The 57,671-nt window shown below is 52.6% G+C and carries 52 protein-coding genes, 1 tRNA gene and 1 pseudogene (2 of these 54 cut by a window edge); 25 read left to right on the top strand and 29 right to left on the bottom strand.

The features are described 5' to 3' along the window. Both mltD and gloB read right to left on the bottom strand, forming a co-directional pair. Nucleotides 1-729, bottom strand: the 5' portion of a protein-coding gene (gene mltD, locus AS136_RS21360; protein WP_008805252.1) for a murein transglycosylase D. It extends 639 nt beyond the left edge of the window; only the first 729 of its 1,368 coding nucleotides appear in the window; it begins with the start codon at nt 727-729; its stop codon lies beyond the left edge, outside the window. Between the two features lie 71 nt (nt 730-800). Further along, nucleotides 801-1,556, bottom strand: coding sequence for a hydroxyacylglutathione hydrolase (gene gloB, locus AS136_RS21355; protein ID WP_008805253.1), 756 nt, complete (start codon nt 1,554-1,556; stop codon nt 801-803). Nucleotides 1,557-1,588: 32 nt separating this feature from the next. Between gloB and AS136_RS21350 the strand changes: the two genes are divergently transcribed. Further along, nucleotides 1,589-2,311 carry a class I SAM-dependent methyltransferase gene (locus AS136_RS21350; RefSeq protein WP_023322094.1) on the top strand — a complete coding sequence of 241 codons (723 nt, stop codon included), beginning with the start codon at nt 1,589-1,591 and terminating at the stop codon, nt 2,309-2,311. On the opposite strand, the gene rnhA is transcribed toward AS136_RS21350, so the two are convergent. Further along, entirely contained in the window at nt 2,308-2,775 is a 468-nt protein-coding gene (gene rnhA / locus AS136_RS21345; protein ID WP_004204620.1) for a ribonuclease HI, read from the bottom strand. The genes AS136_RS21350 and rnhA overlap by 4 nt on opposite strands. A 64-nt stretch (nt 2,776-2,839) precedes the next feature. Between rnhA and dnaQ the strand changes: the two genes are divergently transcribed. Next, nucleotides 2,840-3,571 (top strand): DNA polymerase III subunit epsilon, encoded by a 732-nt coding sequence (gene dnaQ, locus AS136_RS21340; protein WP_004204621.1) that lies wholly within the window; start codon nt 2,840-2,842, stop codon nt 3,569-3,571. A 133-nt stretch (nt 3,572-3,704) separates the two neighbouring features. Further along, nucleotides 3,705-3,781, top strand: a tRNA-Asp gene (locus AS136_RS21335). Nucleotides 3,782-3,840: 59 nt separating this feature from the next. On the opposite strand, the gene AS136_RS21330 is transcribed toward AS136_RS21335, so the two are convergent. Then, the gene (locus AS136_RS21330; protein ID WP_023322095.1) at nt 3,841-4,722 is read right to left on the bottom strand and encodes a LysR family transcriptional regulator; all 882 of its coding nucleotides are present in this window, start codon (nt 4,720-4,722) and stop codon (nt 3,841-3,843) included. 103 nt (nt 4,723-4,825) lie between these two features. Between AS136_RS21330 and eamB the strand changes: the two genes are divergently transcribed. Further along, entirely contained in the window at nt 4,826-5,428 is a 603-nt protein-coding gene (gene eamB, locus AS136_RS21325; RefSeq protein WP_063266963.1) for a cysteine/O-acetylserine transporter, read from the top strand. A gap of 28 nt (nt 5,429-5,456) precedes the next feature. Here eamB and AS136_RS21320 read toward each other — a convergent pair whose 3' ends face one another. The 3 genes from AS136_RS21320 to fadE form a co-directional block, all read right to left on the bottom strand. After that, nucleotides 5,457-6,557, bottom strand: a complete 1,101-nt coding sequence (locus AS136_RS21320; protein WP_012542797.1) for an AI-2E family transporter — start codon at nt 6,555-6,557, stop codon at nt 5,457-5,459. Nucleotides 6,558-6,805: 248 nt separating this feature from the next. Continuing rightward, complete coding sequence (locus AS136_RS21315) at nt 6,806-7,576, bottom strand: amidohydrolase (RefSeq protein WP_012968888.1); 771 nt, start codon at nt 7,574-7,576, stop codon at nt 6,806-6,808. Nucleotides 7,577-7,753: 177 nt separating this feature from the next. Further along, nucleotides 7,754-10,198 carry an acyl-CoA dehydrogenase FadE gene (gene fadE / locus AS136_RS21310; RefSeq protein WP_023322096.1) on the bottom strand — a complete coding sequence of 815 codons (2,445 nt, stop codon included), beginning with the start codon at nt 10,196-10,198 and terminating at the stop codon, nt 7,754-7,756. Between the two features lie 239 nt (nt 10,199-10,437). Here fadE and lpcA point away from each other — a divergent pair, with 239 nt between their 5' ends. After that, nucleotides 10,438-11,019 carry a D-sedoheptulose 7-phosphate isomerase gene (lpcA, locus tag AS136_RS21305; RefSeq protein WP_008805261.1) on the top strand — a complete coding sequence of 194 codons (582 nt, stop codon included), beginning with the start codon at nt 10,438-10,440 and terminating at the stop codon, nt 11,017-11,019. A gap of 74 nt (nt 11,020-11,093) precedes the next feature. Further along, the gene (locus tag AS136_RS21300; protein WP_008805262.1) at nt 11,094-11,861 is read left to right on the top strand and encodes a class II glutamine amidotransferase; all 768 of its coding nucleotides are present in this window, start codon (nt 11,094-11,096) and stop codon (nt 11,859-11,861) included. On the opposite strand, the gene dpaA is transcribed toward AS136_RS21300, so the two are convergent. Continuing rightward, on the bottom strand, nt 11,832-12,572 hold the full coding sequence (gene dpaA, locus AS136_RS21295; protein WP_023322097.1) for a peptidoglycan meso-diaminopimelic acid protein amidase: 741 nt from the start codon (nt 12,570-12,572) through the stop codon (nt 11,832-11,834). The two genes, AS136_RS21300 and dpaA, sit on opposite strands and share 30 nt — an antisense overlap. A gap of 411 nt (nt 12,573-12,983) precedes the next feature. On the opposite strand from dpaA, the gene AS136_RS21285 reads away from it, so the two are divergent. Genes AS136_RS21285 through nqrM form a run of 7 tightly spaced genes read left to right on the top strand, consistent with a single transcriptional unit; the run spans nt 12,984 to nt 19,044 of the window. Beyond that, nucleotides 12,984-14,327, top strand: a complete 1,344-nt coding sequence (locus tag AS136_RS21285; protein WP_012968886.1) for a Na(+)-translocating NADH-quinone reductase subunit A — start codon at nt 12,984-12,986, stop codon at nt 14,325-14,327. A 3-nt stretch (nt 14,328-14,330) separates the two neighbouring features. Further along, the gene (locus tag AS136_RS21280) at nt 14,331-15,569 is read left to right on the top strand and encodes an NADH:ubiquinone reductase (Na(+)-transporting) subunit B (protein WP_023322099.1); all 1,239 of its coding nucleotides are present in this window, start codon (nt 14,331-14,333) and stop codon (nt 15,567-15,569) included. Further along, entirely contained in the window at nt 15,562-16,356 is a 795-nt protein-coding gene (locus AS136_RS21275) for a Na(+)-translocating NADH-quinone reductase subunit C (protein ID WP_023322100.1), read from the top strand. The genes AS136_RS21280 and AS136_RS21275 overlap by 8 nt, the downstream gene beginning before the upstream one ends. Beyond that, the gene (locus AS136_RS21270) at nt 16,349-16,987 is read left to right on the top strand and encodes an NADH:ubiquinone reductase (Na(+)-transporting) subunit D (protein ID WP_002889716.1); all 639 of its coding nucleotides are present in this window, start codon (nt 16,349-16,351) and stop codon (nt 16,985-16,987) included. The genes AS136_RS21275 and AS136_RS21270 overlap by 8 nt, the downstream gene beginning before the upstream one ends. 6 nt (nt 16,988-16,993) lie before the next feature. Then, a complete protein-coding gene (nqrE, locus tag AS136_RS21265; protein WP_004177335.1) occupies nt 16,994-17,590 on the top strand; it encodes an NADH:ubiquinone reductase (Na(+)-transporting) subunit E in 597 nt (198 codons plus the stop codon). 12 nt (nt 17,591-17,602) lie between these two features. Beyond that, entirely contained in the window at nt 17,603-18,826 is a 1,224-nt protein-coding gene (gene nqrF / locus AS136_RS21260) for an NADH:ubiquinone reductase (Na(+)-transporting) subunit F (protein WP_008805267.1), read from the top strand. 2 nt (nt 18,827-18,828) lie between these two features. Then, a complete protein-coding gene (gene nqrM, locus AS136_RS21255) occupies nt 18,829-19,044 on the top strand; it encodes a (Na+)-NQR maturation NqrM (RefSeq protein WP_004204638.1) in 216 nt (71 codons plus the stop codon). A 630-nt stretch (nt 19,045-19,674) separates the two neighbouring features. Here nqrM and AS136_RS21250 read toward each other — a convergent pair. After that, nucleotides 19,675-20,535: a glycerophosphodiester phosphodiesterase family protein gene (locus tag AS136_RS21250; protein ID WP_060876702.1), complete on the bottom strand. Its 861-nt coding sequence runs from the start codon at nt 20,533-20,535 to the stop codon at nt 19,675-19,677. Nucleotides 20,536-20,694: 159 nt separating this feature from the next. Between AS136_RS21250 and dinB the strand changes: the two genes are divergently transcribed. After that, on the top strand, nt 20,695-21,750 hold the full coding sequence (gene dinB, locus AS136_RS21245) for a DNA polymerase IV (RefSeq protein WP_008805269.1): 1,056 nt from the start codon (nt 20,695-20,697) through the stop codon (nt 21,748-21,750). 2 nt (nt 21,751-21,752) lie between these two features. Continuing rightward, nucleotides 21,753-22,205 carry a GNAT family N-acetyltransferase gene (locus tag AS136_RS21240; RefSeq protein WP_023322101.1) on the top strand — a complete coding sequence of 151 codons (453 nt, stop codon included), beginning with the start codon at nt 21,753-21,755 and terminating at the stop codon, nt 22,203-22,205. A gap of 42 nt (nt 22,206-22,247) precedes the next feature. Here the strand turns inward: AS136_RS21240 and pepD are convergent, their stop codons facing one another. Continuing rightward, on the bottom strand, nt 22,248-23,705 hold the full coding sequence (pepD, locus tag AS136_RS21235; RefSeq protein WP_063266962.1) for a cytosol nonspecific dipeptidase: 1,458 nt from the start codon (nt 23,703-23,705) through the stop codon (nt 22,248-22,250). 257 nt (nt 23,706-23,962) lie between these two features. Here pepD and gpt point away from each other — a divergent pair, with 257 nt between their 5' ends. The 3 genes from gpt (at nt 23,963) to crl (ending at nt 26,227) form a co-directional block, all read left to right on the top strand. Further along, nucleotides 23,963-24,421 (top strand): xanthine phosphoribosyltransferase, encoded by a 459-nt coding sequence (gpt, locus tag AS136_RS21230; protein ID WP_002889733.1) that lies wholly within the window; start codon nt 23,963-23,965, stop codon nt 24,419-24,421. Between the two features lie 105 nt (nt 24,422-24,526). Next, complete coding sequence (gene frsA, locus AS136_RS21225; RefSeq protein ID WP_040171811.1) at nt 24,527-25,771, top strand: esterase FrsA; 1,245 nt, start codon at nt 24,527-24,529, stop codon at nt 25,769-25,771. 57 nt (nt 25,772-25,828) lie between these two features. Then, nucleotides 25,829-26,227, top strand: coding sequence for a sigma factor-binding protein Crl (crl, locus tag AS136_RS21220; RefSeq protein ID WP_004178681.1), 399 nt, complete (start codon nt 25,829-25,831; stop codon nt 26,225-26,227). An 85-nt stretch (nt 26,228-26,312) separates the two neighbouring features. Here crl and csiR read toward each other — a convergent pair whose 3' ends face one another. The 6 genes from csiR to glaH all read right to left on the bottom strand — a co-directional run bounded on the left by csiR (nt 26,313) and on the right by glaH (nt 33,628). Further along, nucleotides 26,313-27,005 carry a DNA-binding transcriptional regulator CsiR gene (gene csiR / locus AS136_RS21215; RefSeq protein ID WP_008805273.1) on the bottom strand — a complete coding sequence of 231 codons (693 nt, stop codon included), beginning with the start codon at nt 27,003-27,005 and terminating at the stop codon, nt 26,313-26,315. Nucleotides 27,006-27,050: 45 nt separating this feature from the next. Next, nucleotides 27,051-28,451, bottom strand: coding sequence for a GABA permease (gabP, locus tag AS136_RS21210; protein ID WP_002889795.1), 1,401 nt, complete (start codon nt 28,449-28,451; stop codon nt 27,051-27,053). 135 nt (nt 28,452-28,586) lie between these two features. Further along, nucleotides 28,587-29,870, bottom strand: a complete 1,284-nt coding sequence (gene gabT, locus AS136_RS21205) for a 4-aminobutyrate--2-oxoglutarate transaminase (protein ID WP_016160342.1) — start codon at nt 29,868-29,870, stop codon at nt 28,587-28,589. A gap of 12 nt (nt 29,871-29,882) precedes the next feature. Beyond that, nucleotides 29,883-31,331, bottom strand: a complete 1,449-nt coding sequence (gabD, locus tag AS136_RS21200) for an NADP-dependent succinate-semialdehyde dehydrogenase (RefSeq protein ID WP_022065064.1) — start codon at nt 31,329-31,331, stop codon at nt 29,883-29,885. Nucleotides 31,332-31,354: 23 nt separating this feature from the next. Beyond that, on the bottom strand, nt 31,355-32,623 hold the full coding sequence (gene lhgO, locus AS136_RS21195; protein ID WP_023322102.1) for an L-2-hydroxyglutarate oxidase: 1,269 nt from the start codon (nt 32,621-32,623) through the stop codon (nt 31,355-31,357). Nucleotides 32,624-32,650: 27 nt separating this feature from the next. Then, nucleotides 32,651-33,628, bottom strand: coding sequence for a glutarate dioxygenase GlaH (glaH, locus tag AS136_RS21190; protein WP_012542782.1), 978 nt, complete (start codon nt 33,626-33,628; stop codon nt 32,651-32,653). Nucleotides 33,629-34,089: 461 nt separating this feature from the next. Here glaH and AS136_RS21185 point away from each other — a divergent pair, with 461 nt between their 5' ends. Next, entirely contained in the window at nt 34,090-34,347 is a 258-nt protein-coding gene (locus AS136_RS21185; protein WP_008805277.1) for a YjhX family toxin, read from the top strand. 57 nt (nt 34,348-34,404) lie between these two features. Then, on the top strand, nt 34,405-35,154 hold the full coding sequence (locus tag AS136_RS21180) for an SAM-dependent methyltransferase (RefSeq protein ID WP_023322103.1): 750 nt from the start codon (nt 34,405-34,407) through the stop codon (nt 35,152-35,154). Between the two features lie 40 nt (nt 35,155-35,194). On the opposite strand, the gene AS136_RS21175 is transcribed toward AS136_RS21180, so the two are convergent. Further along, nucleotides 35,195-35,833 (bottom strand): glutathione S-transferase family protein, encoded by a 639-nt coding sequence (locus AS136_RS21175; protein ID WP_023322104.1) that lies wholly within the window; start codon nt 35,831-35,833, stop codon nt 35,195-35,197. A gap of 218 nt (nt 35,834-36,051) precedes the next feature. Between AS136_RS21175 and AS136_RS21170 the strand changes: the two genes are divergently transcribed. Then, nucleotides 36,052-36,516, top strand: a complete 465-nt coding sequence (locus tag AS136_RS21170) for an HNH endonuclease (RefSeq protein ID WP_004191854.1) — start codon at nt 36,052-36,054, stop codon at nt 36,514-36,516. Between the two features lie 341 nt (nt 36,517-36,857). Here AS136_RS21170 and lpdA read toward each other — a convergent pair whose 3' ends face one another. From lpdA to AS136_RS21150, 4 genes are read right to left on the bottom strand one after another with little or no spacing between them, the layout of a single operon-like run. Next, a complete protein-coding gene (lpdA, locus tag AS136_RS21165; protein ID WP_039102881.1) occupies nt 36,858-38,255 on the bottom strand; it encodes a dihydrolipoyl dehydrogenase in 1,398 nt (465 codons plus the stop codon). Next, complete coding sequence (locus AS136_RS21160) at nt 38,245-39,780, bottom strand: 2-oxo acid dehydrogenase subunit E2 (RefSeq protein ID WP_063266961.1); 1,536 nt, start codon at nt 39,778-39,780, stop codon at nt 38,245-38,247. Before AS136_RS21160 ends, lpdA begins: the two co-directional genes overlap by 11 nt. A gap of 3 nt (nt 39,781-39,783) precedes the next feature. Next, nucleotides 39,784-40,803 carry an alpha-ketoacid dehydrogenase subunit beta gene (locus AS136_RS21155; protein WP_063266960.1) on the bottom strand — a complete coding sequence of 340 codons (1,020 nt, stop codon included), beginning with the start codon at nt 40,801-40,803 and terminating at the stop codon, nt 39,784-39,786. An 11-nt stretch (nt 40,804-40,814) separates the two neighbouring features. Then, nucleotides 40,815-41,774, bottom strand: a complete 960-nt coding sequence (locus AS136_RS21150) for a thiamine pyrophosphate-dependent dehydrogenase E1 component subunit alpha (protein ID WP_002889884.1) — start codon at nt 41,772-41,774, stop codon at nt 40,815-40,817. A gap of 253 nt (nt 41,775-42,027) precedes the next feature. Between AS136_RS21150 and AS136_RS21145 the strand changes: the two genes are divergently transcribed. Then, on the top strand, nt 42,028-44,793 hold the full coding sequence (locus tag AS136_RS21145) for a LuxR C-terminal-related transcriptional regulator (RefSeq protein WP_063266959.1): 2,766 nt from the start codon (nt 42,028-42,030) through the stop codon (nt 44,791-44,793). A gap of 501 nt (nt 44,794-45,294) precedes the next feature. Here the strand turns inward: AS136_RS21145 and AS136_RS21140 are convergent. The 5 genes from AS136_RS21140 to AS136_RS21120 all read right to left on the bottom strand — a co-directional run bounded on the left by AS136_RS21140 (nt 45,295) and on the right by AS136_RS21120 (nt 50,589). Beyond that, nucleotides 45,295-46,557, bottom strand: a complete 1,263-nt coding sequence (locus AS136_RS21140) for a hypothetical protein (RefSeq protein WP_063266958.1) — start codon at nt 46,555-46,557, stop codon at nt 45,295-45,297. A gap of 246 nt (nt 46,558-46,803) precedes the next feature. Next, a complete protein-coding gene (locus AS136_RS21135; protein ID WP_038422152.1) occupies nt 46,804-47,331 on the bottom strand; it encodes an MltR family transcriptional regulator in 528 nt (175 codons plus the stop codon). A gap of 513 nt (nt 47,332-47,844) precedes the next feature. Beyond that, a complete protein-coding gene (locus AS136_RS21130) occupies nt 47,845-48,522 on the bottom strand; it encodes a hypothetical protein (RefSeq protein WP_038422153.1) in 678 nt (225 codons plus the stop codon). Then, a complete protein-coding gene (locus AS136_RS21125) occupies nt 48,509-49,588 on the bottom strand; it encodes a hypothetical protein (protein ID WP_063266957.1) in 1,080 nt (359 codons plus the stop codon). Before AS136_RS21125 ends, AS136_RS21130 begins: the two co-directional genes overlap by 14 nt. After that, the gene (locus AS136_RS21120) at nt 49,588-50,589 is read right to left on the bottom strand and encodes a hypothetical protein (protein WP_038422154.1); all 1,002 of its coding nucleotides are present in this window, start codon (nt 50,587-50,589) and stop codon (nt 49,588-49,590) included. Before AS136_RS21120 ends, AS136_RS21125 begins: the two co-directional genes overlap by 1 nt. Before the next feature lie 1,261 nt (nt 50,590-51,850). On the opposite strand from AS136_RS21120, the gene AS136_RS21115 reads away from it, so the two are divergent. Genes AS136_RS21115 through AS136_RS21105 form a run of 3 tightly spaced genes read left to right on the top strand, consistent with a single transcriptional unit; the run spans nt 51,851 to nt 55,140 of the window. After that, a complete protein-coding gene (locus AS136_RS21115; protein WP_032739138.1) occupies nt 51,851-53,386 on the top strand; it encodes a recombinase family protein in 1,536 nt (511 codons plus the stop codon). Further along, entirely contained in the window at nt 53,387-54,259 is an 873-nt protein-coding gene (locus AS136_RS21110) for a ParB N-terminal domain-containing protein (RefSeq protein WP_032673146.1), read from the top strand. An 8-nt stretch (nt 54,260-54,267) separates the two neighbouring features. Further along, entirely contained in the window at nt 54,268-55,140 is an 873-nt protein-coding gene (locus AS136_RS21105) for a plasmid partitioning protein RepB C-terminal domain-containing protein (protein ID WP_063266956.1), read from the top strand. Nucleotides 55,141-55,143: 3 nt separating this feature from the next. Here AS136_RS21105 and AS136_RS21100 read toward each other — a convergent pair. The 3 genes and pseudogenes from AS136_RS21100 to hxsC all read right to left on the bottom strand — a co-directional run. After that, nucleotides 55,144-56,747, bottom strand: a pseudogene (locus AS136_RS21100) (TIGR04141 family sporadically distributed protein). Nucleotides 56,748-56,767: 20 nt separating this feature from the next. Next, on the bottom strand, nt 56,768-57,400 hold the full coding sequence (gene hxsA, locus AS136_RS27255; RefSeq protein WP_001415597.1) for a His-Xaa-Ser repeat protein HxsA: 633 nt from the start codon (nt 57,398-57,400) through the stop codon (nt 56,768-56,770). Continuing rightward, nucleotides 57,397-57,671: the 3' portion of a His-Xaa-Ser system radical SAM maturase HxsC gene (gene hxsC, locus AS136_RS21090; RefSeq protein ID WP_012134292.1), read on the bottom strand. The gene runs 838 nt beyond the window's last position; the window shows 275 of its 1,113 coding nt (coding positions 839-1,113); its start codon lies off the right edge, out of view; it ends in the stop codon at nt 57,397-57,399. Before hxsC ends, hxsA begins: the two co-directional genes overlap by 4 nt.

Here is a 57,671-nt window from a genome sequence, read left to right as displayed (position 1 = left end):
AATGTCGCTCAACGCCAGCATTTTCGGTACGTAGATTTTCGTTTCATGCGGCAGAGACAGCGACCAGAAATCGGTGGGTTTACCACGCGAACGGTTCGCTTTTACTGCTTTCATGACCCGACCTTCGCCGCTGTTATAGGCTGCGACCGTTAATAACCAGTCGCCGTCGAACATTTTGTTCAGACGTTGCATCATGTCCAGCGCCGCGGTAGTAGATGCGACGACGTCACGACGCGCATCGTAACTGCGGGTCTGTTTTAAACCATAATTGCGCCCTGTGCTCGGAATGATCTGCCAAATGCCTGCGGCATTGGCGCCAGACGTCGCGTGTGGGTCAAAAGCGCTCTCCACTATGGGTAGTAATACCAGTTCCATTGGCATGTTACGTTTCTTAACCTGCCCGGCTATCCAGTACATATACGGCTCTGCCCGTAAAGTTACATCGTGGAGATAGCTCTTATTTCTTAAGTACTTCTGTTTCTGTTCGCGAATCCGGGGATTATCCGGTATTCCCATCTTTAGCTCGTCGCCTATGGAAGTCCACAGATCCTGGTCTTGCGCGTAGAAGGTTCCATCATCTAACCAGCGCGCTTGACTTGTGAACTTACCTGCTTCCCCTTGACCAGCCGCAGAAAGGCTCTGTGCTCGCTGTTCGACGGTGCCATCGTGCTTAGACGCCTGGCACCCCACCAGCAGGACAGAGGCGAGTAATATCGCTCGTGCCTTCATGTGTGTGTCAATAGTTGCTTAAAAGACGACCAAGGATAACGGCGAAGTTGGCCGATGACAAGAATTAAATATCAGAAGTCGTCTTTCTTTGACCTTAACCATGCAAATCGCGCCACAGAGTGTTGCAAATTTGTTTCTTGGTTAATTTTATCAATTAAATCAATATCATTTACGCGTAAAAATAAATTTATACGACGCTCATTTTTCAGAGTTACGGGTAGTGTTTTTTGTTTTTTTGCACGTAACTCATTAACTTTATGATAGTAATCGTTTATGTCCCTATCATCTGGCAGGATACTCAATGCAAACTTCATATTCGCTAACGTATATTCATGTGCGCAACATATGAGGGTTTCTTCAGGAAGGGCGTTAATTTTCATAAATGATTGATACATCTGCTCTGCAGTACCTTCGAAGAGCCTTCCGCAGCCGCCGGAGAACATTGTGTCGCCACAGAACAGATAAGGTTCGCTGTAGTAACAGATATGTCCTAATGTGTGACCTGGCGTAGAGAAAATGGAAAAATCGTGCCCGAGAATTGACAGCCGATCGCCATCGCCTACCACCTGAGTGACTCCCTTATCCTGGGTTTCCGCCGGCCCGTAAACCACTATAGAAGGGAATTTTTCACGTAATTGTTTTACGCCACCGACGTGATCCTGATGGTGATGGGTTAGTAAAATGGCTTCGGGCTGCCATTGGTTTTCCTCAATGGCCGCCAGAACCGGCGCGGCTTCGCCTGGGTCAACGATGATGCAGCGGCCGTTATTCTCACTGAGAACCCAGATGTAGTTGTCCTGAAACGCGGGAATACTGATAAGATTCATAAATTACCTCTAAAGCGTAGCGGAAGGTGGCAATGAAGCCGGCAAGGATACCTCACACAGTGACAGCGCCTGAGCATTGGTCCAGTATGCCGTGGGGCGAATACTATCGCGAAACGCTGGAGCAGCAGATGAAACCGTGGCTGGCTAAATTATATGGCTTTCATCTGCTTAAGATTGGCAATCTGAGCGCGGAAATCAATACTGAAGCTTGCGCCATCTCGCACCAGGTCAATGTCTCGCTGGCAGGAAATCCGATGCAGGTTCGGGCCGATCCGCTGCATTTACCCTTTGCCGAAAAGTCCGTCGACGCCTGCCTGCTGGCGCACACCCTGCCGTGGTGTAGCGATCCGCATCGTCTGCTGCGGGAAGCCGATCGTGTACTGATCGATGATGGCTGGATGATCCTGACCGGGTTTAATCCGGTCAGCCTGATGGGGTTGCGTAAGCTGGTGCCGCTCCTGCGCAACGGTACGCCTTATAATAGCCGTATGTTTACGCTGATGCGCCAGCTGGACTGGCTGTCGCTACTCAACTTTGAAGTGCTGCACTATGGGCGTTATCAGGTTTTACCCTGGTCGCGCCACGGCGGCAAACTGCTGAGCACCCATCTGCCAGCGCTGGGCTGTTTGCAATTGATTATCGCCCGTAAACGGACCATTCCGCTGACGCTCAATCCGATGAAATCCGGTAAAGCGAAAACCCAGCTGCGGCCGGCAGTCGGCGCCACCCGGCAGTGGCGCAAGGGGCAGAATTAGCTCTCCGGCTGGTAGCCGATGTCGTCCTGAGTGGGATGGGAGGCCGCCGCGCGGGCCAGCTCGTCGCAGCGTTCGTTTTCTGGATGGCCGGCGTGGCCCTTCACCCACTCCCATTTGATCTTATGCTGGCCAAGCGCAGCATCCAGCCGCTGCCAGAGGTCGACATTCTTTACCGGTTTTTTCTCTGCCGTTTTCCAGCCGCGCTTTTTCCAGTTGTGGATCCACTGGGTGATCCCCTGGCGGACATACTGGCTGTCGGTGCTGAGCACCACCTCACAATGCTCTTTTAACGCCTCGAGAGCGACGATTGCCGCCATCAGTTCCATGCGGTTATTGGTGGTCAGACGGTAGCCGGCGCTAAAGGTTTTTTCGTGCTGGCGGTAGCGCATGATGGCGCCGTAACCGCCGGGTCCTGGATTTCCCAGGCAAGAGCCGTCGGTGAAAATTTCTACCTGTTTGAGCATCTCTGGTAGACTTCCTGTAATTGAAATCGATTTGTAAACGATAAGTCTGACATAAATGACCGCTATGAGCACTGCAATTACGCGCCAGATTGTTCTCGATACCGAAACCACCGGTATGAACCAGATCGGGGCGCACTACGAAGGACACAAGATTATCGAGATCGGCGCCGTGGAGGTGATCAACCGCCGCCTGACCGGTAACAATTTCCATGTCTATCTGAAGCCCGATCGGCTGGTGGATCCTGAAGCATTCGGCGTGCACGGGATCGCCGATGAGTTCCTGCTGGACAAACCCACCTTTGCCGACGTGGCTGATGAGTTTATGGATTACATCCGCGGCGCGGAGCTGGTGATCCATAACGCCTCGTTCGATATCGGCTTTATGGATTATGAGTTCGGTAAGCTGAACCGCGGCATTGGAAAAACCGAGACCTTTTGTAAAATCACCGACAGTCTGGCGCTGGCGCGGAAAATGTTCCCCGGCAAGCGCAACAGTCTGGATGCGTTATGTTCGCGTTACGAAATAGATAACAGCAAGCGTACGCTGCACGGGGCATTACTCGATGCCCAGATCCTTGCCGATGTCTATTTGATGATGACCGGCGGCCAGACGTCGATGGCGTTCTCTATGGAAGGCGAAAGCCAGCAGCAGGCGGGAGAGATGGGCATTCAGCGCGTCGTCCGCGCCGCCAGCCAGTTACGGGTGGTTTATGCCTCTGATGAAGAACTGGTGAACCATGAATCCCGCCTCGATCTGGTACAAAAGAAAGGCGGAAGCTGCCTGTGGCGTGCCTGATAACCACTAAAATGGATTAAAAGTAGGCGGTTGGGCGATTTTTGCAGCAAACGATTCAAAACGGTAGAAAAAGCGTTGACGGGGTAGAGGGGAATCCGTAATATTCGCCTCGTTCCCAACGGAACAACAACGCGGAGCGGTAGTTCAGTCGGTTAGAATACCTGCCTGTCACGCAGGGGGTCGCGGGTTCGAGTCCCGTCCGTTCCGCCACTATTCAGAAAGCCTGAATCAGCAATGATTCAGGCTTTCGTCGTTTTCGTCGCCGAATTTCAGCGCGCCTCTTGTTCCTCCTGCATACACTGCATGAATACCCGCATCGCCGGACTGATTGCTTTCCCGGCGTGATGGGCGCAGAGCGCATGGATCGTCAGCGGCGTCTTGCTGAACGGCAGCTCGACCAGCGTCCCGCGTTTGAGTTCCTCCTCTACCGCAAAGCGCGGCAGAAAACTCACCCCCAGATTGCCCGCCACGCACTGCTTGATGCTTTCAATACTCCACAGTTCGATGGTGTTCTCCATGGTAATGCCGCGCTGGCGCAGGGTACTTTCAAAAATCTGCCGGAACACGCACTGGGGTTCGTTGATGATAAAACTCAATGGGATATGCTGCCGCGGGCGCAGGAAGTCGACCGGCGCCTGATCGACTGACGCGACCAGCGCCAGCGGCTGCGGGCCAAGTTCCATCATGGTGAGCGCATCATCGTTGCCAACCCGGTAAAACACCCCCAGGTCGACTTCGTCAGCGAGCAGCGCATCACGGATGCTGTAGCAATTGAGCGACTGCAGTGACAGGCGGACCTTCGGGGCGCGTTGCTTAAAACGCTGCAGCACCGGCGGCATTTTGTACGCCAGCAGGGTTTCACCAGTGGCGACGCGAAGTTCGCCGCCGGGTTCATCGTCCTGGCGCGCCGCCTGGCGAATCGACGCCATCACTTTGGTCAGATCGTAGACGTGCGGCAGGACATTTTTACCGGCGGCGGTGAGACACATCCGTCGGCCAATTTTCTCAAACAGCGGGATGGCAAGCTCCTGCTCAAGCTGCTGGATATGAAAGGTTACGGTGGACTGGGTGCAGCACAGTTTCTGCGAGGCGCGCAGAAAGGATCCTTCTTCGACAACCGTTTTGAAGGTGATAAAGCGTCGCAGATCCATATTTCCTCTTTATATCGACATTCTCGAATTCAGAATGAAAAAACATTCATTTTTTTAAATTATCAGCTTCGGGTACTGTCTGCCAGTCAAGAGGAGAAAACACGTGACACCTACCCTGATTAGCGCCTTTTTAACTTACACCCTGATCACCGCCCTGACGCCCGGGCCGAATAATATTCTGGCGCTGAGCAGCGTCACCGCGCACGGCTTTCGACGGAGCATGCGGGTTCTGGCCGGCATGAGCTTGGGGTTTGTGATCATCATGCTGATTTGTGCCGGGCTGACGTTCACTCTCGTTACCCTGGATGAGGGGATAACCTCCCTGCTACGCTGGGTCGGCGCAGGGTATATCCTGTGGCTGGCCTGGCACATTGCCCGCAGCGACCCGGCCAGCGGTGGGCAGGAGGAGCGGCCTGTCAGCTTCTGGGCCAGCCTGGGGCTGCAGTTTGTGAATGTAAAAATTATCCTGTACGGCATCACGGCCCTGTCGACCTTTGTTCTGCCAGTGACTCGCGAGCCATTCTGGCTGGTGATGATAAGCCTGTTGCTATCAGTAATAGGCGTTGCCGGCAATCTTTGCTGGGCGCTGGCCGGTCAGCTGTTTCAGCCGGTGTTCGAACGCCATGGAAGAGGGTTAAATCTGCTGCTGGCGCTGCTGCTGGCGCTGCTGCTGGTCTGGTGCGCGGTACGAATGTTTATGGAATGAATTAAGGGAGCGTAACGCTCCCTTGAGGTTATTTATCCTGCGGCAGGGCGGGTTGCCCTTCATTTACCCAGGTCATGAAGATCCGATAACCGATGGCCAGCAGGGTGGCGCCGAGAAACATACCGAGAATGCCGTTAGAGGCCATTCCGCCGAGGGCGCCCAGCAGCACTACCGGCATTGGCGCGTCGACTCCGCGCCCCAGCAGCAGAGGTTTGAGGACGTTATCGGCCATGCCGGCGACGATCAGCAGGATGGTGTAGAAGATATCCATGCCGGTACTGTGGGTGCCGAGACTCCACATTAGCGCAATGGCCGGGGCCGTCACCAGGATCACCGGCACCTGGGCAATGCCGAGGATCAGGGCCAGAATAAAGAAGATCCCGACGGCGGGAATGCTGGCCATCAGCATGATCACGCCGACCAGCAGCGCCTGGATCAATGCCACCCCGATGACGCCCTGGGCGACCGCGCGGATGGTGCTGGTGCACAGGCGGGTGAGGGTCACGCCTTTATTTTCATCGGTAATACGGATGGCAATACGCTGGGCGCTGATGGCGCCCGCTGCGCCCCAGGCCATCATAATTCCCGAGACGATAAACGAAATAATAAAGCCAATCAGCCCGCCGCCCATGCTGGCCAAAATACTGAGAAACTGTTTGGCAATGTCGCCGATTTGCGAGCGGTAATTACTGAGCAGTCCCGGGAGATCGACGGAAGCTCTCATCCACAGGGCGCTAAGCCGTTCGCCAATGATCGGTAACGCGGCAATGCGCGAGGAGGGCGGGGGAATGGTAAAGCTCTGGCTGCCCATCTTGTCTATCATGGCGCTGGCGCTTTCCGCCAACGAGGTGATCATCAGCACCGTGGGGATGACGATCAGTAAAATACCTAACAACACCAGCACCACTGACGCCAGTCCCTGTTTGCCCGCTAACAATCCGGCAAAATATTGATGTAAGGGATAGAGCGCCACGGCGAGGATCAGCGCCCAGAGCATCATATTGATAAAGGGAGAAAAGACGGTAAAACAGAATGAGGCCAGCGCCAGAATAAGCCCGAACCGAATAAACATATCGAGAAAGCGGGTGACCAGCCGTTTTTCAATCAACAGCAGATTATTATTATCCATTTTCTTTTACGCTCACATAATATTCTTACGCCAACGCTCAGCGTTGTTTAACAAAACACGCCAGCAACAGAAAATTCATGATTTACAACGCAGAAGTGAGTTGAAGGTGATCTCCGCCCATTTGGTTGTGGGATCTTTTAATGAGTGTAGAACAGAAATGAATGGCGCCCGGCAAATATTCTGTGGTGCGTCGGCGGGCGAAATCCCGCTTTCTTTACCTGCTGAATGAGGAAGAAAGCGGAGGGATATTAACCGAGGGTAAAAGGATCGGCATCGCGCCAGGCGGGAAATTTTTCGCGATATTCCTGGAGGGCAGTCAGCGACAATTCGGCATCAAGACGGGTGGCCTGATGCGGATCGGCAGTGGCGACAATCTCCCCCTGAGGACTGATAATCCGGCTATCGCCGCGGTAATGATGGCCGTTACCGTCAGTACCGACCCGGTTACAGCCGGCGACATAGGCCTGGTTCTCGATAGCGCGGGCGACCAGCAGCGACTGCCAGTGTAGGGAGCGCGGCGCCGGCCAGTTGGCAACATACAGCGCCAAATCATAGTCGTTCAGATTACGCGACCATACCGGAAAGCGCAGGTCGTAACAGACCAGCGGCAGGATACGCCATCCGCGCCATTCAAAGACCACGCGTCGGTCACCAGCCTCATAATGATGGTGTTCATCGGCCATACGGAACAGGTGCCGTTTATCATAATGGTGCACCGTACCGTCGGGCTCGACCAGCAGGAAGCGGTTAACAGCGCCGTGTTCGGTTTGCAGCGCTGCGCTGCCGGCAATCAGCGCCTGGGTTTGCGCGGCCCGGGCATGCATCCACTCCACCACGTCGGCTTCGGGTAAAGACTGTTTTGCCGCTTCCATGGCAAAGCCGGTGGTGAACATCTCCGGTAAAACAATGACATCGCGCCCAATAATCCCTTCCAGTTGGCGATCAAAATGGCGCAGGTTGGCAGGGCCGTCCATCCAGACCAGCGGTTGTTGCAACAGCGTAATTTTCAGGCCAGGCACAATGGTCAACTCCATTCTCATGAGGGGGTTAGGTTAACTGTAACACCATATCAGCCTCGCGGCGGTCAGCGGAATATTTTGTTAAAAAAATGCTACTGACAGAAGCCACGGAGGAGGGGGGACGAAAAAAAGGCGGGGAAAATTCCCCGCCCGGCGTGTGATGTGGTGATTGTTTTATTATGCGGCTTCAACTTTGCGAACTTTTTCCGGCAGCTTTACCGGCTTTGTCGCCAGCTCCTCTGGCGCAAAGTCGTCGACGTTGATGCTGCGCAAGCGACTGTGCTCTGCGCGGGTCAGAATAGCGGCTTCTTCCTGATTTATTAATCCTTTGGCCAGCGCGTTGTGTGCCAGCTCATCCAGACGGGTGAACGGCAGGTTTTTACCCAACTCTTTGCAGATCCGCTGGTGGATAGGATCGGCCGCCATCACTTCCAGCAGGGCCTCTTCCAGCAGACCAACCGGGTTATGCTCGCTCGGCGTCAGGTACTGACCGCGACCGATGCGGGAGCGAGTGGCGCTGGGCACCTGCAGAATTTTAGCGACTTTATGGTCCAGCTTATCCGACGGCGCATGATGATGACGCCCGGTCGGGAAGATGGCCACACACATCGCACCTGCCACCAGACGGTTGGGGAAGTTTTTCAGCAGATCGTCGATGGCCTGTTCAGCCTGGTGCAGCGCATCCTGCACTCCCCAGTGAACCAGCGGCAGATCGGCTTCATTGCGTCCTTCATCGTCATAGCGTTTCAGCACCGCCGAGGCCAGATACAGCTGGCTTAACACATCCCCCAGACGCGCGGAGATACGTTCGCGACGCTTGAGGCTGCCGCCCAGTACCGCCATCGACACGTCTGACAGCAGCGCGAGGTTGGCACTCAGACGGTTCATTTGCTGATAGTAACGACGGGTGGCGTCACGGGTCGGCGCGCTGCTGGTGCGTCCGCCGGTCAGGCCCAGCCAGAAACTCCGGACTTTGTTACTGCCGACATGGCCGATGTGTTTGAACAGCAGCTTATCGTAGGCGTTCAGGTCGTTATTCTGCGCGGCGGCCATCTCTTCCAGCACGTAAGGGTGGCAGCGAATAGCCCCCTGACCGAAGATCATCATGCTGCGGGTCAGAATGTTTGCGCCTTCAACGGTGATGGCGATCGGCGCGCCCTGGTAAGCCCGGGCGAGGAAGTTACCTTCGCCCAGCATAATGCCTTTCCCGCCGGTAATATCCATCGCGTCGATAATGGAGCGCTGGCCGCGGTGGGTACAGTGATATTTCACAATCGCGGACAGCACTGCCGGTTTCTCGCCGAGCATAATGCCGTAGGTGATCAGCGACGCCGCGGCGTCCATCACATAGGCGTTACCCGCGATGCGCGCCAGCGCCTCTTCAATCCCTTCCATTTTGCCGATCGATATTTTGAACTGACGGCGAATGTGGGCGTAGGCGCCGGTCGCCATGGCGACGGATTTCAGGCCGCCGGTGGCGTTGGAAGGCAGGGTAATGCCGCGGCCCACGGACAGACATTCAACCAGCATGCGCCAGCCCTGACCGGCCATGCTCGGGCCGCCGATGATGTAATCGATCGGCACGAAGATATCCTTGCCGCGGGTTGGGCCGTTCTGGAACGGGACGTTCAGCGGGAAGTGGCGACGGCCAATTTCCACGCCCGGCGTTGAGGTGGGGATCAGCGCGCAGGTGATGCCCAGCTCTTCCTCGCCGCCCAGCAAACGGTCCGGGTCAGAGAGTTTGAAGGCCAGCCCCAGCACGGTGGCGATTGGCGCCAGCGTGATATAGCGTTTGTTCCAGGTCAGGCGCATCCCCAGCACCTGTTGACCCTGCCAGTCGCCCATGCACACCACGCCGGTATCCGGAATAGCGCCGGCGTCAGAGCCCGCTTCCGGACTGGTCAGTGCGAAGCAGGGGATTTCCAGGCCGCGCGCCAGACGCGGCAGATAATGATTCTTCTGTTCTTCGGTACCGTAATGCTGCAGCAGTTCGCCCGGGCCCAGCGAGTTTGGGACGCCGACGGTGATCGCCAGGATGCCGGAGACGCCAGAAAGTTTCTGTAGCACTCGCGCCTGAGCGTAAGCGGAGAACTCAAGCCCGCCATACTCTTTCTTGATAATCATCGCGAAGAAGCGGTGCTCTTTCAGATAGGCCCACAGCTCGGGCGGCAGATCGGCCATTTCGTGGGTGATGGCGAAGTCGTTAGCCATCCGGCAGGCCTCTTCCACCGGGCCGTCGAGGAAAGCTTGCTCTTCGGCGGTCAGGCGTGGCTGCGGATAGTTATGCAGCTTGTGCCAGTCCGGGTTGCCGCGGAACAGATCGCCTTCCCACCAGGTGGTGCCGGCGTCGATGGCTTCTTTTTCCGTACGCGACATCGGCGGCATCACCTTGCGGAAAGCGCGAAATGCCGGTGCGGAAATCATCGATTTACGCATGGGGGCAAAGTTGAACGGCAACAAAATAATGGCCAGCGGCAGCAGCAGCCAGATATTCCACAGTCCGGCCGCGCCGAGCGCCGCGGTCCAGGCGAGCAAAATCACACTGCTGAGCAGCAGGCTGACCCGGTGATAGAAGAGCGCACCGAGTAAAACGACGGTTGCAACAATACTCAAAATCATCATAGAGAAATGCTCCCTGAGCTTGTAGGAGGTCTGACCACTTGTGATGTATTGGTTGTAGTGCATGCGTTTTTATTTAGCAATGTGTTTACAAAATAATTACAACCTCGCTCACATTGTTGTATGCAAAAGCGGCACATAAAATCAAAAGGGCGGGGGATAACACTGCCTGCTGCTTCTCGCTTCGGCGGCTATCCGGTACACTGCCAGGGTTATTCCACTCATACTGAAGGATTATCCTCATGTACCAGGATCTTATTCGTAACGAACTGAACGAAGCCGCGGAAACGCTGGCTAACTTTCTGCAGGACGAAGCCAATATCCATGCTATCCAGCGTGCCGCTGTTCTGTTGGCGGATAGCTTTAAGGCGGGTGGGAAAGTGCTGTCCTGTGGTAACGGCGGTTCCCATTGCGATGCGATGCATTTTGCGGAAGAGCTGACCGGTCGTTATCGCGAAAACCGCCCGGGTTACCCGGCCATCGCGATCTCCGACGTCAGCCATCTCTCCTGCGTGAGCAATGATTTTGGCTATGAGTATGTGTTCTCCCGCTATGTTGAATCCGTCGGCCGTGCGGGCGATGTGCTGCTCGGCATCTCCACGTCAGGTAACTCCGGCAACGTGATCAAGGCCATTGAAGCCGCGCGGGCGCAGGGGATGAAAGTGATCACCCTGACCGGTAAAGACGGCGGCAAAATGGCGGGTTCCGCCGACGTTGAAATACGCGTGCCACACTTTGGCTATGCCGACCGCATCCAGGAGATCCACATCAAAGTGATCCATATCCTGATTATGCTGATCGAAAAAGAGATGGTGAAAGGCTAACAGGCAGGCGAGTGTGTACTGTTGACGGCGGCCTCGCTTTGGCGCCGTCGTGATTTGTGAGGGTGAGGTGATCTATGTGCGAACTGCTCGGGATGAGCGCCAATGTGCCAACAGATATCTGTTTTAGCTTTACCGGGCTGGTGCAGCGCGGGGGCGGGACGGGGCCGCATAAAGACGGCTGGGGCATCACCTTCTATGAAGGCAAAGGCTGTCGCACATTCAAAGATCCGCAGCCGAGCTTTCAGTCGCCGATCGCGAAACTGGTCCAGGATTACCCGATTAAGTCCTGTTCCGTCGTCGCCCATATCCGTCAGGCCAATCGCGGGATGGTGGCCCTGGAGAACACCCATCCCTTCACCCGCGAACTGTGGGGGCGCAACTGGACCTATGCGCACAATGGGCAGCTCAAAGGCTATAAATCGCTGAAAACCGGTAATTTCCATCCGGTAGGTGAAACCGACAGTGAAAAAGCGTTTTGCTGGCTGCTGCACCGTTTAACCGAGCGCTATCCGCGCACGCCGGGCAATATGCTGGGCGTTTTCAAGTATATCGCCACCCTGGCGGGTGAACTGCGTGAGAAAGGGGTGTTCAACATGCTGCTGTCGGACGGGCGCTACGTGATGGCGTTCTGCTCGACCAATCTGCACTGGATCACCCGGCGGGCGCCGTTTGGCGTGGCAAAACTGCTGGACCAGGATGTGGAGATCGACTTTCAACGCGAGACCACACCCAACGATGTGGTCACGGTTATCGCCACGCAGCCGCTGACGGCCAATGAAACCTGGCACAAGATCATGCCAGGCGAGTGGGCGTTATTTTGTCTCGGGGAGCGTGTAGTTTGAGGCCAGCTGCGGCTGAACAACCTCGTGGCTGAGCGGCTTGCTTACCACATAGCGGCCGTCAGTCACTGACACAATCGGCGGTTTGTGGGTCTGCTGGAAATAGTCATAGCCAGGCTTAAGCTGTTTCCAGAAATCCGCATAGTAGGAGTATTTGTGGCGTTCCATATTGGCGTTGGTCATGCGGAACGGATAGATACTCACCTGCACGCTTGGCTGGCCGAAGACTAAGGCGCCGGTCACAAACTGGAAGATCTCATCGATCCCGCTGTCGGTCATGGCGTAGCAGCCGACTGAGACGCAGTCGCCATGGATCATCAGGTATTTCCCTTCATAACCATGGGCGCGATCGTAGGCGTTCGGGAAGCCGATGTTAATGGCTTTATAGAAGCGGCTGTCGGGTTTGAGCTGGCTGCGGGTGACGCTATAGAACCCTTCCGGACTCTTGAAATCACCCTGGCGCTGTTTCGGACCCAGGCCACCGGAATAGTTGCAGATCCGATAGCTGTCGAGGAGCTGGTAGGTTTCACCCATTTTGACGTAAAGGTCGAGCATGCGCTCTTCTTTAAAGATCTCAATGTAAACCGGTGAACCCATTAATTGCTGCTTGTATTCTTTGCTAACCGGCGTCGTCGGGCTATTGCTGCTGAGCAGCCCGGCAAATGACACGCACGGCAACAGAATCATCGCAATAAATAATGCGATTTTGCGCATACTGCTTGTTCCTTGATAAAACAAAATAGCCACATTGCCAGGACGGCAAGAGAGACCCGAAATCAGAGTTTTCTGGATTTAGAGCGCTCACATTAGCATCACGGCATTTTTTCGCAAGGGCGACGTGGCGGCGTTTACAATTCAGCCTCACTTTATAACCCGCTTACGGCGAAAACACAGTCAGAACTTTGCGCAATAGCTCGCATTTTAGAAGCACTTATTGCCCCTCGCGCTACAGCCGCCGCTCACGAAATGTTACACTTGCGCCGGTTCATCACCAGAGTAAGAAAGGAGGCTTCTCTTCCGTCATGAGCGCCACTGGCGCCGTTTCGCCCTTTCTTCTCTGCCATTCTGTCAATAAGCTGGCCCCGGCCTGCGTCGGGGTTGAGGTTACGGATACCTGCTAACGATATGATTAAAATCACGAAAGGGCTGGATTTGCCCATAGCTGGCATGCCATTACAGCAGATCTCTCCTGCGCCAGCGGTGAAGCGCGTCGCGCTACTCGGCGAAGAGTACGTCGGGATGCGTCCCGCTATGGCGGTCAAAGAGGGCGATCGGGTCAAAAAAGGTCAGATCCTGTTCGAAGATAAAAAGACCCCCGGCGTCTACTTTACCGCCCCGGCGAGCGGGGTTGTCAGCGCCATCCACCGCGGTGAACGGCGCGTTTTACAGTCAGTGGTGATTGATATCGAGGGCAATGACGCGGTGGCCTTTACCCGTTACGCCGCGGACGCACTGGCTGAGCTGCCGCGCGACACCGTACAGCAGCAGCTGCTGGCCTCGGGCCTGTGGACGGCGCTACGCACCCGGCCATTCAGTAAAACGCCGCGCCCGGGCAGCGTGCCCGCCGCTATTTTTGTCAACGCCATGGATACCAATCCGCTGGCGGCGGAGCCGCAGCCGATTATTCTGGCCGAGCGTGCCGCCTTTGATGCCGGTCTTACCGTGCTCACGCGTCTGACCGACGGGAAAGTGCACGTCTGCCAGCCCAGCGGCGGCAAGCTGGGCGGCCATCCTGCCGGCCAGGTCTGTTTTAATCAGTTCTCCGGGCCGCACCCGGCGGGGCTGCCGGGAACCCATATTCACTTTCTGGAGCCGGTGAGCCTGAATAAACAGGTCTGGCACCTCAATTATCAGGATGCGATCGCTATCGGTCAGCTTTTCCTTGAAGGTGAGCTGAACTGCGAACGGGTAATTGCGCTCGGCGGCCCGCAGGTGAAGTCGCCGCGGCTGGTCAAAACGACGCTGGGCGCCAGCCTGGACGATCTGCTGGCGGGCGAGCTGGAGGAGGGGGAAAACCGCGTCATTTCCGGCTCGGTACTTAGCGGTACCCGCGCCCACGGCCCCCACGCTTTCCTCGGGCGTTTCCATCTGCAGGTGAGCGTGGTTCGCGAAGGTCGGGAAAAAGAGCTGTTTGGCTGGGTGATGCCGGGCAAAGAGAAGTTCTCGATTACCCGCACTACGCTAGGCCATTTCTTCAAGCGCAAGCGCTTTCATTTCTCCACGGATACTAACGGCGGCGAGCGGGCGATGGTGCCGATTGGCAACTATGAGCGGGTCATGCCGCTGGATATTCTGCCGACCATATTGCTGCGCGATCTGCTGGCCGGCGATAGCGATAGCGCCCAGGCGCTGGGCTGTCTGGAGCTGGATGAAGAAGATCTGGCGCTCTGCACCTACGTTTGTCCGGGCAAATATGAATACGGTCCGGCGCTGCGCAGCGTGTTAACCCAGATTGAGCAGGAAGGATAAGAGATGGGCTTAAAGCACCTGATTGAGAAACTTGAGCCGCATTTCACGCATGGCGGCAAGCTGGAAAAATATTACCCGCTGTATGAAGCGGCGGCGACCATCTTCTACACGCCGGGGCAAGTGACCCGCGGCGCGGCGCACGTGCGCGACGCCATCGACCTCAAGCGGATGATGATCCTCGTGTGGTTTGCCGTATTCCCGGCGATGTTCTGGGGCATGTACAACGTTGGGCTGCAGACCCTTCCGGCGCTGCACAAACTGTACGGCGCTGAACAGCTGCAGCAGGTCATTGCCAACAACTGGCACTATAGCGTTGCCCAGTGGTTAGGGGTCAGCTTCAGCGCTGACGCCGGCTGGCTGAGCATGATGACCCTGGGCGCGGTCTTCTTCCTGCCGATCTATATCACCGTTTTTATCGTCGGCGGCTTCTGGGAAGTGCTGTTCGCGATTGTGCGCAAACATGAGATCAACGAAGGCTTTTTCGTTACCTCAATTCTCTTCGCGCTGATTGTGCCGCCTACGCTGCCGCTATGGCAGGCGGCGCTGGGGATCTCCTTTGGGGTGGTGATCGCCAAAGAGATTTTCGGCGGTACCGGGCGCAACTTCCTCAACCCGGCGCTGGCGGGGCGCGCGTTCCTGTTCTTCGCCTACCCGGCGCAGATTTCCGGCGATCTCGTGTGGACGGCGGCGGATGGTTTCTCCGGCGCCACGCCGCTCTCCCAGTGGGCCAGCGGCGGCGGTGAAGCGCTGGTTAACGTCGCGACCGGCATCCCGGTGAGCTGGATGGACGCCTTCCTCGGCAACATTCCCGGCTCAATTGGCGAAGTCTCCACGCTGATGATCCTGATCGGCGGCGCGATCATTCTCTTTGGCCGCGTCGCGTCCTGGCGCATCGTCGCCGGGGTGATGATCGGCATGATCGCCACCGCCACCCTGTTTAACGTTATCGGCTCCGATACCAACCCGATGTTCTCGATGCCGTGGTACTGGCATCTGGTGCTCGGCGGCTTTGCCTTAGGCATGATGTTTATGGCGACGGACCCGGTATCCGCCTCGTTTACCGATAAAGGGAAATGGAGTTACGGCGTGCTGATCGGCGTGATGTGCGTGCTGATCCGCGTGGTGAACCCGGCTTATCCGGAAGGGATGATGCTGGCGATCCTCTTCGCCAACCTCTTCGCACCGCTGTTCGATTACCTGGTGGTGCAGGCCAATATTAAGCGGAGGAAGTCGCGTGGCTGAGAAGAAAAGTAACGATAGCATCGGCAAAACGCTGCTGGTGGTGCTGGTGCTTTGTCTGGTCTGCTCCATCGTGGTAGCGGGCTCGGCCGTGGGGCTGAAATCCCGCCAGCAGGCGCAGCGGGCGCTGGATAAGCAGCGCAATATCCTGGCCGTCGCCGGCCTGATACAGCCCGGGATGGATGCTGATGCGGTAGCGGAAACCTTCGCGGCGCGCATTTCGCCGCGACTGGTGAATCTGGCGACCGGCGAGCTGCTGAAGAAAGACCCGGCAAAATTTAATCAGGCCCAGGCGCTGAAGGATCCGCAGCAGAGCATCGCGCTGGACGCCAGCCAGGATCCGGCCGGCATTAAGCGGCGTAGCAACCTGGCGGAAATTTATCTGGTGCGCGACGCGCAGCAACAGATTGAGCAGATGGTGCTGCCGATCTACGGCAATGGCCTGTGGTCGATGATGTACGCCTTTGTGGCGCTGGACGTTGATGGCCGCACGGTGAAAGGCATTACTTATTACGATCAGGGGGAAACCCCGGGGCTGGGCGGCGAAGTGGAGAACCCGAACTGGCGCCAGCAGTTTATTGGCAAGCAGGTGCTGGATGACAACGGCATGCCGGCACTCCGGGTGGTGAAAGGCGGCGCGCGCGCCGGTGACCTGCATGCAGTAGACGGTTTATCCGGCGCCACGCTAACGTCTAACGGCGTGCAGCACAGCTTTGATTTCTGGATGGGTGAACTGGGCTTTGGTCCGTTCCTGAAAAAAGTGCGTGAGGGAGGGCTGAATAATGGCTGAACAGAGCGATATGAAAGAGGTGAAGCGTGTGCTGGTGGGGCCGCTTATCGCCAATAACCCCATCGCCCTGCAGGTGCTCGGCGTCTGCTCCGCGCTGGCGGTGACCACCAAACTGGAAACCGCCTTCGTGATGACCATTGCGGTGACGCTGGTGACGGCGTTCTCCAGCATGTTTATCTCGATGATTCGCCACCATATTCCCAATAGCGTGCGCATCATCGTGCAGATGGCGATCATCGCCTCGCTGGTCATCGTGGTGGATCAGCTGTTGCGGGCTTTCGCTTATGAAACCTCTAAGCAGCTGTCGGTATTCGTCGGGCTTATCATCACCAACTGTATCGTGATGGGTCGCGCCGAAGCCTACGCCATGAAATCGCCGCCGCTGGCCAGCTTTATGGACGGTATTGGCAACGGTCTCGGCTATGGCGCGATCCTGATAATCGTCGGCTTCCTGCGCGAGCTTATCGGCAGCGGCAAGCTGTTCGGTATCACGGTGCTGGAGACGGTGCAGAACGGCGGCTGGTATCAGCCGAACGGCCTGTTCCTGCTGGCGCCGAGCGCATTCTTCATTATCGGTTTGCTGATCTGGGCCCTGCGTAGCTGGAAGCCTGAGCAGCAGGAAAAGGAGTAATCGATGATGGCTCATTACATTAGCCTGTTTGTCCGCGCGGTGTTCGTTGAGAACATGGCGCTGGCCTTCTTCCTCGGGATGTGTACCTTCCTCGCGGTGTCGAAAAAGGTCTCCACCGCCTTCGGCCTCGGCGTCGCAGTGACGGTGGTGCTGGGTCTTGCTGTGCCAATCAACAACCTGGTCTATAACCTGGTGCTGCGCGACGGCGCGCTGGTGGAAGGCGTAGATCTCAGCTTCCTGAACTTCATCACCTTTATCGGGGTGATTGCGGCGCTGGTGCAGATCCTCGAGATGATCCTCGATAAGTACTTTCCGGCACTCTATAACGCGTTAGGGATCTTCCTGCCGCTTATCGCCGTTAACTGCGCCATTTTCGGCGGCGTGTCGTTCATGGTGCAGCGTGATTACAACTTCCCGGAATCCATCGTCTACGGCTTCGGCTCCGGCATCGGCTGGATGCTGGCGATCGTGGCGATGGCGGGGATCCGCGAAAAAATGAAGTACGCCAACGTGCCCGCCGGCTTGCGCGGGTTAGGGATCACCTTTATCACCACCGGGTTGATGGCGCTGGGCTTTATGTCCTTCTCCGGCGTGCAGCTATAAGGGCGAATAAGTATGGAAATTATTCTTGGCGTCGTGATGTTCACGCTGATTGTGCTGGTGCTGTCGGGGCTTATCCTGGCTGCGCGCTCAAAGCTGGTGAACGCGGGCGACGTGGTTATTGAGATCAATAACGAAGCGGATAAACAGATCCGCACCCCGGCGGGTGACAAACTGCTGAACACGCTGTCCAGCAACGGTATCTTCGTCTCTTCCGCCTGCGGCGGCGGCGGCTCCTGCGGCCAGTGTCGGGTGACCATCAAAGAAGGCGGCGGCGATATTCTGCCGACCGAGCTTTCGCATATCACCAAACGCGAAGCCAAAGAAGGGTGCCGCCTGGCCTGCCAGGTGGCGGTGAAGCAGAATATGAAAATTGAGCTGCCGGAAGAGATTTTCGGCGTGAAAAAATGGGAGTGCGAGGTTATCTCTAACGATAACAAAGCCACCTTCATTAAAGAGCTCAAATTACGGGTGCCTGATGGTGAAGCGGTGCCGTTCCGCGCCGGCGGCTATATTCAGATCGAATGCCCGTCGCATAAAGTGGCCTATGCCGACTTTGATATTCCTGATGAATATCGTTCAGACTGGGACAAATTCAATCTGTTCCGCTATGTCTCTGAGGTGAAAGAACCGACCCTGCGCGCCTACTCGATGGCTAACTATCCGGAAGAGAAGGGCATCATTATGCTCAACGTGCGCATCGCCACGCCGCCGCCGAAGGTCCCGGATGCGCCGCCGGGGATCATGTCGTCCTATATCTGGTCGCTGAAGCCTGGCGATAAGGTGACGATTTCCGGGCCGTTCGGCGAGTTCTTTGCTAAAGAGACCGACGCTGAGATGGTGTTTATCGGCGGCGGCGCCGGCATGGCGCCGATGCGCTCGCATATCTTTGATCAGCTTAAGCGGCTGCACAGCACGCGCAAAATCAGCTTCTGGTACGGCGCCCGTTCGCTGCGCGAGATGTTCTACGATGATGAGTTCGAGCAGCTGGCGCGCGACAACCCTAACTTTACCTTCCACGTCGCGCTCTCCGATCCGCTGCCGGAAGATAACTGGACCGGGCATACGGGCTTTATCCATAATGTTCTGTATGAAAACTATCTGCGCGACCACCCGGCGCCGGAAGACTGCGAATTCTATATGTGCGGGCCGCCGGTGATGAACGCCGCGGTGATAAAAATGCTCAAAGACCTGGGCGTCGAAGATGAGAACATCATGCTCGACGACTTTGGAGGCTGACGATGCTGACGGTATTTGTCGCGACCTTTGTGATTTTTGCGCTGGTGATCCTCGGTATGTCGCTGGGCTACCTGGTGAAGCGCAAGAGCATTCAGGGCAGCTGCGGCGGGATCTCGTCGCTGGGGCTGGAGAAAGTCTGCGACTGTCCGGAACCGTGCGACGCGCGTAAGAAACGTCTCGCTCGCGAGGCGCAGCGTCAGCAGCGGCGTATTTTGTAATGCCCGGCGGCGCTGCGCATGCCGGACCTGCTGCTTCAGTTTTGTAGGCCGGGTCAGGCGCAGCCGCCACCCGGCATAAAGCGGCTCCGTGCCCGGTGGCGCTGCGCTTGCCGGGTCTGCTGCTTCGGTTTTGTAGGCCGGGTCAGGCGCAGCCGCCACCCGGCGAAATAACAGCGCAACCGGAGATGTCCCTGCTCGCGCTGCGCTTAGCAGGACTACCACTTCTGTGTTATTTCCGGGCAGATTGCGCTCCCAATATTTCTTCTGCGTTATGTCACTCATGGCACAGGGAGCGCACAGGGGGCGGCCAGTCGCCGCCGCCCCCTGTACCCCCGGGCTCCGGCCAGCAACATCGCCACTGCGTGGTGCCTTCGACTTATCCCTTCAGGCTTCGGGTCGGGCCGAGGCAGCATCCGTGCAAAACACGGCCCTCAGCCCGCATCCATGCGGGCTGCCCCGGCCTTCCGGGAACGTCTCAGCGATGTTGAGGCCGCCAGCACCGGCAGTTTCAGTTGCCCCAGGCCCGGCGGTGATTTGGGACCGTAGGCCGGGTCAGGCGCAGCCGCCACCCGGCAACAACATGCCAGCAATGTGAGGCCGCTTTCGCGGCCTTTTTAGCCGTTGACTCCCTTACTGCCAGCTTTTCGCCTGTGCCGGAGAATCCACCATCACCCCGTCGGCGCCCAGCTCCTTCGCCGTGCGGTAGTCTTCCGCACTGTTGATGCCGAAGAAAATAATGTGCGCTTTGCCCTGTGAGCGGAAGCAATCCATCGCCTCTTTATCCCAGGTGAGCGTTGCCGGGGAGATCCCTTCGCCAAGGGTAAACTTCTCCACCACCTCGACCTTGCGCTTCAGCTCCAGCCCATACCACTGCTCGCCCTCGTGCTGGCTGCTCAGTTGACACTGGTGGCTGAGTGAAATAGTCGCAAGTTTAGTGCGAGTCTCGCTGCGGGTGACGAAGCGGGGAATAGCCGATGGCAGGGCGGCGATATAGCGGTCATCGGTGGAATAGACCCGCACGCGATCGAGGCTGTCGGTGGCTTTTAACACCGCCAGCAGGCGTTCGCCCATCACCGCCGGTTCGGCATCTGGAGATTTGATATCGATATAGAAAAAAGTGTGCGGCCACTGTTGCAGCACGCTTTGCAGGGTCGGGATCGTGGCCTGCTTACCGCGCCACGGGTGGCTGTCATCCCCCCATTTCCAGCCGGCGTCGACTTTCGCCAGCTCGGCGGCGGTTAAGCTGGAGACCTTACCCTCGGCGTTGGTCAGGGCGGAGAGATCGCTTGAACGGTAGAGTACCGGTACGCCGTCGCGGCTTAACTGCACCGTGACCCAGATGGCCTCAGCGTGGTTCTCCAGCGCCAGTTTAATGGCCGGCAGGGTATTTTCCGGCGCATCGCCGGTACCGCCGCGGTGGGCAATCAGCTGTGGGTTAGCTAAAGCGCTGCTGGCGGCCAGCAGGCAAAGGGCGGTGAGTCGTTTCTTCATAATTGTATCTTTCAGATTAGTTGATTAACGTTATGAAAATAAACATGATTTATTGCACTTTTATGTTGTCAGCGTTTTTTTGACCACCGGAGTAAAAAAAGCATCAAACTGGCGCGCAGTTTTGCTATGCTGTATGGGTATACAGTGTTGAGTCTGACGATGCGTAAAATTATCCATGTCGATATGGACTGTTTCTTTGCAGCGGTGGAGATGCGCGACAACCCGGCGTTGCGTGATATCCCCCTCGCGATAGGCGGCAGTCGGGTACAGCGTGGCGTGATTAGTACCGCGAACTATCCTGCGCGTAAGTTTGGTGTGCGCAGCGCCATGCCGACGGCAACGGCGCTCAAGCTGTGCCCGCATCTCACGCTGCTTCCCGGCCGCTTCGATGCCTACAAAGAAGCCTCGAATCATATCCGCGAAATTTTCTCCCGCTATACCTCGCGCATTGAGCCGCTGTCGCTGGATGAAGCCTACCTTGACGTCAGCGACAGCGTGCATTGTCACGGGTCGGCCACTCTAATAGCTCAGGAGATCCGCCAGACCATCGAACGGGAGCTGCACCTCACCGCCTCGGCGGGCGTGGCGCCGGTGAAGTTTCTCGCTAAAATCGCTTCCGATATGAATAAACCCAACGGCCAGTTCGTTATCGCTCCCCATCAGGTGGCAGAGTTTGTGCGGGCGCTGCCGCTGGCGAAAATACCCGGTGTCGGAAAGGTGTCGGCGGCGAAGCTGGAAAATATGGGCCTGCGTACCTGTGGCGATGTGCAGAACAGCGATCTGGCCATGCTGCTCAAGCGCTTCGGTAAATTCGGCCGTATTCTGTGGGAGCGCAGCCACGGGATTGATGAGCGGGAAATCCATAACGATCGGCAACGTAAATCGGTGGGTGTGGAGCGGACGTTAGCGGAAGATATCCACGAATGGTCAGCGTGCGAAGCGATTATCGAAAATCTCTATCCCGAACTGGAGCGGCGGCTGGCGAAGGTCAAACCGGACCTGTTGATCGCCCGCCAGGGGATTAAACTGAAATTCAATGACTTCCAGCTGACCACTCAGGAGCACGTCTGGCCGCGGCTGAACAAAGAGGATCTGATTGCCACCGCCCACAAAGCCTGGGATGAGCGGCGCGGCGGACGGGGCGTGCGTCTGGTTGGGCTCCATGTGACGCTGCTCGATCCGCAACTGGAAAGGCAGCTTTTATTAGGGATTTAACCATGCATATTCGTGCTTACCGCGACAGCGATTTGCCATTGCTCTGCCAGATCTTTCTGCGCGCGGTGCAGGAAACGGCGAGCCGGGACTATATCCCGGCGCAGATTGCGGCCTGGGCACAGGTGGATGAGACGCGCTGGCGACAAAAGCTGGCTGACTCAGTCGGGCGGGTAGCCGTGGTTAACAATCAACCGGTTGGCTTTATCACCGCCATCGGGACGCATATCGATTTGCTCTTTGTCTCGCCGGATCACGCCCGGCAGGGTATCGGCGGCGCGCTTATCGAGGCGCTCTGCGCTCAGTATCCTGCTCAAATCCTGACGGTGGACGCCAGCATTACCGCAAAGCCCTGTTTTACGGCCCATGGATTTAAAGTGGTGGCGGAGCAGCGGGTGGCGGCCCGTGGGGAGTGGTTTATTAACTACCGGATGGAAAAACGCGTGGCGCTAAGGTGATGCGGGGGAAAACCGGCGGCAGACTGCCGCCGGTGGTGGGGCTTATTTAGCCGGAATGGCTTTCAGCAGCTCGGTCAGCAGCGTCCAGTACTGGCCGACGCTCTCGATATGTACCTGCTCATCCGGGGAGTGCGGACCGGTAATGGTTGGCCCGATGGAGACCATGTCCATCTCTGGATACGGTTTTTTGAACAGACCGCATTCCAGACCGGCGTGGATGATCTGGATGTTCGGCGTCTTGTTGAACAAACGCTGGTAAGTCTCGCGCACCAGGTGCATTACCGGCGAGTTGGCGTCCGGCTGCCAGCCAGGGTAAGCGCCTTTGGCTTCGGTTTTCGCCCCCGCCAGTTTACCCAGAGAATCCAGCATGCTGACCACGTAGTCTTTGCCGCTGTCGATCAGCGAGCGGATCAGGCAGTGGATCTGCACGTTGTCATCGGTCATGGTGACGACGCCGACGTTCAGCGAAGTTTCCACTACGCCTTTCGCCACGTCAGAGTTGCGGATAACCCCGTTCGGCGTGGCGTTCAGCAGGCGGATGAAACCGTCGCGGGAAGCCTGCGTCAGGGCTGCTTTGTCGTTATCAACCGCTTCCAGGAGCACTACCAGGTTCTTCTCTTTGGCCTCCAGCTCGTTTTTCAGCAGCGCCTGGTAAGTATTCACCAGCGCTTTCAGCGCATCGGCTTTATCCGCGGCGACGGCGACGGTCGCGTATGCTTCGCGCGGGATGGCGTTGCGCAACGTACCGCCGTTGAAATCGACCAGACGCAAATCCAGCTCATCGGCGTGGCCGGCGAGGAAGCGAGACAGCAGCTTGTTGGCGTTACCCAGACCCAGGTGAATGTCACCGCCGGAGTGGCCGCCTTTCAGCCCTTTTAAGGTTACTTTAAAGCTCTGGAACCCGGCCGGAATCGCTTCTCGGGTCAGCGCCAGGTTAGAGGTGAAATCGATCCCGCCGGCGCAACCCATGTAGATTTCGCCTTCTTCTTCGGAGTCGGTATTGATCAGGATATCCGCCTGCAGCCAGTTGGCCTGCAGACCGAACGCGCCGTCCATACCGGCCTCTTCGGTCATGGTCAGCAGCACTTCCAGCGGACCGTGAGCGACGCTGTCGTCGGCCAGCACCGCCAGTGCAGACGCCATCCCGATGCCGTTATCCGCGCCCAGCGTGGTGCCGCGCGCTTTCACCCATTCGCCGTCAATGTACGGCTGGATCGGATCTTTGGCGAAGTCGTGGACGGTATCGTTGTTTTTCTGCGGCACCATATCGAGGTGCGCCTGCAGCGCTACCGGCTTGCGGTTTTCCATACCGGCAGTCGCGCCTTTACGAATCAGAATGTTGCCAACCTGGTCACGTTCCGCGTGTAAGCCTTTATCTTTTGCCCAACCCATAATGTGCTCGGCGAGCTGTTCTTCGTGATAGGACGGGTGCGGGATGGAGCAAATCTTGGCAAAAATATCCCAAAGCGGCTGCGGGGATAATTGAGACAGTTCAGACACGGTAAGTCTCCTTACAGACTCCTGCATACAGCGGTTGCAGGACGAGGGTTAGCGTTAAAATACACAACAAGCCCGGGCTTGCGCGATGGGGTTGAGAATACCACTTTCCACCGCCGCAGGTAGTGTAAACAACGCAAAAAGCGTTGCGCAAACCGCTTAACACTGGTTTTTAGTGCGTCAGATCTCTATAATCTCGCGCAACCATTTTCCCCCTCGAACATTATTTAAGCCGTATTACACAGGCTGGGACACTTCACATGAGCGAAAAATACGTCGTCACCTGGGACATGTTGCAGATTCACGCCCGCAAACTGGCCAGCCGTCTGCTGCCGGTTGAGCAATGGAAAGGCATTATTGCCGTCAGCCGCGGTGGACTGGTACCGGGAGCCTTACTGGCGCGTGAACTGGGCATTCGTCATGTTGATACCGTATGCATCTCCAGCTACGACCATGATAACCAGCGCGAGCTGAAAGTGCTGAAACGCGCGGAAGGCGATGGCGAAGGCTTTATCGTTATCGACGATCTGGTGGATACCGGCGGTACCGCCGTGGCGATCCGCGAAATGTATCCAAAAGCACACTTTGTCACCATTTTCGCCAAGCCGGCAGGCCGCCCGCTGGTGGACGATTACGTTGTGGATATTCCGCAGGACACCTGGATTGAACAGCCGTGGGATATGGGCGTGGTGTTTGTACCGCCTATCGCAGGTCGTTAATTCTTCAGGACAGTGCTATTTACCACGCCCGGCTTGCCGGGCGTGGTTTTTTTTATCCTTTAGCAGGTTACAATAACAGGAGTGGCACTACGACGGAGGCTGCACATGTCACAGGCTAACCTCAGCGAAACGCTGTTTAAACCCCGCTTCAAACATCCCGAAACCTCTACGCTGGTGCGTCGGTTTTCCGCCGGAAAACCGCAGGCGATGCAGTCGGCGCTGAGCGGCAATCACGTCGATCACTGGTACCGTCTGATCAACCGTTTGATGTGGATCTGGCGCGGCGTGACCCCGCAGGAGATCCTCGATGTGCAAGCGCGCATTGTGATGAGCGAGGCCGAACGAACGGATCCAGAACTGTTCGATACCGTTATCGGCTATCGCGGCGGCAACTGGATCTTTGAGTGGGCGAAAGAGGCCATGCAGTGGCAGCAAAAGGCCGGGCAGGAAGCCGATCCTTTGCTGAGCGGCCGCCACTGGTTGCATGCATCGAACCTGTATAGCATTGCCGCTTATCCGCATATTAAAGGCGATGAGCTGGCCGAACAGGCGCAGGCTTTAGCCAACCGGGCGTATGAAGAGGCCGCCCAGCGGCTGCCGGGCTCGCTGCGCGAACTGGAGTTCACCATCCCTGGCGGTTCGCCAATAACCGGCTTTTTGCATACGCCAAAAGGCGATGGGCCGTTTCCGACGGTGCTGATGTGCGGGGGCCTGGACTCGCTGCAGACGGATTATTACAACCTGTATGAGAATTACTTCTCACCGCTCGGCATTGCCATGCTGACGATCGATATGCCTTCCATCGGCTTCTCGTCAAAATGGACGCTGAATCAGGACACCAGCCTGCTGCACCAGCACGCGCTGCGCCATCTGGAAAATGTACCGTGGGTCGATCATACCCGGGTCGCGGCCTTTGGCTTCCGCTTTGGCGCCAATATCGCGGTCCGTCTGGGTTACCTGGAGCCGCAGCGGCTGAAGGCTGTGGCGTGTCTGGGCCCGGTCGTTCATGGTCTGCTGGTGGATCCCCTGCATCAGGGGCGCGTGCCGGAGATGTATCTTGACGTGCTGGCCTCGCGGCTGGGCATGCATGACGCGTCCGATGAAGCGCTGCGCGTGGAGCTCAACCGCTACTCGTTAAAAACCCAGGGACTGCTGGGGCGCCGTTGCCCGACGCCGATGCTTTCCGGCTTCTGGAAGGACGATCCGTTCAGCCCCGAAGAAGAGTCGCGGTTAATCACTTCGTCATCTGCCGATGGCAAACTGCTGGAGATCCCGTTTAACCCGGTGTATCGCAATTTTGATCACGCATTGCGACAGATCGCCCGCTGGATCAATCATAGATTTGGTTAATTTATTGCTAAATTCTATTGGTTTGGTAAAACAGTTGCATCACTAAAGGAGATCGCAATGACGTTACCGAGTGGACACCTGAAAAGTAAGTTGATCAAGAAATTCACGGCGCTAGGGCCTTACATTCGCGAAGAGCAGTGCCATGACAACCGTTTCTTTTTCGATTGCCTGGCAGTTTGCGTCAATGTTAAGCCCGCACCGGAGAAGCGTGAATTCTGGGGCTGGTGGATGGAAATGGAAGCACAAGAGTCACGTTTCACCTACAGCTACCAGTTTGGCCTGTTCAATAAAGAAGGTTCATGGCAGGCGGTCGACATTGACGACCCGGAAGTGAGCGAGAGACTGGAAAAAACGCTGCGCGAGTTCCACGAGCGCGCAGCGGCGCTGCTGACCACCTTTAATCTGAAGCTGGAACCGGCCGACGATTTCAGCGAGCCGGTTCGCCTGCGGGCCTGATTGATCTACGGATACGATTTCTCCACGCCCGTGCGGCGTGGAGGAGCGTGCCGCCATACCCGTAATTTCAACCCCACCATCTGACTCACCCTGCCTGCGGCGACAGCTTGCCAGCCATCGCCTGTTGAATAATCGGGATAGGGGTCAGTAAGTGCTCGCGCATCAGCGCGCTGGCTCGTTCGGCATCGCGCGCCAGAATGGCGTCCAGCAGGGTCTGGTGTTGAACATGTTTGTCTTCCAGCATCTCCACCGACAGCACGGTGGTGCGCAGCCAGATGAAACGGTAGCGCGCCGCCAGATCGAACAGCCTTTCGCGCATCTGCAGCAGATACTGGGAGCCGCAGCCGGCGACGATGGCGGTGTGAAACGCCTGATGGCGCTGGTCCCATTCATCGAGTAAGCGCTCACTGGCGTCACAGGACTCCAGCTTGTTGAGCAAATGGGCGCGGGCCAGCAGCTCGGCTTCCCACTCGTCGCCGCCGCGTTCGATGGCGAGGCGCACCAGCATGGCTTCCATATTGGCGCGCGCGTCGAAGATATCGAGAAGCTCCTGCTCCGACATGGGCGCCACCCGATAGCCTTTCTGATTAACCACCGTCACCAGCCTTTCCGCCACCAGCTGCGAGAGCGCCTCCCGCAGCGGCCCGACGCCGAGCTCATAGCGCGACGTCAACAGGCTCATCCGCAGCTTCTCATCGGGTTGGTAGACCCCGCGGATGATGTCGTTTTTCAGCCAACGGTACCCGTCAATGGCCGTCGCCTGGGGAATGGCGGTCATGTTCTTACTCCTGAATACTCTTCCCGGCGGGCGCCGGGAACAGGGTTAACGCGTATTTTGCAGCGGCAGTTTTTGCCACAATACCAGCTTTTTCCAGCGCGACATAATCGGTACCGTACAAATAATTCCCAGTGCTAACAGGCCGGTAGAGATCACCTCCAGCTGCTGCGCCGGACGGAACAGCATCACCACCAGCACGAAGGTGATAAAGGCGATCACCAGCCAGGTCAGGTACGGATAGAGCCACATTCTCAGACGGATCTCGCCGCCTTGCGCCTGAAGGATTTTGCGCATCCGCAGTTGTGAAACGGCGATCACCAGATAGACCAGCAGGGCGATGGCGCCAGAGCTGTCGATGAGGAATTTAAACACCTTCGCGGGGGCATAGTAGTTCACCACCACGGTGAGGAACGCCGCGCCGGTGGAGAGCAGCACCGCCACGTACGGGGTTTTGCTGCGGTTGGTCCGGCCCATGATGGCCGGCGCATCGCCGCGACGGCTCAGGGAGTAGAGCATCCGCGAGGCGGTATACAGCGCCGAGTTCAGACAGCTGGTGACCGACAGGAGGATCACGCCGTCCATAATCAGCTTCGCGTAGGGAATATGCAGCAGCTCGAGCACCGAGCGGTAGGAACCGATGCTCTTCAGCCCCGGCATATTCCATGGGATGAGGGCGACGACGATAAAGATCGAGCACAGATAAAAAATAGAGATACGCCAGATCACCGAGTTGGTGGCGCGGACGATGTGTTTATCCGGCGTGTCCGATTCGGCGGCGGCAATGGTGACGATCTCCGCGCCCATAAACGAGAACATGGTGATCAGCATCGCGCTCAGCACCGCGCCGAAGCCGTTCGGCATAAAGCCGCCGTGGTCCCACAGCCGCGAAATGCCGCTGACCTCGGCATAGGGATAAAAACCGGTAATGGCGACCGCGCCCAGTACGATAAACGCCAGAATAGCGATCACTTTGCACAGCGCCAGCCAGAACTCGAATTCACCGTAGTTCTTAACGCTCAGCAGGTTACTGCCGGTGAGGGCGAGAGTGATGACCAGGGAGAACAACCACACCGGGACGCCCGGCACCCACGAATGCAGAATAATCGCCGCGATATTGGCTTCCAGTGGAATAACCAGTACCCAGAACCACCAGTACAGCCAGCCGATGGTATACCCCGCCCAGCGGCCGATGGCTTTGTCGGCGTAGGTGGAAAAGGAGCCAGTATCCGGCGTGGCGACGGCCATTTCGGCCAGCATACGCATAATCATCACCACCAGCAGCCCGGCAAACAGATAGGCCAGCAGCACCGCCGGGCCCGCTTCGGCAATGGCGACGCTGGAGCCGACAAATAAACTCGCGCCGATCACCCCGGCGATAGATAACATCGTGACGTGGCGCGACTTCAGTCCCGCCCCTAAATCCTGTGATTGCGACAGTTGCCCCATCATTTACCCTCTCGAAGTGTGTCACCTGGGAGAGCGCCCCGACGTTCCCGCGCCGGGGCACGCGTATTATTGTTGTTTTGCAGGTCTCGTCTTCATTCCCTTACGAACGTACTTCGCTTCCGCATGTGTGCTGTTCTATGCCTGTTTCGCCTCGGTAAAGCAGTCGGCGATGATCTTGAGACCCTGCTCGATCTGCGCCTCTTCGATGGTCAGCGGCACCAGGATGCGCAGCACGTTGTAGTACGGCCCGCAGGAGAGCAGGATCAGGCCTTTGTCGCGGGCGCGGGCGACGATATCCGCCGTCAGCCTGGCGTTAGGCTTGCTGCGGTCGCCCTCTTCAAACAGCTCAATGGCGATCATCGCCCCCAGGCCGCGAACGTCACCGATCTCCGGATGCTCTTCTGCAATCGCCAGCAGGCCCTGGCGCAGGGTGTCGCCGAGCTGGTTGGCTTTTTCCAGCAGGTTCTCCTGCTCGAAAATCTGTAATACCGCCAGGGCGGCGGCGCAGGCGATGGGGTTGCCAGCGTAGGTGCCGCCGAGTCCGCCGGGGGCGATGGCATCCATCACCTCCGCCCGCCCGGTGACGCCCGCCAGCGGGAAACCGCCGGCGATGGATTTGGCGAAGGTGGTGATATCTGCCGCCACGCCCATCTGCTCCATGGCGAACAGCGTGCCGGTACGGCCCGCGCCGCTCTGGACCTCATCGGCGATGAGCATAATGCCGTGTTCGTCGCACAGGGCGCGCAGGCGCTGCATAAAAGCCGGGGAAGCGGCATAAAACCCGCCTTCACCCTGCACCGGCTCAATAATGATGGCGGCGATATCTTCCGGCGCGGCGTCATTTTTGAAGATGCGATGGATGCTGGCGATCGCCTCGTCATCACTGACGCCGTGCAGCGCGCACGGGTAGAGGGCGCGATAGACGTGGCCCGGCATTAACCCCATACCGGCGGAGTACGGGTTCACTTTTCCGGTCAGCGACAGGGTGTAATGGGTACGGCCGTGATAAGCGCCGGTGAAGGCGATGGCGCCGCTGCGCCCGGTTGCCGCGCGGGCGATTTTCACCGCGTTCTCCACCGCTTCCGACCCGGTGGTGACCAGCAGGGTTTTCTTGGCGAAATCACCGGGCACCTTCTGGTTCATCTTTTCGCACAGCGCCAGGTAAGGCTCGTAGGCCAGTACCTGAAAGCAGGTATGCGACAGCTTTTTCAGCTGGTCTTCGACGGCGGCGACAACCTGCGGATGCAGATGGCCGGTATTGAGCACCGCGATACCGCCGGCAAAATCGAGATATTCCCTGCCTTCGACGTCCCACACCCGGCAGTTCTCCGCGCGTTCGGCGAAGATAGGGTGGATCTGGCCGACGCCGCGCGGGACCGCATCGCTGCGACGCGCCATCATTGCTTTATTGCTGTTCATCCATCGCTCCTGTTAAAGGCCAATACACATGTATTTGATTTCTAAATAATCTTCGATACCGTACTTCGACCCTTCGCGGCCAAGGCCGGAGGCCTTGACGCCGCCGAACGGCGCGACTTCGGTGGAGATAATGCCGGTGTTGATGCCGATGATGCCGTACTCCAGCGCTTCGCCGACGCGGAAGACGCGGCTCAGATCGCGGGCGTAGAAATAGGCGGCGAGGCCGAACTCGGTATCGTTGGCCTGGGCAATGACGTCGGCTTCATCCTTAAAGCGGAACAGCGGCGCCAGCGGGCCGAAGGTCTCCTCTTTCGCCACTTTGGCGCTGTCGGGAACGTTGACCAGGATGGTCGGCTGGAAGAAGTTGCCGCCCAGGGCGTGCGGTTTGCCGCCGGTGACGACTTTCGCGCCTTTGGCGATGGCGTCGGCAATATGTTCTTCAACTTTGGCGACGGCTTTCTCGTCGATCAGCGGGCCGGTGGTGACGCCATCCTGCAGGCCGTCGCCGATGCGCAGTTTTTCCACCGCCTGCTGCAGTTTTTCAGCGAAACGGTCATACACCCCGTCCTGGACGTACAGTCGGTTGGCGCAGACGCAGGTCTGCCCGGCGTTGCGGAACTTCGACGCCAGCGCCCCCTCGACGGCTTTATCGAGGTCGGCATCATCAAAGACGATAAACGGCGCGTTGCCGCCCAGCTCCAGGGAGACTTTTTTGATGTCTTTCGCGCACTGCTCCATCAGCTGGCGGCCAATCTCGGTCGAGCCGGTAAAGGAGAGCTTGCGCACCAGCGGGTTGCTGGTCAGTTCGCCGCCGACGGCCCCGGCGGAACCGGTGACCACGTTGAACACCCCGGCGGGGATCCCGGCGCGATTGGCCAGTTCGGCCAGCGCCAGCGCTGAAAACGGCGTCTGGCTGGCCGGTTTCAGGACCATGGTGCAGCCGGCGGCCAGCGCCGGGCCCGCTTTGCGGGTGATCATCGCCGCCGGGAAGTTCCACGGGGTGATGGCGGCGGTAACGCCGATGGGCTGCTTAATCACCAGCAGGCGCTTGTCGGCCTGATGGCCGGGAATGGTATCGCCGTAAATGCGCTTACCTTCTTCGGCGAACCACTCAATAAAGGAGGCGGCGTAGCTGATTTCGCCTTTGGCTTCCGCCAGCGGTTTTCCCTGCTCGAGGGTCATCAGGCGGGCGAGATCGTCCTGATTCTCCATCATAAGATCGAACCAGCGGCGCAGAATATTCGCCCGCTCTTTGGCGGTCAGGGCACGCCAGGCGGGAAGGGCACGATTGGCGGCTTCAATTGCTTCGCGGGTTTCGTCGGCGCCCATTTTCGGCACATTGCCGAGCTGCTCGCCGTTGGCCGGGTTGGTCACCGCAATCACATCGCCGTTGGGCGCATCGCGCCACTGACCATCGATCAGCGCCTGCTGGCGAAACAGTGTCATATCGTTGAGTTGCATAATCGCTTCCTGTCTTAAGGGGGTTAACGGATAAAAGCGGCGTGTAGTGTCTCCACGCTACGTGCCGCACGCAGCGTGCGTCCGGGGTTGCTCTGGCTTTCCAGCAGGGTCTGCACCTTGCTGACGATGTGCGCGCCGATCGGGATAGCGGAGGTGGCCGCCGGCGATGGCGCATTGCAGGTATGTATCGAACGCGCGGTGGTGACGAAGAGAAAATCGTCGATCAGTTTGCCCTGCGGCGATACCGCCTGCGCCCGCACGCCGGCGGGCCACGGGCGTAAATCGCTCAGCGTCAGGCTCGGGCAGTATTTCTGCACCAGCCGCAGATAGCCGCTTTTGCACAGCGAATTCTTCATTTCGCCCAGTCCGGCGCGCAGGTTGTTTTGCAGTACCCGGCGGATGCCGGGCGAGGTGAGGATCTCCAGGGTATCGGCCAGCGAGATATCGCGCTTGCGGTAGCCTTCGCGCTTCAGAGCCAGCACGGCGTTGGGGCCGACGGTGACGCTGCCGTCGATCATGCGGGTCAGGTGGACGCCGAGGAACGGCATCGCCGGATCGGGGATCGGATAGATCAGATGGTTGACGATCTGGTTGTGCTGCGGCGCCAGCTGGAAATACTCGCCGCGGAACGGACAGATGATAAACCCGGGATCGACGCCGAGCATTTTTACCAGCCGATCGGCCATCAAGCCCGAACAGGCGATCAGCGTGGAGGCCTCATATTCGGCGCCCTGGCGGGTGCGGATCACCACGCCGCTGGCATGTTCTTTCAGGGCGCTGACTTCGGCGTCGTAGACGATCGTTCCGCCTTTTGATTCGAAGATCTTCGCCATTGCCGCCGCCACGTCGCGGTAGCTGACGATGCCGCTGGAAGGGACGAAGATCCCGCCGAGCCCGGTAATGTTCGGTTCGCGCTCGCGTAGCTCCCCGGCGCTTAGCCACTCGCGCTGCAGGCCGTTGGCGGCGGTGCGATCCCACAGGGCGCGCATCCGCTCCATCTCCAGCGGCGAGGTGGCGACCAGCATTTTGCCGCAGACGTCATAGCGGATGCCGTTCTGCTCGCAAAACGCTTTGGTGGCGCGGTTGCCGGCGAGGCAAAACTGCGCCTTGAGGCTGCCGGGGGTGTAATACACACCGGCGTGGATCACGCCGCTGTTGTGGCCAGTCTGATGGCAGGCCGGACCGGTCTCTTTTTCCAGTAGCGCAATGCGGGCGTCCGGGTAAATCTCAATTAACTGCATGGCGGTCGACATGCCGATGATGCCGCCGCCGATAATCACGAAATCATACATCCGCTCAATTCCTTCGCCTGAGAACCCTTATTGATGAGTCTGGTAATGATTCGTGGAATACGCAAAGTAGCCGCGCTGGCGCATCAGTTCGCGGCGCAGGTCCGGGTGCGGCGTAAACCGGTCGCGGCCGTGCAGCCAGAACAGGTTGTTAATCAGCAGGAATTTGCCCACCGGCACCGGTATGGAAAGGATGTTTTTGCTGGTTTCCAGCGCGTCGGAAAGGCGGCTCAGCCAGGTGCCTTCTTCGAAATCTTTCGGCTGGACGAACTGGTCGATATAGCGCATTACCGGGCGGCCCAGCGAATCGACGTCGAACACCGGGTGGAAAACATCCTTGCTGACGTTTTTGCTCGGCGGCGCGGCCCAGCGCATTGGGCGGCGAGCCAGCGGGTCGCGGAAAAATTCGTCGAGATGCTCCCAGTCGTCGAGATGCAGCAGCAGGGAATTGCCGCCCTGCATGTTCTGCTCGTCGATCTTCATCATTAACACGTAGTCGGTTTGCTCTTCGACGTAGGTGCCGTCGTTGTGCAGCTCCATCACGCGGTGCGGCTGGCGCAGGTAGCTGTCTGAGTTATCTACATTTTTCACCACAAAGCGAGCGTAATACTGACCGCTCATGGCGTCGAAGTTGGAACGGCCAATCAGGTGGGCGACGGCGGTGGCCAGCTTGACCATCTCCTCGGCCTGGCTGACGTTATCGATCCCTTCGCCGTTGATCAGCAGCGCGCCTTCCGCACGATCGAGCAATGTTTTGATCAGCAACGGCTGCAGCTGATTGCCGCACAGATCGTCGAGGATCTTGCCGACCTGGAAGCGTAAGAAAGATTTGTATTCCAGCGCCTGCACCGGCCACTGCGCGACCTGCTGCAGGAACTGCGTGGTTGTTTCGGCGGAAAAGGTGAGCTCCAGCAGGCGCGGCGACTGTGCGGAAGGGGCAATGGAAAAGCCCGGATATGGCTGGGCTAACGGCGCGGGTGTCGGTTTTACTGCGGTCAGGGCGTTCATCAGGATCGTTCCTCGCTGTAAGGTCAGGGTGATGTTCATTTCGTAGCCATAAATTAAAAATATCTACATTTTTATAAAATGCGTACGAAATGGCCTTTTTGTTTCTATTTTGTGATCTGACAACAATTATTTAACAATGCGGGAGGGAGATAAGGTGGTGGTTAACCTTGAGGAACAGAGCGGGTGGCGGAAAGCGCAAAATGCGGGGGAGGCTGAGGGTAAATCGTAATACCGGTCACAGTTTTTAATCTGCACAATGCCCTTATGAAATTAGGGTGTTAGTATTCAGCGCGTTAATACCTTTCAATGCTTACCGAGGCTTCGATGCTGGAGAATGTCATTATCAGATAATCAGTTCCCCGACCTGCCCAGGCCGGACTGATTATCGCTGCGCTTAAACCTTACGCACACACCTGCGGGTGTAGGCATGTTTTCGCACATGATAATGAACAGGTTTCAGTATGAATTTATCCCGTCAGGAACAACGTACCTTACACGTTCTCGCCAAAGGTGGCCGTATTGCGCACGTCCGCGATACCTCCGGCCGCATTACCGCCGTCGAATGCTACACCCGGGAAGGGCTGTTGCTGAACGACTGCACCCTCGCGGTCTTCAAAAAGCTCAAAACCAAAAAGCTGATTAAGTCGGTGAACGGCCAGCCGTACCGGATCAACACCACTGGTTTGAATAACGTTCGCGCGCAGGCGGACAACCGCTGATACAGCGACCCGGGCAGGGTCGCTGCCCGGGCGTATGGCTCTCAAGGAGAAACACCCATGATCGATATCCCTCGCATTTTTACTATCAGTGAAAGCGAACACCGTATTCATAACCCTTTTACCCCGGAAAAGTACGCCACCCTGGGACGGGCGCTGCGGATGGCGCCGGGCACCGGCATTCTTGACCTCGGCAGCGGCTCTGGCGAGATGCTCTGTAGCTGGGCGCGCGATCATCAGATCGTCGGCACCGGCGTGGACATGAGCCTGCTGTTCAGCCAGCAGGCGACCGCCCGTGCAGAAGCGCTCGGGGTAAGCGACCGGGTAACCTTTGTGCATCAGGATGCCAGCGGATATGTCGCCAGCCAGCCGTGCGATATTGCCGCCTGCGTGGGGGCCACGTGGATCGGCGGCGGGGTGGCCGGCACGATTGCGCTGCTGAAGCAGAGCCTGCGGCCCGGCGGCATGCTGCTGATCGGCGAGCCATGGTGGCGTAAACGTCCGGCCACGGCGGAAGAGGCGGTTGCCTGCGGCGCGCAGACTCCCGATGACTTCCTGACGCTGCCGGCGCTGGTCGCCCACTTTGGTGAACTGGGCTATGACGTGGTGGAGATGGTGCTGGCCGACCAGGAGGGCTGGGATCGTTATGAAGCGGCGAAATGGCTGACGATGCGCCGCTGGCTGGAGGCCAATCCGCACGATGACTTCGCGCCGGAGGTTCGCCAGCAGTTGACCACCGCGCCGCTGCACCATGTCACCTGGACCCGGGAATATCTCGGCTGGGGCGTGTTTGTCCTGATGGCGCGTTAACCGATATGTCGGTAGCGTCAGGAGGCGCTACCGACCATCTTCAGACCTTCAGTTCGTCGTAGCTGACCATGACGTGCTGGCGAAAGGCAGGCCGTTCGGTTAGCCGTGCATAATACGCCGCAAGATGGGGGAGGGGACGACGGGTGATATCGATGGCAAAGTAGCGGTACAGCACATGGCCAAACTGGATGTCGGCCAGGGTGAACGTATCGCCCACCAGATAGCGGCTGCCGGCGAGACGCGTCTCGGCAATCGCCAGCTTTTGCTCCAGAGCCGTCACCGCCGCGGCGATGGCCTGCGGATCCCGCTCGGCGGCAGGCGTGCGCACCACGCGCCAGAACACCGGCGCCGTAAAGCCGAGGGCGATATTCTGCTTTGACCACTCGGCCCAGCGATCAACCTCAGTGCGGGCCAGCAGATCGCCCGGCCAGAAGGCGTCATCGGCGTAGCGATTGGCTAAATAGCGAAGGATAGCGCCCGTTTCCCACAGCGGCGGATTATCGCCATCCTGCAGCACTGGCACCGTGCGATTGGGATTGAGCTGATAAAACGCCTCGCTGTCGGTACCACCATAGCGATGCCCCACGTCGAACCGGAGATAGTCCAGCCCAAGCTCGCCAACACACCACATCAGCGCCTGCACGTTAGAGGAGGTTTTTCGGCCCCAGATGGTCAGCATTGAGTTCTCCAGAGAACAGGGAAAGAAGGAGCATAGCAGGTTGGGTTGAAAACGTGAGGGGGAAAAGATGGGTGGTATAGCGGTGTATATGGTGTGGGGACGCATGTTATCCCCTTGCGATAACGCGAATTCATCCCTACAAAGGTATAATGACCATCAATATGGCGCTTGTATAAAATAATGCAGCAATCATCTTTGAACGAGAATAAGGCGAGGGAGTGGAAACGTTAGTTATTCTGGCCGTAGTCGTATGGATACTTTTCAAGCTGGTACAAAAGGTTACGAGCAAACTCTATCCTCAAGACTCGGTGAAGGTACAGGAGAAGCCCGACACGACACCAGCGACGGATGCCTGGGGAAATTACCCTAAAGCTGAAGGGCATGTCGTTTTATTCGAACAGTTCCGACGTGAGCAGGCGCAGCGGCAGCAAGCTGCTAAAGAGGCTGAGACATTCTACCGCTCAAGGGAGTGGCGGCGTTTACGTTACCAGGCGTTCCAGCGCTACGGCAATAAATGTTGCGTATGCGGGCGCGGCGCCAGTGACGGGATGGTGATGCACGTTGATCATATAAAACCGCGTTCTCTTTACCCGCATTTAGCCCTCGATATTGCCAATCTGCAAATCATGTGCAACGAGTGCAACGTCAGTAAGGGCAACAGAGATGAGGTTGCGTGGCAATAATAAGGACAGGTTAGCGGCTATGTGCAATTCCCCAGGTATTAAAATGTTCGTAACGAACAAATAAGCAAGTCTTGACGGAATGAATCCGCAATGACGCTTTTATTTCGTTACAGCAGCTCATTGGTGAATTCCTTCATCACCGCATTTGTCGGTAGCGCCATTTGCCTTGCGTTAGTCCTGCTCATTTTCAATAAAGTGAGATGACTGCCAGTGGCTGGAGATCAATGATGCGGGATACTTACCTAACGACGGGCTGTTACCTTATCGAACGTTCAAGGAAAATACAGGAGGGATAACGGGCAACTTACTCCGTATCACGACGCTATCGCCTCCCTTATTTTTTATTGATGCAACGGTTGGTCGCAGGCCGCGAGGATTGACTCATGCATCGCTTCGGAAAGTGTCGGATGCGCAAAGATCATCGACAGGAGACTTTCATCTGTGGCCTCCAGGTGACGGGCGATGCCAAACCCCTGGATCTGTTCCGTGACCTGTGCGCCAACCATATGCGCGCCCAGCAATTCACCCGTTTCAGCATCGAAAATGGTCTTCACAAAACCCTCCGTCTCACCGCTGGCCAGCGCCTTACCATTGCTCTGATAAGAGAACTTACCGATCCTGACGGGCCGTCCCCTGGCCAGGGCCGTCGATTCCGTCAGGCCCAGACTGGCAACCTGAGGCCGGGAATAAGTGCAACCGGGCACATAGTCGCGATCAAGCGGGTGGGTGCCTTCGACACCAGCCAGTGTCTCAATGCAGATCACGCCTTCGTGGCTGGCCTTGTGCGCCAGACACGGCGGGCCGGCTACATCGCCGATGGCATAAAGCCCAAATACGTTAGTGCGACAAGCCGCATCCGTCTTGATAAAACCGCGGTCTAACTCGACGCCCAGTGCTTCCAGCCCCAGATCTTCAATATTCGGCTGTACGCCAACCGCCAGCAGCACGCGTTCGACTTCCAGGAAAGATTCGGCGCTCGTATTTTTCATTGTACAGCGCACCCCGGTATCGGTGAGCTGTACTTGCGTTACCTGGGTCTGGGTATGGACCTGAATCCCGCGCTTTTCGAATGACTTACGCACCGCCGCTGACACTTCGGCATCTTCCACGGGCAAAATCTGCGACGCTAGCTCGACCAGCGTCACTTTACAGCCCAGATCGTTATAAAGGCTGGCGAACTCGACGCCAATCGCGCCTGAACCGATGATTAATAGCGACCTGGGCAATCGCTTAGGCTGTAGTGCCTCGTAATAGGTCCAGATATATTCGCCATCTGGCTCTATGCCTGGTAATGCGCGTGGTCGGGCGCCCGTGGCCAGGATCACGTGATCGGCCCGGTAATCGTGCGCTTCCCCCCGGGCATCCGCTACCGTTATTTGTCCCTTACCGCGCAGCCGCGCGGTGCCATCAATCACCCTCACGCCATTTTTCTTCAACAGGTACTCAACCCCGCCGGTGAGCTGTTGCGAAACGGCACGGCTAAACTGCACCAGTTTCTGCAGATCGACATTCACCTCACCCACGCTGATGCCCAGCTGACTGGCATGGGTGATACTGTGCGCGACCTCAGCGCCATGCAACAGCGCCTTGGTTGGAATGCATCCCCAGTTCAGGCAGATGCCGCCCAGATGTTGTTTTTCCACTAAGGCGGTACGAAGACCTAGCTGGCCGGCACGGATGGCGGCCACATACCCCCCAGGACCCCCGCCGATGATCAGCACATCGTAATTATCGTGCATAGCTCGTCTCCTGGATAAACATCAGGGTTGGGGTTTCAGTCAGTCGCTTGAGTTCCTGGAGAAAAGCTGCACCTGCCGCCCCATCAATGACCCGGTGATCGCAGGATAGCGATATCGTCAGTTGGTGGCGCGCGACGATTTGCCCGTCGCGTACTACCGCCCGCATCTCGCCGGTGCCAATGGCGAGGATTGCGCTTTGCGGTGGATTGATGATGGCGTCAAACTGCCGTACACCGAGCATACCCAGATTTGACACGCTAAAGGTTCCCCCCTGGAACTCTTCCGGCTTCAGCGTGCCCGCTTTGGCCCTGGTCACCAGGGCGTGAATTTCGGCCGATATGTCGCTGATCGATTTCCGGTTCGCCGAGCGAACAATGGGGGTAATTAGCCCGTCAGGCAGCGCAACAGCCACCGAAATATCGGCATCCGCAAAGCGGCGGATACTTTGTGTCGCTTCATCAAACTGGATGTTGACGTCTGGCACGGCCACCAGCGCCAGGGCACAAGCTTTCACCAGAAGGTCGTTAACCGAAATCTTGACACCGGGTACTTCGCGGTTAATTTCCTGACGAAACGCTAACAGTCGTTCCAGATCGAGATCGACACTCAAACGGAAATGGGGAGACTGTTGCTTGGAGGTTTGCAGGCGAGAAGCGATAGCCCGCCGCATACCGGACATGGGGATGCTCTCAAAGGGTGCCGGGGCACTCTCCTGCACAGGGCTGGTCTGCGGGGGCCCGTCGAGCAACAACGACGCAGCCAGCACATCATCGCGACTCACCCGACCGCGTGAACCGCTGCTTCGGCAGTCATGCAAGTTGATACCCAGCTTGCCGGCCAGACGGCGCGCCAGCGGGGTGGCCGATACCTGGCTATCATCGGCATGCGAGCGGGGCGCTTTGCTGGGACGAACGGGGGGCGTCGGAGAGGCCAGGCGACCGCCGGCGGCAACGATCGCGCTTTCCAGATCAGAAACAGAGATACGTTCCCCGCGCCCGCTGCCGCGGACCTTTTTCAGGTCGACACCCCAGCGGGCAGACAGTCGTAACGCATGGGGCGTGGCATTAACCTGAGTCACATCAGTCACGCCTTGCAGACTGACGGGAATGACGGTCTGCCCAATAGGGGGCTCCGGACTGTTGGATGGCGGCGAAACAACGGAAGGTGGCTTAGCGCCTGCCTGTGCCGCTACGTCCGGCGCGGCATCCTCCGGGTCAGGGGCTGCGGGTTTCACTATAGCCAGACTGGCAGCAAATTCGTCCAGTTCAGCATCGCTGACCGAAGCGTCAGCCGCCAGAGCCAGCACGGCGCCAACCTGAAGCGTCTCACCCTCCCGGGCGATTATCCGGCGTAATGTACCGGCAAAAGGTGCCTCCAGCACATTGACGATTTTACTGGTTTCAATCTCACAGATTTCCTGCCCTCTGGTGAAATCGTCACCCTCCTGGATTGCCCATCGAGCGAGCAAGCCTTCCTCCATGGAAAGCCCCCACTTTGGCATTTCAAGCGTCTTGATTTCGCTCATAGGTTAATCCTCCAGCACTTGACGGACGGCGGCTTCGATACGTTCAACGCCAGGGATCCAGAGTTTTTCGAGAGCAGGGGAGAACGGGACCGGCGTGTGTGGCGGCGTCACCAGCAGAACGGGCGCTTTGAGGAAATGGAATGCCTGAGACGCAATCAGCGCCGCGACATCATGAGCAAAACCGAAGCGTGCAGCAGATTCGTCGACTATCACGACCCGCCCCGTGGAAGCCACCGATTCCAGAATACCTTCCTCATCCAGCGGCGAAATGGTTCGCGGGTCGACCACCTCGACCGAGATCCCCTCTCTGGCCAGTTTGTCCGCCACCTGGTTTGCTTTATGTACCATTGCCGACAACGCAATGATGGAGACATCCTCTCCTTCGCGCGTGTAGTTGGCTACACCTAGCGGGATGGTATAGATCTCGTCCGGTACCTCGCCCTTGAGGTCGTACAGCATTTTATGCTCGCAGAATACCACCGGGTCGTCGTCGCGAATGGACTGGATTAACAGACCCTTGACGTCATAAGGCGTCGAGGGCACCACCACTTTCAGTCCAGGCGTGGTGGCAAAGATATTATAGGGTGACTGTGAATGCTGGGCCGCGGCGGAAAACCCTGCGCCGATCATCCCTCGCATTACCAGCGGAGCTCTGGCTTTGCCACCAAACATGTAGCGGAACTTAGCCGCCTGGTTATACAGTGCATCGTGACTCACACCAAAAAAATCCATGAACATCAGTTCCGCGACCGGCCGCAGCCCCGTCGCTGCGGCGCCGGCCGCCATACCGATAATGGCCGACTCGGTAATGGGCGTGTCGATCACCCGATCGGAGCCGAACTGCGTCCACAGCCCTTTAGTGACACCCAGCACACCGCCAAAGGCTTCAATCTTTGCCTCTTCGGGCGCATTTCCGCCATGACCGCCACGCAAGTCTTCACCGATGAGTACCACGCGTTCATCGCGCTCCATTTCCTGAGCCAGGGCTTCCTTGACCGCTTCACGATAGGTTTTTATTGTCATGGTTATCACCCTCAGTATGAGACGTACACGTCTGTCAGCAGGTCTTCCGGAGCCGGGTAGGCAGCGGCGCGGGCCTTCAATACGGCATCGTTGACCAGGGCTTCTACTTCCTCGTCAATCGCCGCCAGTTCTTCCTGGGTGATATGCTGCTTGACCTTAGCGGTGAAAATCTTCAGCGGATCATGTTGTTCACGCAGGCGTTGCACTTCACCTTCCGCGCGGTATAGCGCGGGATCGCCCTCAAAATGACCATGCCAGCGGAAGGCTTTGGCCTCAATGACGCTTGGGCCACCGCCTTCTCGCGCACGCTTGACCGCCTCTGAGGTTGCCTCATAAACGGCAAAGAAATCGGTGCCATCGACGGTCACTGCCGGCAGGCCGAAGCCAGCGGCGCGCCGGGCGATATCACGCCCACCCACGGCGTAGTCATGGCCGGTCCCTTCGCCGTAACCGTTGTTCTCGAAAATAAAGACGGCTGGAAGCTGGAGCACGACGGCCATATTGATGGCTTCAAAGACCAGGCCCTGATTAGAACCACCATCGCCCGTAAAAGAGACCCCGACGTTGCCGGTTTTTAGCGTCTTTGCCGTTAGCGCGGCGCCGATGGCCAGTGGAGGGGCCCCCCCAACGATAGCATTCGCCCCCAGCATTCCTTTCGACAGATCGGCAATGTGCATCGAGCCACCCTTACCGCGACATAACCCGCTGTCCTTACCGAATATTTCGGCCATCATGCCGTGAATGTCACAACCTTTAGCAATACAGTGGCCATGGCCACGGTGTGTTGAACCAATGAAATCTGCGCTCGTTAAATTTTCGCAGACCCCCACCGCGATGGCCTCCTCACCGGTATAAAGGTGAATGAAGCCCGGAATATCACCGCTGGTATTTTCCTGATGCAACCGCTCTTCAAAGGTCCTGATCTCCCGCATCTTGCGGTAAGCCTGCAATAACGCCTGTTTGCTGAGCATCGTTTAATTCTCCTCAATAAAGGTCACCCAGGCGGGGCCAACAGACAGGGCGAATAACCCTGGCCACACCCATGCAATGAATCTACGAGCGGTTAGAGAGAGTGCGAAGCCACCTTCATGGGGGGGTAGGTGGGGGTTTTCATGCTTGAGGTCAAACTTTCTAAATTTTGTGTGGCCATAAAGTTTGCCTGCCCCATGTCATCCCGGTGGCTGGCGTACAATTGAAAAAAAACAAAACGAGTAGACACCACGGATGAAGCCATTGGATTTAGAAGGTCGCCAATCACCCTCACTGGTCTCCGGGCCATTGCGGCTGACGCGAGGCTTGCCGTTAATCCTGACCAAATTCGTCCCGCCTCGCTCCTCGATACAATTGCTGGAGCGCCCCCGGCTTCTTCAGCTTCTCAGTCCCGTTCAGCAGTGCCGGCTGGGCGTCGTCTGCGCCGGCGCTGGATTTGGCAAAACCACGCTGTTGGCGCAATGGCATCAGCAGATGGTCGCGCAGGGGGAACGTATCGCCTGGCTGAGCCTCGATGAGGATGATGATGACGTATGGCAGTTTATTCCTTATCTGCTGCAAGCATTGCGTCCACTCTATGCTGACTGGGACGCCGATTTCTGGCGTGACATGGAAGAACAGAAGCTCTCCAGCTCCGAGCAACTGCTGGCCGGGCTCATTAACCAGCTACACTATTGCCCGCATGACGTATACCTGATCATCGACGACTTCCACGTGATTAACGATCGTGGGGTCTATGAAGCGCTGGGGTATTTAATCAAGCATGCGCCTGCCGCCTTGCATCTGATCATTGGCAGCCGTTTCCACCCGAATCTTGCGCTGAGCCAGCTGCAGGCCCAGGACCAACTGGTGGAAATCTATGATCGAGACCTGCAATTCACGCTCGAAGAAACAAAACACTATTTTAGCCGCACGGTTGCGCTCCCCCTCAGCAACCACCATGCACAGCGGCTACAGTCCGTGACAGAGGGCTGGATTGCAGGGATGAAGATCGCTTCATTGTCCGCAGAATTACAGCATGATCCCGAGCATCTGTTGCGCAATATGCATGGAGGAACACGGTCTATTGCCCGCTATCTGAAAGAGGTGGTCCTGGATCCGCTGCCGGAAGAGGTTCTCGATTTCCTGGTAAAAACGTCCTTCCTCAGTCGGTTAAATGCCGAATTATGCAACGCAGTGACAGGACGAGATGATAGTAAAGCGATGCTGACATGGATTGAGCGACACAACCTTTTTTTGTCAGCCCTTGACGAACAAGGCTACTGGTTCCGCTACCATCCTCTGTTGCAGGAAAATCTTCGGATCATGCTGCAGCAGAACAACGATATTGATCGCAAACAGCTACATGAATTAGCCAGTCATTGGTTCGTCGAACAGAAGCTGTGGTCTGAGGCGGTACGCCATGCGCTCAGCGCAGGCAAGCCGGTGCATAGCCCCGTACAGGACGGCGCAAGCGCTCAGTCACTGGCGGAAGAAGGGGATATCGATACCCTGATCTCATGGATGCATCATTTACCGCCCAGCACCGATCCTTCGCGCATTGACCTGCAAATTAATCTGGCCTGGGCACTGGCGCATTATTTCCACTTTGATGAGTCGAGGCAGCTGCTTGATAACCTCGATCAGATGGTACTTCATCATCGTGAGGATTTAACTCGCAGCACCTGGTGTAAATTGCGCGTTGTGCGGGCAATTTGCGAAGCCTTTGCGGAAAACATCCCGGAGAGTCTGGCTATTGTTCAGCCGTTGCTGGCCGAAGTGCCCTGCGGCGACACCTGGGTTGATGGTCTGATATGCAATATTCTCAGCTATTGCCATGTTGTTAACCAGCGCTATCACGATGCGCTGGAGGTTCAACAGCATATGCCCTCTCCGGAAAGTCCTTTAGATAATCTGTTTGTCTCGGTTTATCGCGCTTTTATCATTGCCCAGTGCCATCTTTGTCAGGGCGATCTGGGGAAAGCCGGGTGGTACGCAGAGAAAACGTTGCGTCAGGCTGAATGTTATACCGGTACCCAGTCGACCAGTGGCGCGACGCTGGCGCCGCTGCTGGCGGAGATAGCCTATGAATGTCAGAGTGGCGACTCGCCCGAGCATCTGTTAGCCGACCGGCTCGAATTCATCGACCGATTCAGTCCACCCGATGCGCTGCGTCGTTGCTATACCTATCTCGCGCGTCAGGCCCTGGATGGCGATATGCCGTATGAGGCCGAGCGATTGCTGGAGCATGCGCAGCGTCTTGCGGTGTCTCGCGGCTGGCAACGGCTCCAGGCCATGATGTTAGCCGAGCAGGTGAGGGTGCGGCTGCAGCGCGGCAATGTCACAGGCGCAGAGCAACTGCAGCGACAACTTGAACAAATGGCCGCCAGCTTCAGAATGGATGCCGAACATCCCTGTCAACGCGCTATCGCTCTGTCTGCATCCCTTAGCCACTGTCGCCTTCTTCTCGCCACAGGCCAGGCGCCGCAAGCCTGTATTCTCCTGGCTGATATGGTCCCTGATCAGGAAAACCGGGGGGACAGGTTAACCGCAGCGCGTCTGCGTACGCTCTGGTCATTGGCCTTGTGGAACAGTGGCAAAACTGCCGCTGCGCGCACGACATTTCAGCCAGTCGTGCAGCTGGCTGAACAACAGCATCTCAAAGGCCTCTTTCTTGAAGCTGGCGATACCTTGCAACCTTTGCTTGCCGGTATGAATGAAACCTCTTCGGCTTGTACTGAGGAAGGGATAGTCCATGAACCCTGGGCCAGCAAGCGCGCGCCTGCAGATGGAACACCGTTTAATAGTGGAAGCCCCGATATTCATGGCGAGCTGAGCGAGCGAGAATTTCAGATATTACAACTGATCGCTGAAGGTCAGATGAATAAAGAAATTGCTCGCTCCCTCGCTATTTCTGCCGAGACGGTCAAATGGCACATCAAAAACATCTACGCGAAGCTTAAAGTGAATAGCCGCACTCAAGCGATGAGCCGGGCGCTGGAGATGAAATTACTGGATTAACGGTTTGAACAGGGGGCAGTTTTGATGTCCTTGCTCAGCGATAAGTGCGTTGAGTTTAAGGGGGCGACGCAAGGGGAAAGCAACCCTGGTGTAAACCCAGAGAGGCTTTTATCTTGATGTAGAGTGGTACTGTTTTCCGGGAGGAGATCACTGACCGCCCATTTGCATTTAACCTTATGACCGTTTGCGGGTTACTCTACCATCGCCAATAAAATCCGGCTACTCGAATTCGGAAGTATTAGGCTATAGGTCATAAACCTGAATAACTGCTATGTGCTGAAGCGGATAAAGCTGACATCATTATGCACCAATCAACTCGGTGTAAGTCAGCTAGTTGGTGATGGAGTGACTTGTCAATAGTTGTAGCCCCTACCAGTGCATCGGAGATTCTTGAGTGTATCCTTAGTTGCTTTAATCAGAAGTAAAGGAAACGTACTATGAAAATCAGTACTCTTAATCAAGAGATCCCCCGTTCTCTCACGGAAAAGGGGGATTGAGTTTTCAAATTTTCTTTTTAGCGATAAAAATACAGTAAAAATATAAGGTTTTGATAATGTGATTAATGCTGTGCACCTCGCGAAATAATAGTAATAGCTTCCTCATAAAAGACATGAAACTAAGTTCGTTGTATTTAGTGCGTTCCATTCCTTCCTTAGCGAAATAGTAGGTTATCATCTGAATTGACTCTTTATATTCATATTTATAATGTGCAATGCCATTTCGCAGCTTGTTGTCTAAAGCATTGAGATCAACTATATAAAAGCTATCATCTAATCCGCTTATTTTCGTGCCTAAATCAACGTTTGCATATTCGTTGAGACTAGAAAAACCTTTAATTAAATCGCCTTTTTTATTTAGTCTTACTGAATCGTCAAGAATATTATGATCTCCGCGTTTTAATAAGTTATTCAATCCGGCCACAATTATTAATTGCCGAGAGAATACTTCAGATAAGTCTTTGTAAAAATTGTTACAGTCATCAAATTCGGCAGTTGAAACTCGAGCAGGAATCATTGATAAATCTACGTTTTTATCATAATCATAGTAAAGCGCTGGGCGTGAAGGGAGTTCAAAGTCAAGCATTTTGGGATATAGGCTTAAACAATCGAAATGCAAACTTTTCAGAAACCCACTTCCAATAATATCATCTAAAAATTTATTTAGCTGTTTTGGATGGTTTTTCTGAATATAATGAAGAAGTTGTGGCATTTTTTCACTAATTTCAGCATTATGTGCATGTATTGTAAAGGGAAATGACATTGCAGAGGTTGCTGTATAAAGTGCGGAAAGGATATCTTGTATTTTTAGCGAACGAGGTTTTTTCAGAGTAGGTAATTCTTTCATTAGGTTACTGAAAGTATTGTAATTTCCTTGTTTGTATTGAGTAATGAGTCGCTGGAGCTTATCGCGATGTTTATAAATATAATTCATTCCATTTAGATGTGCGTTCAGCATTAAGTATTTTTCATGACCTATTGCACTTGTTATTTTTAAGAATGCTGTTTTTCCTATTTCGTATTTTCCAAAGCCTACGGGAAAATCTAAATGCAAATCGATGAATGGATTTGTTGTGCCAAAGTCATTGCTTTCTACAGTTTCCGCACCGTTAAATACAGGCTCTCCCTCCCCAAGAGTAAACGATATATTATTCTCACAATTTGGACATGCAAATTGGAACGGTTGTATGTCTCGATTAGACATACCTATTCTTGTATCAATGACCGTGTCACATACAAGGCATTTAAATTGCTGTAAAAAATTCATAAATATTTTATTAATCCTATAAATTATAAGTTAAGTATTAGTCTTTTATCTACAAACCAAAGCCACTTTACTAGTTTACCTAACTGCACTTTAAACAATCATAAGTTCTTGTTTTTAAAAAGGCAGTCCAAAGATACCAATTTATTCAATATCAACGAGAATTCGAGACTCCTATGTGAGTAAAAAACTATGAGCTTCATGCCATGCTTTCAATAAATGTCTTCAGTTACCCATAAATTTACTGAATTAACAATTTGTAGTCTTTCCGACCAAATTACCGCGCGCAATGTGACCCCATACTTTAGAGGTCACCTTATCTCTTTCCACTAGTTGTTTACGGTGCATCAAATCGGCAAGCAGTATTGAAACAAAGAACATGAATTTTGTTTTGGGAGTATTAGGAACATCTTTGGGTCCAAGCCAAGGTAGCTGTTCCAGTTGATTTTGTATTTTGGGTGTTGCGAAGCTAACACCATTCCAACTATGCCCAAAAGCATTTCTAATGCTACGCAGTGTGTTTAGTTCTTTGTATTCGTGTTCCATTATCAGTCCTAACGCATATGCTAAGCCTGTTCTAGCAGCAAAAGATGATAAAGGCGCTGTTGCACCATTCAGTAGACCTTTAGCTACTTTGTCATTTAACAGGTGAGCCTGGATGATCTCGGATAACCACTCATCGAAAATGGATGCTGCTATTAGAACAGAGCCACGATCTGATTCTTTATTTAGTTCGGACAAAAATTGACCGAGTTCAATTTGGGTTTTATCACTCACAGACTCTGGAACTCCTTTCTCAAAAATTCAACATGAGGACGCTTCGGTCGCACATCAATCTTAACCATTAGATTATGAAATTGTGTTAGGTCTGGGTCAAACTATGAACAAAAACAGAAAAAATTATTGTGACGTTATTTAGGGGGATCTAAATGACACATTTTAAACAATTACTTTAATATCAATAAATTGGATCGTATTACTGTGTTCCTATTATTGGTTTAGCTCAGCTTGTCGCTCACAGCGGACCTTCAGCTCGATAGCAAGTCCGCTCCGTTGGAGTGCCAGATGCGCTCTAAATTTGATGGCTAGTATTGAAGAGATACTTGGGCATCATGGTTATGGTGTAAATACCGTCTGTGATACCCGCAGAGGTGCTAGGTTTAGGCACTGAGAAGGATACATTGAACATGAATTCAGAGCGATGTAACACAAGTCATTGAAAATTAGTGATTTATATTGAAGAGGGGGCTATTTTATTAAAGCAAGGCCGCCTTTAGGCAGCCTCTTATTTTACATGTAGATATTCATTAAACTGTCAAATAGTCTTTTGGTTAACTCTTTTTCCGCTCGTGCTTCGATTTGAGCCATACCATTTCGGAAGAGTTTTAATTTACCGCTAAATTCTTGGTCATGAATAGTACATGACAATCGATCAAGTCTCATTTTTTTGTGAATAAGCTCATCTTTGAAATATTTTTTAAGATCGCTGGTACTATTAATTTGCATCTTGGCAAGAGCAAATTCAGCAACTTGAATTTGAGATACATCTAGTTGCACTATATTAAGTGTCAACTCTGTGTTTAAAGAACTGAACCATATGAACGGGTCAATCTCAATCTCTTCTAAGCTGGTACCAAGACCAAGGTTTTTTACCAGTGCCTGAGCAAATGGTTTAAGTGTTCTCGGTGGATTATCAATAAGTAAAACTGGGGTGTATTGTTCGTCAAAACTGAAAGACGTTACTCTATATTCAATGCGTTCAACAGCGGTACTGTTGCCGTATAGATTACTTATTCTATCTTCGCTAATTATCTTTTCGATGAAGCGAGCGTGAAAATGAGATGTTCTTGATTTATCAAATATAAACCCTTTCCCTTTCTCTTCAGTAAAAGGATCACGCATGAGTTTTTCAACTGTTTCACTAGTAGTGAAACGATTGTTGAGTTTAATCCATTTAAATTTTTTCATTCTCTTCCACCTTTTTACCCGTCACGATATTATAGGCGTCTGCTGCTGACTGTTCAATTAGTAGGCTGATTTTCTTCTTTTCAACTTCATTTGCTGCACGAATAGTAACATTGTATCCACTACCTTTTTGGTTATTGATTCCTTTAATTTGATAGGAAAAATCAGAGCAATTTTCTGAATCCTTAAAGAAAGCTTCAACCAAAATTCTGTCTCCTATTCCGTTTTTAGGTTTAGCAGACCAGGCAATTCTTCCAATATAGTATCCTTTGTTGTGTAGTTGGGTGAAAATAGCAGAACTATTAACAGAATCACCTTTTAGAACCGCTTTTTTTACGAATCCTGTCTCGATTTCTTCTTCTTCCTCGTCATCACCTTTGCTTGTTGAACGGTTAAGCTCTACATTAGTAACGTCGTCAATTTCATACCCACTCAAGCCGCCCATAACCTCTTGAAAAAACTGACTTCTTAGCGCTGGTGTAGGAATCGCTTCTAAAGAAATTTCAAACTTTTCAACATCAACGGATTTAATCTTTGACAACTCTTTTTGTAATAGTGTTATTACATCTTTAGCCTTTTGGTTCTGAGGCATACGAATATCAACATTATCGTTATTTACAGTAAGATCAATCTTGATGTTTCGGTTGTCTATCTGACGCAATGCTGTTCTGGACAAGTCTACTTCTTGGTAGTTTACCTCGATTGCTAAAGAACCATCTTTTTTCGCAGTGATTTTTACTGTTTCACCAGAGCCAGTGGCTAATTTTCTTTTAACTAACTCTGCTGCTGTTTTTAATTCCGTCTGAGAGGATGATGCTTGAAGTTTGACGCTAGTTATACTCTCTCTTTTATCATAAGTTTGTACAAGTTCCTTAATAGAATCTAGATCACTATATCCCTGAGGTAGTTTGCAAACCTCTTCAATTAATTCCTCCTTTGTTAAGTCTTGAGCAACAATAATACCTTTCCGTAATAATATCTCGCGTAATCTTGCGATGGTAATTCGTTTATGATGAAGTGCATCGTATATATTTTTGTCAGTTGCGAAATAAATATTCATGTTATTCATTAACGTTGCTCCATGCCTATAGCTTCAAGACTATATTGAATTACCATTGCAGCTGTTTTTTCGAATGCAACTTTTGAAAACAAACGTTCACTTTCACCTGATAGCCAATGGGCACTATATTTTTGCTTTGCTCTTTCAAAGTGATGAATGGAGTCTTCATGCGGATTTATATGACAATGTCTAATTTTTATTCTTTTTGCATCAGTCAGTATTTGATAATTAGAAAGCATGTCAAGGAAATAGATGAACTCATCTTCACTATTCCCTGGTTGATTATAATAAATTACGTAACCACTATCTTCTTTTTCACCCATCCAATCGAATTCTTCATGCTTTATTATTATGAATGGTGATGTTAAGACCTCAACAGTAGCTGCAGTCTTATTGTTGATAGGATGTTTTATCCTGGTTAGTGCTAAGTCTGGGTAATAGAAATAGTACAAATCTGGTTGAGGTAAAGCCCCGGTACCAATAAGCATTTTAATATCTGATGCTATATTTATCATATCGGATATTTTGAATGGATCTAAAAGGTGTAATTTTATGTTTGGGGGGCATTTTATTATTTCAGGATCGACTTTTTTCATCACGGATGAGTAAAAATCCTTGTCATAAAGGTTGTCATGATTATAGAGAAATAGTAAACCTCGAACTTTGTAACCTAATGACTCATCCCGCACATATCGTTTACACCACTGTTGGCTAATGTTGGCGCATTCTGTAGCGAGAGCTAAAGAAGAAAGCGCACCTTCTACCATCCCTTTGCCGATACTACTTTGAGCATAGCTTTTGAGGTCTGTGTTCAAGTACACAATCTCTTCTTCATAAGGATCGGTATAGTAAAACACCACATCGCTAGGATGTGTTTTTTTGTCATGAGCCTCTAGGCCGCAATCCCAGTTCATATCTTGACTAGTAGCTCGTTGCCATTTGAAAATTTTAAAAATATCTTGGGTTATCTTATTTGCAACATGCTGTATTGAAGAGGTCTCTCCGCCCATTTTCAACATTCCTGTTTAGTGTGTGTAGGTAAAACTCTGAATCAAAAATCATTCAACAATATGAATTACATCATATTTTGTAAGTATGTCTAGTGTGAATGAATTTGCATGTAGGTTATTGTGATTAAAGTTGTATTAAAACGAACGCAGGGCATGGTGTTGTAAGTAACCCTGAAATCCGCGCCATTCTCTTTTAGAGAGTGGTTACGCTACCTTGGAAGCGAGCATAGAGATCTATGGGCCTGCGCCCATTCCTGATGATTCAGGATTTAGTGAACTTCCGCTTCTCGCTCAAAGACGCCTGTCAATTTAGCAGGATATTGGATGCATTATTTTGTCAGAGATGACACAAGTAAAATGTAAGTGGGTAGTCAAGTGAATGCAAATACCCAAATGGTCTACTAAACGTGTTTGAATGTATGTTTTTGTAGTAACATCCTTTCGACCCATCCGTGCAATCAGTGAACTGAACTGAACTGAACTGAACTGAAAATATCTTTAACCAGAAGCCATCAAAGTAGCAATACTGCCTAAAAGACAAGACAGGCGGGGCTACAAGGTAACACATGCTATTAGCATACCTTTGCATTGAGCCACAAACAATTTCAGTGTATATGCCACAATTTTGCCACACGCACAACGTGCAAAAATGCACATTCGTGTTAAAAAAAGCAAAGCAATGCAACGGTAACCAGGTGATTTTATTAGAAAAGATGGTGCGATAATAGGAATGGAACCAAACTCACAAGCTACTGATAAAGATGAACATTTCACATTCCGAATAATCACATGCCCCCAATAATGCCCCCACTATCACCGAAGCTCAAAAACACGCATAACATATGCACCAATGCCCCTATCATCCCGAATCTGGTTTTGGGCGAGCTTGTAGCTAATGGTATGCCATTTAGTAGAAGCATCTGGTCCGTTTAGAATTGAAGCACTTCAAGCTATAGCTATACCTCTACACTTCAAAGAAGATGAAATACGCCAGCGCTCTTCAAGTCCTATAGATTCTTCTTGCGATATCACTCTATGTACGTATGTCCTCTGATTGCCGAGGCAAGATACTTCAATAGTTTTCTGGCAACTCAAAAGCGAGCACTCAAAATCCCCTGCAAAAGCTTTTTGCCATTACCTTGATGATTTAATGAAGGTAAGAACCTTATAGCTTCGAAAGGGATAAAGAGGTTGAAATCGCTTAAAAAATGATCAATTTTGTTGGGGGTTTGTTCGCTTTTGACTAGTCGGAGAAAGTGTAATGGGTGATGAAAGTCAGAAAAATCATAAAATTAGAGTCGCTCAGTATCTGAGGATGTCCACAGACCATCAACAATTCTCAATCGACAATCAGGCTCTTTATCTAAAAAAATATGCAGAAGATCACAATATGGTGATTGTAGAAACTTATGATGATGAAGGTAAAAGCGGAGTCTCCGCTTCAGGTAGAAAAAACTTCAACAGACTAATAGAAGATGTCGTTACAGGAAGAGTAAAAATAGAAGCTGTTCTTGTTTATGATGTCAGTCGGTTTGGTCGATGGCAAGATAATGATGAGGCAGGGCATTATAGTTATCTACTAAAATATCATGGGGTTAGGATTATTTATTGTGCTGAGAACTTACCAGATGAATCGCCTGAAATCCAAATGCTTACACTTCCTGCTCTTAGATATGCTGCTGGTGCTTTCAGTAGGAATCTTTCAGTAAAAGTTTTTGCGGGACACGTAAACCTTGTTAAAAGGGGATACTATCAGGGAGGAATACCAGGATATGGATTAAGAAGAAAGTTAATTGATAATAACAATAGACCAAAAATGATACTTTGTCCTGGTGAAAGAAAGAGTTTGCAAACTGACCGAGTAGTTCTTACCCCTGGTACAAAAAAAGAAATAAAGCTGGTAAAAAAGATATTTAATATGTTTATTTTTGATGGATTAAATGAATATCTTATCGCAACAAAACTAAACAGAGAGGGGTATACATATAGTGATAAAACAGAATGGAACAGGAGCAGAATACATTCAATTCTAATTAATATTCGCTACACAGGGAAATACACTTATAATCGTACTTCACAGAAATTGAACGCTCAAAGAATTCAGAATCCACAAGAAGAATGGATCGAATATGATTCATTTTTCAAGCCTATAATTTCACCAGAGAAATTTAGATTAGCTAAAGAAATCATTGACAATCGTTCAAAAAAAATGACCAATGAAGAAATACTTAATTTTTTGAAAAAAGTTCTCATTAAACATGGTAAAATTTCAGGTTTTATTATCGACGAAGATGATAATGGTCCGTCGAGTAGTGTTGTAGCAAGTCGTTTTGGTGGGCTTTTGAATGCCTATAAACTCATCAATTACACACCAGAAAGAGATTATCGATTTATAGAAATAAACTCAGCCTTAAGGGTTAGACATGCCGACACTATTAATACAATATGCAAGGAAATTACAAATAGTGAAGTAACAATATCTGAAAATAAACTCATTACGATCAATAAAAGCTTAACCTTTACCATAATACTTGCACGCTGTAGAAAAACCTCTACAGATAAATGCAGATGGATTGTGAGATTAGACAGAAGCATTAATTCTGACATCAACATAATTGTAAGGATGAATAGCCTTAATAGCGTTCCCCTTGATTACTATATCCTCCCTTCTATTGATTCATTTGAAAATGAATTAAACCTAAAAGAAAATAACAGCCTTCTCTTTGAGATGTATCGATTCGACGATATCAACATATTTTTTAAAATGCTTTCGACCAATAAAAAGGAAGTAGCTTAAATGAAAGATGATCAAATCCACATGATTAAGATATCCGACATAAAAGTAGTCATCCCACGTTCACGAAATAAACTTCGACATTCGGAAATTACTGAAAGTATCGACACAAGTGGACTGAGAAAGCCAATAACCGTACGTCGAATCGTGGACAAAAAGTATCAATTCGCTTTAATTTGTGGTCAAGGAAGGCTCGAATCATTGACAGCTTTAGGAGAAGAATTAACACCAGCAATCGTACTTGATATAGATGAAAACAAAGCCTACATAATGAGTCTGGTTGAAAATATGGCAAGAGTAGTTCCTCGTGCTGGTGAACAGTTCCAACGTATAAAGGAAATGACAGAGCAAGGATTAACCAATAAGGAAATATCTAACTCGACTGGATTATCATTACACTGGATAACAAGTCTGACAATGCTTATCAGTAAAGGTGAAAATAAATTATTATCCGCTGTAGAATCAGGCAGCATACCTATCTCGCTTGCTGTTGAGATTGCAAGAGTCGATTTTGAAGGTGGTCAGGAATTGTTAATTAAAGCATTTGATAAAGGTCTAATAAAACACAAAGATGTAGGAAAAATACGTGAGATACTTGACTCACGAGATGAAGGCTTGAAAGGATACCTAAATAATAACTTTGGGATAACAAAGAAAAAGAAAAAAATGACTACAGATGAATTAAAAAAAATCTATCAAGATAACATTTCTCAGCACAGAAAGATTAAAAACAAAGCAGAATACGTTGAGATGAATTTGTTGATAGCAAATCAAATCTTTAAAGAACTTGTCAATGATGAAGAGTTTTTACGGATATTAGATGAAGAAAGCCTAAATGAAGTAGTAAATATTATAGTTAAAAACACGACCAATTGAGGTGCAAAATGATTAAATATTGCTTTAGTGAAAAAACAATCACTTTCAAATTATCTGATCTTGTTCATACTAAAAAGCTGCCTACTAACTTCAAAAATAGTAAAAAATATTCCCAGATCAAAAGCACCATATCAGCGTTGGGACTTGTTGAACCGATATTAATTTACATCGATCAAAGTGATAAAACTGCAAAAATAATCGATGGACACCTTAGAGTCGAAGCACTAAAAGATATTGGGGAAGATAAAGCAAACTGCCTAATTTCAACTACATATGATACTTATACACCGAACAAAAAAGTTAACCGTATAACAATTATACAAATACAGAGAATGCTGAAAGAAGCTGTAAGAGTGGGAGTGCCTGAAGAAATGTTATGTACATCATTAAATATAAGTATAGATTCTCTAAGAACCAACATGTCCGTATTGAAAGGGATATGCCCTCAAGTAGTTGATTTATTTAGTGATAAGGATATTCCCATAAATACTTTTAGAGTTTTAAAAAGAATGGTTTCTTTCAGACAAATAGAATGTGCTAATTTAATGATAAGGTTTGATAATTACTCAAAACTTTTTGCTGAGTCTCTATATCATAGTTCCTCCCCTGAGTTGTTAATTGACAAAACTAAAAATAATATAGATACAAAAACTGGTAATAGAAAAGCTATTGAACGACTTGAGAAAGAAATGGCTCAGGTTCATTTTGACACGCAATCAATACAAGAGAGTTATGGCTCAAATAGCTTGAAACTGACAATTCTCATTTCTCACATTAAAAAACTTCTTGAGAACCCTAAAATATTTCACTGGCTCCTTAGGAACAAAAATGAATACCTTAATGAACTGACTAAAATCTCTGACATTGATAAATTAAATTGAATCTTATTTTTTTTGGGGTTTACAAATTTTCTTTTTATAAATTGTGGGGTCTACATCTATCTTGCAGATCCTAACTTCGTATCCGAAATTAGAAATAGTTTTATTAAAATTCTTCAAATTTATCTTAGAAAACAAAGGCAAGTCATCCGGGAGGTTTTTACTTGTGGCAATCGCGAAAACTATTTTGTATTTCTGAGCCTCTGGCCTTAATGTATGGTCAGCTAATTTTATATGCGCTGGCAATTTTTCATTAAGCTTCCATCGAAATTCAGAATCGCTTATGAAAAGTTCAGAGCTTATAAATCCTTGTGAAAATAGATGGCTCATGCTTTGCGCACCGCTATAATATTTCACATGAATAAAATCAGTTGCACCTCTAATAATATCGCAAAATTCAATTTTACTTCGCCCACCACCATGATATATGAACTTTTGATCCATATGAGTAAAGCTTTGATCAGCAAGACAAGTTTCTTTATTGTATTGCTCTTCTCTTTTATAAGAATAAATCGGGAATTTGTCGGCTTCCTCATACAGCTTAATTCGTTTAATTTCATTATCAATGGTGGAAACAAACTTTCTATCAGCCACGTACCAAATTGAATCTCTCAGGATATAGTTTTGATCACCTTCCTTTATCTCAGCATACAGACATCTATAAAGAGACCATTTTTTAAAGACTGATAATCTGAATCTAAAACATGCAAATTGCTTCCTTTGAGATCATTTAAAGTAATTTCAATCTTTTTGCTTTCAAAATACTCACAAATATGACTAACCGACAAACTTTCATAAATCATGCTTCTTTGCCGCTTCTCAAAACAATAGCCTATCTGATTCTCCCAATCTACAATTTCAGGTTCACCCAGCCATATGTCATTAAAATCTTTTGCTTTTATTAAATCGACCAGAATTGAATCAAGTATCTCAACTTCTGCTTCATCTGCCTCTTTTATATTATTAACCCATTCAAACTCTTCAGGGAGAGGCTGAGAATAAATGGAGTCTATTTTATTTAACAACTCCGGGATGGATTTCAGGTCAATATCAGGCATAATTACAAATGCATCTTTACCCGTTATTTTATTACCTAAAACATCTTCAGTGGAAGTCCCTGTCAGAGTTGTAAGTATATCCATCTCGGAATCAATTTTAAGGTTAAAAATATCAACCTCTTTACTACTTTGACTACGAGTTAATAGATTTGTTTCATTATGGCTGCCTTTATCCAAACTACGAATTTTGTTATGTTCAATACAATTAAGTGTAGTTTTAAGACCAAAACCTTTGACAATACTATTATCATTAATTAAGTGATGCCCTGTCCCGAAAGGAATTAGATATCTTGAGTTATTCATTTCAACAACCAAGACTGCACCAGTGCTACTATTTTTCCCGAAGAAATTATGATCCAATTCTGGCTTTTGGCTTGTAAATAAAGTTGTCCACTCAGGAGGCTTGGGATCTAAGAATTGTTTTGCATACAAATACACCCTAGCCTCATCTATGTTGAACTCAATCGGATTTCTCACTCTCTCCAAATTCAAAACTTTTTCAATATCATCATTGAATCTTTTTGCTTTATATATTGAGAGTTTAATCTTCATTTCATTCCATCCTGAAATCTTTAACGGGCCAGAATATTTAACGAGTTCAATAATTGAGTATCCAGTGTTTCTGTTGCAGGCGTTGGTAGTCCCTTCGCAATTCGGTAATTTTTTATAGACTGCCTTGTGGAGGGCCCCATTATGCCGTCAATATTCCCATTGTAATAACCGTTGTCCAGCAAAGCGAATTGAACCCGCATGATTAAGCGCTTACGCTTCTCTGTACCAGAAGTCAGCCCATTACTTGCACGGTTAGCTTCTGTAGTTCCAACTGAATTCGTAGTAGTAGAGTTAATATTGTCGTTAGAACGAAGCGAACGCACAGAAGAGGACGATGAGGAACTTGTTCCTGAACTTGAAGAACCAGATGAGCTTGGTGAGCTGTATGTTTTTGGATAATAAGGAGTGCTGCCACCATAGTACCCGCCGCCTGATGATGATCGGTGAGAACTATGGCTCCGATGGGAGCTATGACTGCGATGCCCTGCAATGTAGAATGGAACTTCGGTGTTAAGTGGGGCTATCACTAAATCATGTTCATTAAGAGTCATACCAGGCAAATCACTTGCTCCGGTAGATGAATCACTTGCCCATACAGAATTATTAAGTGCCAAAAATCCCGGAAGTAGAGCAGCAAAATTAAATTTTTTCATAAAATTGGTCTCGGTGGTTGATGAAAACGGCCTGTTGAGGAACTGAAATAACCAGCACAGGAAGACTTCTGAGTGCATTCATCACATTCTTTCGGATAGTAATTTTTCCAATCAGAGATCGACTGAGCAGCAAGCTCCCAAGCTCTTTCAGGAAGATGACACAAAGGATAATTAAAAATTGTTAGAGGTATGCCTGACCTGTGTGCAGCGTCTATGGCGGAGGTTATTTTCTCACTATAACTGCTGTGCTCAATGAAGATTGTTGACCAGT

The sequence above is a fragment of the Klebsiella sp. D5A genome, assembly GCF_001620885.1.
Taxonomy (GTDB): Bacteria; Pseudomonadota; Gammaproteobacteria; order Enterobacterales; family Enterobacteriaceae; genus Klebsiella; species Klebsiella variicola.
Note: the sequence above shows the minus strand (reverse complement) of the source record. Positions and strands in the feature narration are given on the sequence as shown.

Coding starts and splice junctions, on each gene's coding strand:
- gloB (WP_008805253.1), bottom strand. CDS start 1,556: ATGAATCTTATCAGTATTCCCGCGTTTCAGGACAACTACATCTGGGTT.
- AS136_RS21350 (WP_023322094.1), top strand. CDS start 1,589: ATGAAGCCGGCAAGGATACCTCACACAGTGACAGCGCCTGAGCATTGG.
- rnhA (WP_004204620.1), bottom strand. CDS start 2,775: ATGCTCAAACAGGTAGAAATTTTCACCGACGGCTCTTGCCTGGGAAAT.
- dnaQ (WP_004204621.1), top strand. CDS start 2,840: ATGAGCACTGCAATTACGCGCCAGATTGTTCTCGATACCGAAACCACC.
- AS136_RS21330 (WP_023322095.1), bottom strand. CDS start 4,722: ATGGATCTGCGACGCTTTATCACCTTCAAAACGGTTGTCGAAGAAGGA.
- AS136_RS21320 (WP_012542797.1), bottom strand. CDS start 6,557: ATGGATAATAATAATCTGCTGTTGATTGAAAAACGGCTGGTCACCCGC.
- fadE (WP_023322096.1), bottom strand. CDS start 10,198: ATGATGATTTTGAGTATTGTTGCAACCGTCGTTTTACTCGGTGCGCTC.
- lpcA (WP_008805261.1), top strand. CDS start 10,438: ATGTACCAGGATCTTATTCGTAACGAACTGAACGAAGCCGCGGAAACG.
- AS136_RS21300 (WP_008805262.1), top strand. CDS start 11,094: ATGTGCGAACTGCTCGGGATGAGCGCCAATGTGCCAACAGATATCTGT.
- dpaA (WP_023322097.1), bottom strand. CDS start 12,572: ATGCGCAAAATCGCATTATTTATTGCGATGATTCTGTTGCCGTGCGTG.
- AS136_RS21285 (WP_012968886.1), top strand. CDS start 12,984: ATGATTAAAATCACGAAAGGGCTGGATTTGCCCATAGCTGGCATGCCA.
- AS136_RS21280 (WP_023322099.1), top strand. CDS start 14,331: ATGGGCTTAAAGCACCTGATTGAGAAACTTGAGCCGCATTTCACGCAT.
- AS136_RS21270 (WP_002889716.1), top strand. CDS start 16,349: ATGGCTGAACAGAGCGATATGAAAGAGGTGAAGCGTGTGCTGGTGGGG.
- nqrE (WP_004177335.1), top strand. CDS start 16,994: ATGGCTCATTACATTAGCCTGTTTGTCCGCGCGGTGTTCGTTGAGAAC.
- nqrF (WP_008805267.1), top strand. CDS start 17,603: ATGGAAATTATTCTTGGCGTCGTGATGTTCACGCTGATTGTGCTGGTG.
- nqrM (WP_004204638.1), top strand. CDS start 18,829: ATGCTGACGGTATTTGTCGCGACCTTTGTGATTTTTGCGCTGGTGATC.
- AS136_RS21250 (WP_060876702.1), bottom strand. CDS start 20,535: ATGAAGAAACGACTCACCGCCCTTTGCCTGCTGGCCGCCAGCAGCGCT.
- dinB (WP_008805269.1), top strand. CDS start 20,695: ATGCGTAAAATTATCCATGTCGATATGGACTGTTTCTTTGCAGCGGTG.
- AS136_RS21240 (WP_023322101.1), top strand. CDS start 21,753: ATGCATATTCGTGCTTACCGCGACAGCGATTTGCCATTGCTCTGCCAG.
- gpt (WP_002889733.1), top strand. CDS start 23,963: ATGAGCGAAAAATACGTCGTCACCTGGGACATGTTGCAGATTCACGCC.
- frsA (WP_040171811.1), top strand. CDS start 24,527: ATGTCACAGGCTAACCTCAGCGAAACGCTGTTTAAACCCCGCTTCAAA.
- crl (WP_004178681.1), top strand. CDS start 25,829: ATGACGTTACCGAGTGGACACCTGAAAAGTAAGTTGATCAAGAAATTC.
- csiR (WP_008805273.1), bottom strand. CDS start 27,005: ATGACCGCCATTCCCCAGGCGACGGCCATTGACGGGTACCGTTGGCTG.
- gabP (WP_002889795.1), bottom strand. CDS start 28,451: ATGGGGCAACTGTCGCAATCACAGGATTTAGGGGCGGGACTGAAGTCG.
- gabT (WP_016160342.1), bottom strand. CDS start 29,870: ATGAACAGCAATAAAGCAATGATGGCGCGTCGCAGCGATGCGGTCCCG.
- gabD (WP_022065064.1), bottom strand. CDS start 31,331: ATGCAACTCAACGATATGACACTGTTTCGCCAGCAGGCGCTGATCGAT.
- lhgO (WP_023322102.1), bottom strand. CDS start 32,623: ATGTATGATTTCGTGATTATCGGCGGCGGCATCATCGGCATGTCGACC.
- glaH (WP_012542782.1), bottom strand. CDS start 33,628: ATGAACGCCCTGACCGCAGTAAAACCGACACCCGCGCCGTTAGCCCAG.
- AS136_RS21185 (WP_008805277.1), top strand. CDS start 34,090: ATGAATTTATCCCGTCAGGAACAACGTACCTTACACGTTCTCGCCAAA.
- AS136_RS21180 (WP_023322103.1), top strand. CDS start 34,405: ATGATCGATATCCCTCGCATTTTTACTATCAGTGAAAGCGAACACCGT.
- AS136_RS21175 (WP_023322104.1), bottom strand. CDS start 35,833: ATGCTGACCATCTGGGGCCGAAAAACCTCCTCTAACGTGCAGGCGCTG.
- lpdA (WP_039102881.1), bottom strand. CDS start 38,255: ATGCACGATAATTACGATGTGCTGATCATCGGCGGGGGTCCTGGGGGG.
- AS136_RS21160 (WP_063266961.1), bottom strand. CDS start 39,780: ATGAGCGAAATCAAGACGCTTGAAATGCCAAAGTGGGGGCTTTCCATG.
- AS136_RS21155 (WP_063266960.1), bottom strand. CDS start 40,803: ATGACAATAAAAACCTATCGTGAAGCGGTCAAGGAAGCCCTGGCTCAG.
- AS136_RS21150 (WP_002889884.1), bottom strand. CDS start 41,774: ATGCTCAGCAAACAGGCGTTATTGCAGGCTTACCGCAAGATGCGGGAG.
- AS136_RS21145 (WP_063266959.1), top strand. CDS start 42,028: ATGAAGCCATTGGATTTAGAAGGTCGCCAATCACCCTCACTGGTCTCC.
- AS136_RS21140 (WP_063266958.1), bottom strand. CDS start 46,557: ATGAATTTTTTACAGCAATTTAAATGCCTTGTATGTGACACGGTCATT.
- AS136_RS21130 (WP_038422153.1), bottom strand. CDS start 48,522: ATGAAAAAATTTAAATGGATTAAACTCAACAATCGTTTCACTACTAGT.
- AS136_RS21125 (WP_063266957.1), bottom strand. CDS start 49,588: ATGAATAACATGAATATTTATTTCGCAACTGACAAAAATATATACGAT.
- AS136_RS21120 (WP_038422154.1), bottom strand. CDS start 50,589: ATGGGCGGAGAGACCTCTTCAATACAGCATGTTGCAAATAAGATAACC.
- AS136_RS21115 (WP_032739138.1), top strand. CDS start 51,851: ATGGGTGATGAAAGTCAGAAAAATCATAAAATTAGAGTCGCTCAGTAT.
- AS136_RS21110 (WP_032673146.1), top strand. CDS start 53,387: ATGAAAGATGATCAAATCCACATGATTAAGATATCCGACATAAAAGTA.
- AS136_RS21105 (WP_063266956.1), top strand. CDS start 54,268: ATGATTAAATATTGCTTTAGTGAAAAAACAATCACTTTCAAATTATCT.
- hxsA (WP_001415597.1), bottom strand. CDS start 57,400: ATGAAAAAATTTAATTTTGCTGCTCTACTTCCGGGATTTTTGGCACTT.